49 protein-coding genes and 3 pseudogenes are annotated in these 51,962 nt (G+C 35.0%); 21 read left to right on the top strand and 31 right to left on the bottom strand.

The annotated features are described in order from the left end of the window. Positions 1-209: 209 nt before the first annotated feature. The gene (locus KDE13_RS09005; protein ID WP_212143626.1) at positions 210-1,538 is read right to left on the bottom strand and encodes a DUF945 family protein; all 1,329 of its coding nucleotides are present in this window, start codon (positions 1,536-1,538) and stop codon (positions 210-212) included. 2 nt (positions 1,539-1,540) lie between these two features. Continuing rightward, on the bottom strand, positions 1,541-1,921 hold the full coding sequence (locus tag KDE13_RS09000; RefSeq protein WP_212139570.1) for a RidA family protein: 381 nt from the start codon (positions 1,919-1,921) through the stop codon (positions 1,541-1,543). A 511-nt stretch (positions 1,922-2,432) separates the two neighbouring features. On the opposite strand from KDE13_RS09000, the gene cheQ reads away from it, so the two are divergent. Further along, positions 2,433-2,906 carry a cheVAW transcriptional regulator CheQ gene (gene cheQ / locus KDE13_RS08995; protein ID WP_212139571.1) on the top strand — a complete coding sequence of 158 codons (474 nt, stop codon included), beginning with the start codon at positions 2,433-2,435 and terminating at the stop codon, positions 2,904-2,906. Here the strand turns inward: cheQ and KDE13_RS08990 are convergent. Continuing rightward, positions 2,903-3,463, bottom strand: a complete 561-nt coding sequence (locus KDE13_RS08990) for a Fe-S-containing hydro-lyase (protein ID WP_212139572.1) — start codon at positions 3,461-3,463, stop codon at positions 2,903-2,905. The genes cheQ and KDE13_RS08990 overlap by 4 nt on opposite strands. Positions 3,464-3,646: 183 nt before the next feature. Then, positions 3,647-4,492 (bottom strand): fumarate hydratase, encoded by an 846-nt coding sequence (locus KDE13_RS08985; protein WP_212143625.1) that lies wholly within the window; start codon positions 4,490-4,492, stop codon positions 3,647-3,649. Between the two features lie 487 nt (positions 4,493-4,979). Here KDE13_RS08985 and KDE13_RS08980 point away from each other — a divergent pair, with 487 nt between their 5' ends. The 5 genes from KDE13_RS08980 to KDE13_RS09860 all read left to right on the top strand — a co-directional run bounded on the left by KDE13_RS08980 (position 4,980) and on the right by KDE13_RS09860 (position 8,300). Further along, positions 4,980-6,038, top strand: coding sequence for a TRAP transporter substrate-binding protein (locus KDE13_RS08980; protein ID WP_212142488.1), 1,059 nt, complete (start codon positions 4,980-4,982; stop codon positions 6,036-6,038). A 420-nt stretch (positions 6,039-6,458) separates the two neighbouring features. Then, positions 6,459-7,076, top strand: a complete 618-nt coding sequence (locus KDE13_RS08975; RefSeq protein ID WP_212143624.1) for a restriction endonuclease subunit S — start codon at positions 6,459-6,461, stop codon at positions 7,074-7,076. A gap of 26 nt (positions 7,077-7,102) precedes the next feature. Beyond that, on the top strand, positions 7,103-7,576 hold the full coding sequence (locus KDE13_RS08970) for a restriction endonuclease subunit S (protein ID WP_212143629.1): 474 nt from the start codon (positions 7,103-7,105) through the stop codon (positions 7,574-7,576). Between the two features lie 87 nt (positions 7,577-7,663). Then, positions 7,664-7,837: a hypothetical protein gene (locus KDE13_RS08965; RefSeq protein WP_212143623.1), complete on the top strand. Its 174-nt coding sequence runs from the start codon at positions 7,664-7,666 to the stop codon at positions 7,835-7,837. A 274-nt stretch (positions 7,838-8,111) separates the two neighbouring features. Then, a complete protein-coding gene (locus KDE13_RS09860) occupies positions 8,112-8,300 on the top strand; it encodes a hypothetical protein (protein ID WP_420838382.1) in 189 nt (62 codons plus the stop codon). Between the two features lie 506 nt (positions 8,301-8,806). Here KDE13_RS09860 and KDE13_RS08960 read toward each other — a convergent pair. Next, complete coding sequence (locus KDE13_RS08960) at positions 8,807-10,132, bottom strand: hemolysin family protein (protein ID WP_212143622.1); 1,326 nt, start codon at positions 10,130-10,132, stop codon at positions 8,807-8,809. Positions 10,133-10,304: 172 nt separating this feature from the next. Here KDE13_RS08960 and KDE13_RS08955 point away from each other — a divergent pair, with 172 nt between their 5' ends. Both KDE13_RS08955 and KDE13_RS08950 read left to right on the top strand, forming a co-directional pair. Beyond that, positions 10,305-11,615, top strand: coding sequence for a sodium-dependent transporter (locus tag KDE13_RS08955; protein ID WP_212139578.1), 1,311 nt, complete (start codon positions 10,305-10,307; stop codon positions 11,613-11,615). A 31-nt stretch (positions 11,616-11,646) separates the two neighbouring features. Further along, positions 11,647-12,249 (top strand): TaqI-like C-terminal specificity domain-containing protein, encoded by a 603-nt coding sequence (locus KDE13_RS08950; RefSeq protein ID WP_212143621.1) that lies wholly within the window; start codon positions 11,647-11,649, stop codon positions 12,247-12,249. A gap of 77 nt (positions 12,250-12,326) precedes the next feature. On the opposite strand, the gene KDE13_RS08945 is transcribed toward KDE13_RS08950, so the two are convergent. From KDE13_RS08945 to KDE13_RS08915, 7 genes are all read right to left on the bottom strand, one after another. Beyond that, complete coding sequence (locus KDE13_RS08945; protein WP_212139580.1) at positions 12,327-12,836, bottom strand: flavodoxin family protein; 510 nt, start codon at positions 12,834-12,836, stop codon at positions 12,327-12,329. An 8-nt stretch (positions 12,837-12,844) separates the two neighbouring features. Next, entirely contained in the window at positions 12,845-14,065 is a 1,221-nt protein-coding gene (locus tag KDE13_RS08940) for a radical SAM protein (RefSeq protein ID WP_212143620.1), read from the bottom strand. 17 nt (positions 14,066-14,082) lie between these two features. After that, on the bottom strand, positions 14,083-14,901 hold the full coding sequence (locus tag KDE13_RS08935; protein ID WP_212139582.1) for an ABC transporter substrate-binding protein: 819 nt from the start codon (positions 14,899-14,901) through the stop codon (positions 14,083-14,085). 1 nt (position 14,902) lies between these two features. Beyond that, positions 14,903-15,673, bottom strand: coding sequence for an ABC transporter ATP-binding protein (locus KDE13_RS08930; protein WP_212143619.1), 771 nt, complete (start codon positions 15,671-15,673; stop codon positions 14,903-14,905). Then, the gene (locus KDE13_RS08925; RefSeq protein ID WP_212139584.1) at positions 15,673-16,650 is read right to left on the bottom strand and encodes a FecCD family ABC transporter permease; all 978 of its coding nucleotides are present in this window, start codon (positions 16,648-16,650) and stop codon (positions 15,673-15,675) included. The genes KDE13_RS08930 and KDE13_RS08925 overlap by 1 nt, the downstream gene beginning before the upstream one ends. 44 nt (positions 16,651-16,694) lie before the next feature. Continuing rightward, positions 16,695-17,483, bottom strand: a complete 789-nt coding sequence (locus tag KDE13_RS08920) for a HugZ family heme oxygenase (RefSeq protein WP_212143618.1) — start codon at positions 17,481-17,483, stop codon at positions 16,695-16,697. 156 nt (positions 17,484-17,639) lie between these two features. Beyond that, entirely contained in the window at positions 17,640-18,095 is a 456-nt protein-coding gene (locus KDE13_RS08915; protein ID WP_212139586.1) for a DUF411 domain-containing protein, read from the bottom strand. 188 nt (positions 18,096-18,283) lie between these two features. On the opposite strand from KDE13_RS08915, the gene KDE13_RS08910 reads away from it, so the two are divergent. From KDE13_RS08910 to KDE13_RS08895, 4 genes are all read left to right on the top strand, one after another. Continuing rightward, on the top strand, positions 18,284-19,261 hold the full coding sequence (locus KDE13_RS08910) for a putative transporter (protein ID WP_212143617.1): 978 nt from the start codon (positions 18,284-18,286) through the stop codon (positions 19,259-19,261). Beyond that, a complete protein-coding gene (locus KDE13_RS08905) occupies positions 19,258-20,079 on the top strand; it encodes a M48 family metallopeptidase (RefSeq protein WP_212143616.1) in 822 nt (273 codons plus the stop codon). The genes KDE13_RS08910 and KDE13_RS08905 overlap by 4 nt, the downstream gene beginning before the upstream one ends. Continuing rightward, positions 20,076-20,570 (top strand): GNAT family N-acetyltransferase, encoded by a 495-nt coding sequence (locus tag KDE13_RS08900; protein WP_212139589.1) that lies wholly within the window; start codon positions 20,076-20,078, stop codon positions 20,568-20,570. The genes KDE13_RS08905 and KDE13_RS08900 overlap by 4 nt, the downstream gene beginning before the upstream one ends. A gap of 233 nt (positions 20,571-20,803) precedes the next feature. After that, positions 20,804-20,953, top strand: coding sequence for a hypothetical protein (locus tag KDE13_RS08895; RefSeq protein ID WP_212143615.1), 150 nt, complete (start codon positions 20,804-20,806; stop codon positions 20,951-20,953). A gap of 311 nt (positions 20,954-21,264) precedes the next feature. Here the strand turns inward: KDE13_RS08895 and KDE13_RS08890 are convergent, their stop codons facing one another. Next, positions 21,265-21,417 (bottom strand): hypothetical protein, encoded by a 153-nt coding sequence (locus KDE13_RS08890; protein ID WP_212139590.1) that lies wholly within the window; start codon positions 21,415-21,417, stop codon positions 21,265-21,267. Positions 21,418-21,590: 173 nt separating this feature from the next. Here KDE13_RS08890 and KDE13_RS08885 point away from each other — a divergent pair, with 173 nt between their 5' ends. Beyond that, on the top strand, positions 21,591-23,696 hold the full coding sequence (locus tag KDE13_RS08885) for a hypothetical protein (protein ID WP_212143614.1): 2,106 nt from the start codon (positions 21,591-21,593) through the stop codon (positions 23,694-23,696). A 699-nt stretch (positions 23,697-24,395) separates the two neighbouring features. Here KDE13_RS08885 and sdhE read toward each other — a convergent pair. From sdhE to KDE13_RS09855, 8 genes and pseudogenes are all read right to left on the bottom strand, one after another. Further along, a complete protein-coding gene (gene sdhE, locus KDE13_RS08880) occupies positions 24,396-25,256 on the bottom strand; it encodes an 8-methylmenaquinol:fumarate reductase membrane anchor subunit (RefSeq protein WP_212139593.1) in 861 nt (286 codons plus the stop codon). A gap of 2 nt (positions 25,257-25,258) precedes the next feature. After that, positions 25,259-26,221, bottom strand: coding sequence for an 8-methylmenaquinol:fumarate reductase iron-sulfur subunit (gene sdhB, locus KDE13_RS08875; protein WP_212139594.1), 963 nt, complete (start codon positions 26,219-26,221; stop codon positions 25,259-25,261). Beyond that, entirely contained in the window at positions 26,218-28,056 is a 1,839-nt protein-coding gene (sdhA, locus tag KDE13_RS08870; protein ID WP_212143613.1) for an 8-methylmenaquinol:fumarate reductase flavoprotein subunit, read from the bottom strand. The genes sdhB and sdhA overlap by 4 nt, the downstream gene beginning before the upstream one ends. 356 nt (positions 28,057-28,412) lie before the next feature. Next, on the bottom strand, positions 28,413-29,651 hold the full coding sequence (locus KDE13_RS08865) for a hypothetical protein (RefSeq protein WP_212139596.1): 1,239 nt from the start codon (positions 29,649-29,651) through the stop codon (positions 28,413-28,415). Positions 29,652-29,660: 9 nt separating this feature from the next. Further along, complete coding sequence (locus tag KDE13_RS08860; protein ID WP_212142448.1) at positions 29,661-29,927, bottom strand: HP0495 family protein; 267 nt, start codon at positions 29,925-29,927, stop codon at positions 29,661-29,663. Continuing rightward, positions 29,905-30,375, bottom strand: a complete 471-nt coding sequence (gene moaC, locus KDE13_RS08855; RefSeq protein WP_212139598.1) for a cyclic pyranopterin monophosphate synthase MoaC — start codon at positions 30,373-30,375, stop codon at positions 29,905-29,907. Before moaC ends, KDE13_RS08860 begins: the two co-directional genes overlap by 23 nt. A gap of 406 nt (positions 30,376-30,781) precedes the next feature. Beyond that, a pseudogene (locus KDE13_RS09880) lies at positions 30,782-31,576 on the bottom strand (type I restriction endonuclease subunit R, EcoR124 family); the annotation flags it as partial. 84 nt (positions 31,577-31,660) lie between these two features. Further along, positions 31,661-33,539 (bottom strand): annotated as a pseudogene (locus KDE13_RS09855) (type I restriction endonuclease subunit R); the annotation flags it as partial. A 113-nt stretch (positions 33,540-33,652) separates the two neighbouring features. Between KDE13_RS09855 and KDE13_RS08845 the strand changes: the two are divergent. Then, positions 33,653-35,092 (top strand): acetyl-CoA carboxylase subunit A, encoded by a 1,440-nt coding sequence (locus KDE13_RS08845; protein ID WP_212143612.1) that lies wholly within the window; start codon positions 33,653-33,655, stop codon positions 35,090-35,092. 112 nt (positions 35,093-35,204) lie between these two features. Here the strand turns inward: KDE13_RS08845 and KDE13_RS08840 are convergent, their stop codons facing one another. The 7 genes from KDE13_RS08840 to proB all read right to left on the bottom strand — a co-directional run bounded on the left by KDE13_RS08840 (position 35,205) and on the right by proB (position 41,949). Further along, the gene (locus KDE13_RS08840; protein WP_212143628.1) at positions 35,205-36,170 is read right to left on the bottom strand and encodes a DUF4299 family protein; all 966 of its coding nucleotides are present in this window, start codon (positions 36,168-36,170) and stop codon (positions 35,205-35,207) included. A gap of 407 nt (positions 36,171-36,577) precedes the next feature. Continuing rightward, positions 36,578-37,255: a DUF799 domain-containing protein gene (locus KDE13_RS08835; RefSeq protein WP_212143611.1), complete on the bottom strand. Its 678-nt coding sequence runs from the start codon at positions 37,253-37,255 to the stop codon at positions 36,578-36,580. 11 nt (positions 37,256-37,266) lie between these two features. Next, positions 37,267-37,695, bottom strand: a complete 429-nt coding sequence (locus tag KDE13_RS08830) for a DUF4810 domain-containing protein (protein WP_212143610.1) — start codon at positions 37,693-37,695, stop codon at positions 37,267-37,269. 1 nt (position 37,696) lies between these two features. After that, positions 37,697-38,368 carry a CsgG/HfaB family protein gene (locus KDE13_RS08825; protein ID WP_212143609.1) on the bottom strand — a complete coding sequence of 224 codons (672 nt, stop codon included), beginning with the start codon at positions 38,366-38,368 and terminating at the stop codon, positions 37,697-37,699. A gap of 380 nt (positions 38,369-38,748) precedes the next feature. Beyond that, positions 38,749-39,564 (bottom strand): pyrroline-5-carboxylate reductase, encoded by an 816-nt coding sequence (proC, locus tag KDE13_RS08820; RefSeq protein ID WP_212143608.1) that lies wholly within the window; start codon positions 39,562-39,564, stop codon positions 38,749-38,751. Between the two features lie 9 nt (positions 39,565-39,573). Further along, positions 39,574-40,821: a glutamate-5-semialdehyde dehydrogenase gene (locus KDE13_RS08815; RefSeq protein ID WP_212143607.1), complete on the bottom strand. Its 1,248-nt coding sequence runs from the start codon at positions 40,819-40,821 to the stop codon at positions 39,574-39,576. 9 nt (positions 40,822-40,830) lie between these two features. Next, complete coding sequence (proB, locus tag KDE13_RS08810) at positions 40,831-41,949, bottom strand: glutamate 5-kinase (RefSeq protein ID WP_212143606.1); 1,119 nt, start codon at positions 41,947-41,949, stop codon at positions 40,831-40,833. 511 nt (positions 41,950-42,460) lie between these two features. Here proB and KDE13_RS09850 point away from each other — a divergent pair. Next, positions 42,461-42,565 (top strand): annotated as a pseudogene (locus KDE13_RS09850) (Na+/H+ antiporter NhaA); the annotation flags it as partial. Positions 42,566-43,416: 851 nt separating this feature from the next. Here KDE13_RS09850 and infC read toward each other — a convergent pair. After that, the gene (infC, locus tag KDE13_RS08800) at positions 43,417-43,935 is read right to left on the bottom strand and encodes a translation initiation factor IF-3 (RefSeq protein ID WP_212139607.1); all 519 of its coding nucleotides are present in this window, start codon (positions 43,933-43,935) and stop codon (positions 43,417-43,419) included. Continuing rightward, a complete protein-coding gene (gene thrS / locus KDE13_RS08795; RefSeq protein WP_229203741.1) occupies positions 43,932-45,752 on the bottom strand; it encodes a threonine--tRNA ligase in 1,821 nt (606 codons plus the stop codon). Before thrS ends, infC begins: the two co-directional genes overlap by 4 nt. Before the next feature lie 400 nt (positions 45,753-46,152). On the opposite strand from thrS, the gene nikA reads away from it, so the two are divergent. The 6 genes from nikA to KDE13_RS08765 are packed head-to-tail and all read left to right on the top strand — an operon-like array spanning position 46,153 to position 51,569. After that, a complete protein-coding gene (nikA, locus tag KDE13_RS08790; RefSeq protein WP_212143605.1) occupies positions 46,153-47,739 on the top strand; it encodes a nickel ABC transporter substrate-binding protein in 1,587 nt (528 codons plus the stop codon). 10 nt (positions 47,740-47,749) lie between these two features. Further along, a complete protein-coding gene (locus KDE13_RS08785) occupies positions 47,750-48,673 on the top strand; it encodes an ABC transporter permease (RefSeq protein ID WP_212143604.1) in 924 nt (307 codons plus the stop codon). Continuing rightward, positions 48,670-49,515 (top strand): nickel/cobalt ABC transporter permease, encoded by an 846-nt coding sequence (gene opp1C, locus KDE13_RS08780; protein WP_212143603.1) that lies wholly within the window; start codon positions 48,670-48,672, stop codon positions 49,513-49,515. The genes KDE13_RS08785 and opp1C overlap by 4 nt, the downstream gene beginning before the upstream one ends. Beyond that, the gene (locus KDE13_RS08775; RefSeq protein WP_212143602.1) at positions 49,512-50,303 is read left to right on the top strand and encodes an ATP-binding cassette domain-containing protein; all 792 of its coding nucleotides are present in this window, start codon (positions 49,512-49,514) and stop codon (positions 50,301-50,303) included. The genes opp1C and KDE13_RS08775 overlap by 4 nt, the downstream gene beginning before the upstream one ends. After that, on the top strand, positions 50,291-51,025 hold the full coding sequence (locus KDE13_RS08770) for an ABC transporter ATP-binding protein (protein ID WP_212143601.1): 735 nt from the start codon (positions 50,291-50,293) through the stop codon (positions 51,023-51,025). The genes KDE13_RS08775 and KDE13_RS08770 overlap by 13 nt, the downstream gene beginning before the upstream one ends. Continuing rightward, positions 51,018-51,569, top strand: coding sequence for a GNAT family N-acetyltransferase (locus KDE13_RS08765; RefSeq protein WP_212143600.1), 552 nt, complete (start codon positions 51,018-51,020; stop codon positions 51,567-51,569). The genes KDE13_RS08770 and KDE13_RS08765 overlap by 8 nt, the downstream gene beginning before the upstream one ends. A 209-nt stretch (positions 51,570-51,778) precedes the next feature. Here the strand turns inward: KDE13_RS08765 and KDE13_RS08760 are convergent. Then, a partial coding sequence (locus KDE13_RS08760; RefSeq protein ID WP_212143599.1) for a hypothetical protein occupies positions 51,779-51,962 on the bottom strand: 184 nt, incomplete at its 5' end.

Below are 51,962 nucleotides of genomic sequence, written 5' to 3'. Positions count from 1 at the left end.
GTTTAACATTGTTAAGTTAAAGAACAACGATAAATAAAGAAAAGGCTTTATTAACATGTAAGTTAAAGGTGGTTTCTTAATTCGTGAGCTGGAATTATATACAAGGGAAGCTTAAAGTATGTTGAAATAAATAGAGTTTTTTAAAAAATATAAAATTTTTCCAAGAAAAAGAAAATCTCTAATGAATTTATTAGAGATTTTCTTAGAATTTAAAACCCAGAGCCCATCAAGCTAGAAAGTTTTATATCATCATTAATTATAATATCCATATTATTCTTATCATATTTAAATTTAAGCAAACTATTCTCGCCGTTTTTAAGTTTTAACTGCTCTTCAAGCATTGCTACGACAAAGACTGTGCTCGTATCAGGCAGATTATAATCTCTTATAAACTCAGTAAAGCTACCTTTCGTTTTAAGCTCACCATCAAAGTCAACGCCATAATATAATGCCATAATACTTTCAAAATCTTTTGTATTTATATCTGGAAATTTTAGATTAAATTTAAAATCAACCACCCTATCTTTTGGATTTGCTAAGCTTAGTTTTTTTAGATTTATCTTAGCACCACTTAGTAGCTCAAGTACTGCTTGCTGCGATTTTAACAACATCTCATCACTAATATCAAGCGTATTTGTCATATTATCAAATATGTTAAAATGCTTTACATATGCAACAAAGTTAAAACCTTCCGCACTTAGTTCTACATCTAAATTTTTAATAATATCTTGCGAGTCAAGTTTAATATTTGCAATCTTGTAACCAATATCCATATCTACTTTTTCGCCTTTATATCTACTCTCGCCCCAAGCCGTCATATCATTTATCTGTAGATCTATGCTCTCTTCACCTTGTGATTTGACTATAAATTTGTCAATCACAAAACTTGAGTTCTCTTTTTCTATAGGCATTTTGTATAAAATATAATCTTTAAATTTAATGTAATCATCAAGCTTTGAGTCAAATTTTAAGCCCTGCAAACTAAGCTCATTACCATCGTTTTTTAAGCTAAAGCTTGGCATATCAAGTTCATAGCTTTTAAAACCATCTTTTTTTGCATTTACAAAGATTGTTATTGGATCAGACTTTATACTATTGTGGTTATGGTAGTTTATCGCTACTAGCTTAGCCACTACATCTGCACTCTCATCAGCATAAATTTTACTATTTATGCTAAGAGGCGTATCCGTGCCAAATATCCTTACAACACTCTCCTTATCAGTCAAAATTTTCACCGCATTATTTATATCAATAGCACCACTTAAGACATTTAATCCATATTTTATATCACTTATAACCTCAACTTCTACAACCTCATTAGCTATCTTTACATATCCGCCAATAACGCCCCTTGCATCAAACAGACCCTTTTTATAGCTTTTTTGCTTTAAGTCGATTGAAAGACCGTTATTAAAGCTTATATTCTGCAAATTTAGCGTGTATTCATCGTATTTTGACTTAACATAATCTTGCAGATAAAATACAAATCCGCCAAATCCAACCACTAAAATAGCTATGATATATAAAATTTTTTTCACATTTATACCTTTATAGTTGCGATAAGTTCTATCTCTACAAGAGCGTTTTTAGGCAGAGTTTTTACTGCTATTGTGCTACGTGCAGGGAAAGGCTGAGTAAAAAAACTCGCATAAATTTCATTTACCTTTACAAAGTCTGCGATATCAGCTAAAAATATCGTGGTTTTTACTACATCGCTAAAGCTCGCCCCAGCTTCACTTAAAATCGCCTTTAAATTTAAAAGAGATTGTCTAGCCTGAGCCTCTACACTCTCACCAGCAAACTCTCCTGTCGCAGTAACTCCAAGTTGTCCTGAGACAAACAAAAAGCCATTGGCTACGATCGCTTGTGAGTATGGACCGATCGCTTGTGGTGCGTCTTTTGTTGAGATTACTTTTCTCATTTTGTATCCTTATTAAAATTTAGGTTATTATAGCTTTTATTTTTTAATAAAATTTAAAATTTCTTTAAAATCTTTTGCCGACACTTAAGAGTATATTTAATGCCTTACTATCAAGGCTAATCTCTCCTGCTACGCCTAGCTTTTAAAGTATTTTTGGATTCGTACTCATTAGTAGAATTTAATTTAAAATCAAGCGAGATTTTAGTATCTCTTTACACATTCTTAATATATCAAAACAATATCTTCCGTTTGCTATGAGCTAAATGCTACTACTTGCCTATTTCTAAATGTATTCTTGTATAGGTAAAAATGTACTTGAGTATAAGCCAGAGCTAAAATTATAAAATAACTTAAATTTCTCGAATTTCATACTTTAGTATTATTTTAATATTATATTTATTAAAGATTATACCTATTAAAAATTTTAAATATATGTTAAATCAAAAAGACTTTAAAAATATTTATAAATTTTGATATAATTTTATAAAAATAATCTCCTGAAAGCTAAAATTTGAAACTAACACTAGCACCTAATGAATTTTTAGATGATTATATACTAGGCTGTGAGTTCGCTAAAAACGCTAAAATATCGAGCAATGCCTATCTATTTTGGAAAAACATAATATACGCTAAATTTGAGAACTCACGTGTTGTATTTTTAAACACAAAAACAATACCAAGCAAATATAAAGATATAGCAAACTCTTGCACTAGCTTAAATGGACTAGTTTTAACTAGCACATTTTGCTCATTTACCGGACTTGCCCCATCACATCTTGTGTCTAAAAATGGCTCAAAAATTTATAATATAGTAGAACTTCATGAAATTTGCGGTATAAAGTTTATAAATTTAAAGAAATTTTATGATGATTTGGGGCTTGAATACTCCTACCGCATATACATAGAAAAATGCAAATACTTCTCCCCTACACCATTTGAAAAGCGTATCAAGATAACTGACACGCTTTGTTTGGGATATTATTAAATTTTCTTATACGGTTCTTGTCCAACCTTATAAAAGTCGTTGCCATCACTGTCTATAGCAACTATAGCAGGGAAGTCTTCCACCCAAAGCCGTGCGACTGCCTCAGGACCTAGCTCAGGGTAGGCCAAAACTTCGTATCTTTTAATACTTTGGCTTATTAAAGCTCCTGCACCGCCGATGGCTACCATATATACGCAACCTGACTTTTTCATCGCCTCCACGACTGCTTCTGAGCGGTAACCCTTGCCGATCATACCGTTTATGCCAACTTCGTTTATCATAGTTGGGGTGTATTTATCCATCCTACCGCTTGTCGTTGGACCTGCAGCTCCGATGGCTTGACCTGGCTTTGCTGGGCTTGGTCCAAGGTAGTATATAGTCTCGCCAGCTAGATTAACCGGCAACTTCTCTCCACGAGCCAAGGTCTCGGTGAGTGCCTTGTGAGCGGCATCACGAGCGGCAATAATGGTGCCAGTTATTAACACGTTATCTCCCGCTTTTAGACTCTTTACCATATCTTTGTCAAATGGTGCTGTTATACGTTTTACTTCTGACATTTTTGTCCTTTTAAATTTATAAAAAATACATTTTATTAAGTAAATCTGATTTCAAATCGCTTGATAAAGTTCTGTTTACACTACTATAAATGGTAACAAGATTTTGCAGTTAGCTATCGCTTTCTTAAAAAATCATCAGAGATAGCCTTGCTCATTAAAATCAACTTACTAAGAAATTTTACTCTATATCTGTGCATCAGCATGTCTGGCTGCGTGACAGTTGATGTTTATCGCCACTGGCAACCCCGCTATATGGGTAGGATAAAACTCTATATTTACTTTAACTGCGGTATTATCACCACCCAAGCCTTGAGGCCCAACTCCTGTTGCACGAGCTAGTTCAAGCAACTCATCTTCAAGCTTTGCGTATCTCTCGTCTACATTTCGACTATCTACTGGGCGAACAGCTGCTTGTTTTGCTAAAAGTGCCGCCTTCTCCATCGTACCACCAATACCTACACCCACAACCATAGGAGGACAAGCATTTGGACCAGCTAGTTTTACTGCCTCTAAAAACACTTTCTTAACGCCCTCTAAGCCATCGGCTGGGACGAGCATTTTTAAAATTGACTTATTTTCGCTACCAAAGCCTTTTGGGGCGACTAGAATTTTTATCTTATCGCCTGGAACTATGCGAGTGTGAATGACCGCTGGAGTGTTATTTGTAGTATTTTTACGCTCAAAAAGTGGCTCAGCAACAACTGACTTTCGTAGGTATCCGCCTACATATCCATCTGCAACACCAGCGTTTATGGCATCTTCTATGTATCCGCCCTCTATATGTACATCTTGACCAACTTGTACAAACACTACTGTCATACCAGTATCTTGGCAAAGTGGTGCTACGCCTTTTGTAGCAAGATCGGCATTTTGCAAAATTTTACCAATTATGTCTTTGCCAATAGGTGAGCTTTCATTTGCTTCAGCCTTTACAAATGCCGCACGCATATCAGGCGTAACAACATAACAGGCTTTTTTGCAAAGTTCGCTTACAACTTTTGTGATCTCATCACAATGAACTACTCTCATCCTGCCTCCTTAAAAAATTTTCTCTATTATATAGCTTAATAACTTAATTTTACAAACGAAATAATATAAAAATTTACATTAAATTTGATAAATTTAATAAATTTTTAAATTTATTATACTTTTATCTTTTTATAAATATTATATTAATTAAAATTCTTAAGATATCTTTGTGAATAATAAATTTCATCACTTTTGTCTTAATCAGCTCTTTAAGTGTCAAATATTTTCAATACCGCCAAATGTAAATTAAAACTAAGTAGCCGTGCTTGTATAAAGCTCAAGCTTTGCGAAATTTAGCATATTAAATATGTGAAAATTTATTAAAGGTTATGTGGCTATCAACGTTTATAGCATAAAGAATGGAAATAAATTTAAAAGCTTTACTTTTTTACTCAAATTTACAAATTCTAACTACATTTTCTTCAAAAAATGTGTAAATTTTAATACATACGCCATATAATAATTTAAATTTTTAAAAGGACAAAATATGAAAAAATTTGCTGTTTTTGCACTAAGCATACTACTTGCAATATCGGCTATTGCAGCAGAAAAATACAAGCTAAAACTCGCTACAACTTATGATGTCAGTATGCCAGTCTTAGGTAAAGCACCAAAGCTTTTTAAGGATCTTGTGGAAAATATGAGCAACGGACGTGTCGAAGTCAGGATTGATTATCCAGCTAAACACAAAGCTCAATTTGCGATATTTGATATGGTAAAAAGTGGTCAGTATGACGTTGGATACACGGCTGGGTATTTTTATAAAGGCAAAGACGCAAAACTTATGCTATTTACGACAGTGCCGTTTGGTATGAATACTGCCGAACAAAATGCTTGGTTTGAATACGGAGGTGGCAAAGAGCTTTCAAAAAAGGTTTTTGATCAATACAACATCGTATCGTTTCGCGGTGGTAATGCTGGTATGCAAATGGGCGGATGGTTTAAAAAAGAGATAAAAACACTCGATGATTTAAAGGGATTAAAGATACGCATACCAGGGCTTGGCGGTGAGATAATGGCAAAACTTGGTGCAAATATCAACACAATCCCTATTGGTGAGCTATATATGGCACTTGAAATGGGGACGATAGATGCAGTTGAATGGGTTAATCCAGCAGCAGATATAAATTTTGGCTTTGAAAAAGTAGCAAAATACTACTACACAGGTTGGCAAGAGCCTTCAAGTGAAAATAATTTTTATCTAAATAAAAAGCTTTTTGATGGTATGCCAAAGGACATACAAACTATCATACAAGCAGCTGCTATGGTCGTTGCAGACGATGTTTATAACGAATTTTATGCTAAAAATGCACAAAATCTTGATAAAATTTCAAAAGAACATCCAGACGTAAAGATAGCGACATTTCCACCAGAAATTTTAACTGCTCTTAAAAATGCAACAAATGAAGTGTTAGATGAGCTTAGCTCAAAGGATCCAATATTTAAAGAGATATTAACATCGCAGCGAGAATTTTTAAGGATAAGTCGTGAATGGACACAAACTGCTGACTTTGCATACATTAAAGGAAATATAGAGCAAAAATAGGTTTAAATTTATAAAGCCTTATTTATTTGATAAGGCTTATTTTATTATTCACAATGCAAATTGTATCTGCAATGTAGTTACAAAATGAAAACCTTAATACAATAAAAATATAAATCGTACCCATTTGTATCTCGCTAAGTTATCGTGGACTACCTTTATCTTGCTTGTGCCAACATTCTTACTTATTTTTTAAATAATCTATAGATTTTTATAAAATAATATGACTTTTTATATATTTATGTTGACCTTAAAACTTAGAATTTGTTATACTTGCATTTATTAATAAATTACTATACTATCTGATAAGCCCAGTAAAGCACTCGGAGTTAGTATTTAGACACTTATAAACTGAGATAATTAAACAAAAAGATAGCCTATAAAAGAGATTCAATCTCCTAAAGCCAAGAAAGAGATTAAGAGATGAATTATATTGAAAAACTTATAAAAGAGAAATGTCCAAATGGAGTGGAGTTTAAACCACTTGGTGAAGTTGGCAAAATTTCAATGTGTAAGCGTATTTTAAAAAGTGAAACAAACCCAAAAATCGGAATTCCATTTTATAAAATAGGAACTTTTGGCGGTGAAGCTGATGCCTTTATTTCAGAAGAAAAATTTATAGAATATAAAAATAAATATTCTTATCCAAATAAAGGCGATATTTTAATTTCAGCTTCGGGAACTATTGGAAAAGCTGTTATTTTCAATGGTGACCCATCATACTATCAAGATTCAAATATTGTATGGTTGGCTCACAATGGAAACGAAGTTTTAAATAAATATTTATACTATTTTTATTCTACAAATCCGTGGAAAATAGAACAAGATGGAACAATACAAAGACTTTATAATAGAATTATAGAACAAACAAAAATCCCCATCCCACCTATGGAAATTCAAAACGAAATAGTAAAAATTCTTGACGCGTTTACAAAGCTAGAAGCAGAATTAAAAGCACGTCGCCGCCAATATGAGTTTTATAGAAATTCTCTTTTAGATTTTGGTTCACCTAAATCCCCAGGGGGGGGGGGCAGAGTTTAAAATGCTAGGGGAAGTTGTTGTCATAAATAGAGGAAAAAGAGTTAAGCGATGATTATAAATTTGAAGTTTATCATGGTAGTTCTGACACAATACTAGGCTATTATAACGACTTTAATGTAGAAGCTAATAGTGTTATTGTTGTAAATACTGGCGGTATAGGTGGAGTTAAATTTTTATCATATAAATTTTGGTGTTCTGATGGTTGCTTTAATATATCTGGTAACGAGATTTTATCTGCTAAATTTATATATTATTTTTTAGATACAAAAACAGATTATTTTATATCAAATAAACGAGTCGGCGGAGTGCCTACTATAGATAAAAAAATAATTGAAAATTTACAAATCCCCATCCCACCACTTGAAAAACAGCGTGAAATAGTTGAAATTTTAGATAAATTTAGCGAACTTACTACAGATTTACAAAGTGGCTTACCTGCTGAAATTTCAGCTAGGCATAAACAATACGAGTATTATAGAGACAAACTTTTAAAGTTTTAAATAATGCACAAATGATTTAAAAGCGAAATTTGTTATAGCTAATTTTATTTTAAAAAAGGATATGAAGACAGCTTGGAAAGTTGTCTAATGAAAGATTATAAACCAGCCTATTATACTGATGAGCCTGGGAATTTAAGAATAAAAAACAATGATGACGAGATACAAGCTCATCAAAGAGAGGTCAAGGAAAATTTAAAAGACTTTATTGATGAAATCGTTGATTTAAAAAATAAATTTAAAAAATATTTTGTTTGGCGATAGGAGAAACATAATATTAAGAAGTGAAAAAACAGAGGACTTGTTAAGCGAGTGGAGCAAACGTGCAAATATAAGAAAGGCAAGAAAACGATGAAAAATTTATATATTTGCAGGTGTTAACGGTGCTGATAAATCAACTTTATAAGAATGGATTTTTGGTGCAAGGATAAATTCATATAAAATTATTAAAAAATTTCGAAACTGACAAAACCTAAAAGATCAAAATAGGACTGGTAAAATAGATCTAAAGCTTAGAAAATAATATCTTAAGCATAGGATAGATTTTAATATAGAAACAACGTTAAGCGGACATAGTATAGTTAAATTTATACAAGACGCAAATAAAGCAAGTTACAATATCAAGCTTTATTATGTAGGCTTAGATAGAGTGGAGTTATCAAAACAAAGAGTAGCAATAAGAGCCTCCAAAAATGGATATAGTATAAACAAAGCTTTGATAATTTAGTTACTATAGCTCCATTATGCGACACAATATATTTTTTTGATAATAGTGTTTTTATAAAAGACGAACAGTTAGAAAATTTGAAGCTTTTAGGTAAAAAACAAGGCTATATCATACAGGGAAATACAAATAAAAAAGTATTGTGGTTTGATGATGTATGTGAAAAATTCCAGTTGATTATTCTGCAGTAGAAGAGATAAAAAGTATAAATTTATGAAACATAGGTATAAGCAATGTTACTAGAATACATAATGCTTTTGCTTTTATGAATTTTAATCAAGATTTATAAAAATGGAATTTAAAAGTATTAAAAATGTTTCTAATGCAAACCCTTAAAAGGGTTGATTTAAAATTTTACTGACATTTGTGTCTTTTTGATTAAATTCTTATAGACAATGCTCAAGTAATACAAGCATACTATTTTATATTAGCAATATTTTTTAAGCTAATAAGTCTTGGTTAGCAGACTATATGATATAACTATAATGCCACTTTATTGCTAAATTTATTTACTCTGCCTCAGGTAGTTTTTTACGTACTTTTAAGCTTAAGATACTCGCTCCATCCATCTTACGCACTTCATAGTAGCAGTTTTCATCCTCTATCTTATCTCCCACAACTGGCAGACGTCCAATGAGATTAAAGACATAGCCACCTATTGTAAACTGATCGGTCTCTTCATCGAAGCTAATACCAAGTAGCTCCTCAACGCTCTCAAGATCATAACGCCCATTAAACTCATATACATTTTCACTCAGTTTTTTAAAGTGTGGGCCAGCGTCATCGTGTTCATCGTTTAGCTCCCCAAGCACCTCTTCCATTATATCTTCCATCGTTAAAAGTCCAGCCGTACCACCATACTCATCAACGACAAGAGCAGCTGAAATTTGCTGTTTATTCATCATCACAAGCACACGCGAAATAGACAGACTCTCAGGCACTATGACAAATTTACGCACGATAGCGTCAAAGCTTTTATTTTTATCCTCACCAAAGTGAATTTGTAGGATATCGCGTATATGTATCATACCTAATATATTATCTTTTGAGCCATCTATGTAAGGGTAGCGAGTGTATTTAGACTCAAAAATAAGTTTTAAATTTTCTTCAAAACTTTTTTGTTTGTTTATGCAGACCATATCACGACGTGGTGTCATTATCTCTTTTGCGACCGTGTCGCTAAAATCCACCGCATTTTTGATAAGCTCAGTCTCAAAACTATCAAGCACACCGCCCTTTAAACTCTCACCGACTATTATCTTTATCTCTTCTTCTGAGTGGGCTAGGTCACTATCTTTAGCTGGTTTTATGCCGAGTAATTTTAACCCAGAGGCAGCTAGAAAATCAAAAGTCTTTATAACTGGCGAGAATAAAAACCAAAAAAGATGTAGCGGTTGTGCGATTTTAAGCACCGAAGTTTCAGCCTTTGCTATCGCCACTGACTTTGGTATAAGCTCCCCTACGACAACGTGAAGTAGCGTGATAAAAGTAAATGCTATCGCAAAGCTAACGGAGTGCAACAAAATATCATTTAGTTCAAAATACTCTTTAATCGATGTTTCTAGTACTCGTGCGACCGCTGGTTCGCCTATCCAACCAAGTGCAAGTGAGCTTAGCGTGATACCAAGTTGCGTAGCAGAGAGATAAGTGTCAAGCTTGTTTGACATATCGTAGGCTAGTTGGGCGTTTGGGACTTTTTCTTTTATCAGCTCTTCAAGGCGACTTTTACGCACTTTAACAAGACAGAATTCAGACAGAACAAAGAAAGCATTTAATAGAATAAACACGACTGCAATAGCAATCATCAAAAGCGAGTTGTCGCTACTGGGGTGCAATTAAGATCCTTATGATAAAAATTTCAGCTAATTATAGCAAAAACTTATATTTTTCTCAAATAGTTATAAATTTTGTTACCTATCGTTATATAATGATAAATTTATAAATTTAATAGGCAATTTTTAAGTAAATTTTGCTAAGATTAAACATATTTTAAATTTAGGCTTTTTTATGAAACATAAATTCTCATCTCGCTGGGCTTTTATACTCGCTTGTGTCGGCTCAGCAGTCGGTATGGCAAATGTTTGGGGCTTTCCGTATAAGCTTGGCACAAATGGTGGTGGTGCGTTTTTACTCATTTATATATTTTTCATCGCACTATTTTCATACGTCGGGCTCTCTGCTGAATACGCTATCGGACGCAGAGCAAAAACAGGCACACTTGGCTCTTACGAATACGCGTGGCAGACGCGTGGACTTGGAGTTATTGGTAAGCTTATAGGTTGGCTTCCGTTAGCTGGTTCGCTATGTATCGCTATAGGTTACGCCGTCATCATCGCCTACGTTCTTAAAGCACTCACACAGTCGCTTGATGGCTCGCTTATGAGTGTAGATACAAACACATGGTTTGAAAGCTTTGCTCTATCGCCATATTCAGTCGTGCCATATCATTTTATAGTCGTTGCAGGGACACTTATCACGCTATTTTTTGGTGCAAAGAGTATTGAGCGGACAAATAAGATAATGATGCCACTATTTTTTGTGCTGTTTGTGATATTAGCTATCAAAGTAGCCACACTTGACGAGGCAATAAACGGCTATAAATTTTTATTTACAGCGGATTTTGAAAAGCTTAAAGAACCGATGGTATGGGTCTCTGCTATGGGTCAGGCGTTTTTCTCTCTATCTATAACCGGCTCTGGTATGCTTGTATATGGAGCATATCTTTCAAAGCAGGAAAACATCGTAGATTCTGCTAAAAAAACGGCATTTTTTGATACGTGTGCGGCTATGATAGCAGCTCTTGTTATGATACCAGCTGTTTTTGCTTATAATATGGATGTAGCAGCTGGACCTAGTTTGCTTTTTGTAACACTTCCAAAAATTTTACAAAATATGCCGGGCGGCCAAATTTTTGCTATTATTTTATTTGTTGCGGTTATATTTGGTGGTATTACCTCCTTGCAAAATATGTTAGAAGCGGTGGCTGAATCTATAATGCATAAATTTCCATATCTTAATCGCAGTCTAACGCTTGTAATTTTATGTGCTGTATGCTTTGGATTTGGAGTGATAATGGAAGATATCACAAGCTGGGGTCCGTGGATGGATTTTGTCTCTATCTATATTATACCAATAGGTGCTGTCATCGGTGCGGTGTCGTGGTTTTGGGTGATGAAAAAAGATGAGCTTATAAGTGAGATAAATAATAGTGCGGATAAAATTTATGGTCGCACTTGGTATAACATCGGTCGCTTTATCTACGTTCCATTAGCTGGACTGCTCTGTGTCATCGCACTAAGTATGAAAATATCATTTTAACTTAACGCCTGATATTTGTCTTGGTTGTAGTATGTGGCTAGATGAGAATGCAGAGTATTTTTACAACGATACATCTTATGCTTTTGTCTTAGATGAAAAACAAAGTGGTTTATATAAATTTTACTTAGCTATTTTAAATTCATCCTTACTTTGGTTTTTTCTAAAAAAATCAAGCTCGGAACTAAGGGGCGGATATTTTAGGTTTAAAACAAAATTTTTAGAGCCATTTGGATTACCAAAATTATCAAATTTAGCCGAGCAAGAGCCGTTTATTTTGCGTGTAGATAGGCTTTTAGAACTAAACAAAAATCTACAAAACGTAAAAAATGGCTTTTTAAATGAGTTAAATTTAGAAAAAATCCCAACGAAAATTCAAAACTTTGAGAGTTTAGAATTTAATGAGTTTATCAGCGAGTTTGCTAAGATTAAAAAGATAAAATTTAAAAACAAACTAGATGAGCGAGAGTTTAAAAGCCAGTGGCAAAAGCTATTTGAAGCAGACAGAGCACAGGCACAAATGCTAAAATCACAAATAATAACACTAAATGACGAGCTAGATAAGATGGTTTATGAACTTTATGGCTTAAATGATGATGAGATAGCTCTCTTAATAAACTCAACAAACCTTACATAGACAAAAAGCTATTTTAAATTTATTTTGATCGTTTTGCATTTATGATTTAGAAATTTAGTCCTATTTTAGGGCTAAGATTATAGCCCTTTAAATGCTGCTCTTGCGTTTATAAGATCGTTTGCATCAGGATGAGAGGCGGCAGCTGCCCAAGTAGCTCTGCGTTCTGGTGTGATTAGATGCATTGCTTTTTCGCCCATCTTTTCCGCCATTTCTATCATCTGTGCTATCACGGCTGGATCTATCGCACCTTGACAGATAAACTCACGTAAAATTTCATTTCCACCAGCAGCTAGTAGCTCTCGGCCTGCTTGTAACGATCTCTCTCCGTGTTCGATAGGATCTGCCCCAAGCGTTATAAAAAGTCCCACTTTTTTACCTTTGATATGCTCTTTTATATAACGCTTAAAGTGTGCGTCTGCATCACCTTTGTCGATATAATACCCAACCGCAATAAAGTCGTATCCGCTTATGTCGCTCACAGCTTCATCATCAAAACTAAATGCTTTACAACCAAGCTCGGCTGCGATGGCTTCGCCAACCTTTCGCGTATTGCCAGTAAGTGATGAGTAGATAACTATCTTTTTCATTTTTGCCCCTATTCGAAATCTTTTTGTGCTATTTTTGCAACTTCATCAGCTATTGTATTGCCCCAAAATACACCATCAATACTAAATTTTAACCCATCAGAATCCATACTTAAATAACCAGCACTCTGGCACTTCATAAAAAACATCATAAGCTCAGAAAATGTCTCATCGCTGATATATAGCCTCATATCAGTAAATTTTATCTCTTTGTATTGAAAAAGTGAGGTAAATATCCTACGGTTTTGCTCACTTTGTGGCAAGATACCAACCATCTGCAAATCTGCTTTCATATTAAATAGACCAAAATCGCCGATCTTACCACCAGCATTCACACCAATAGGCACCACATCTGATCCTGCGTGTGTTAGACGGATATATTTATACTCGTCGCGACCTTTGCGATTTATCTTTGTGTATTCTAAAAATTCGTATTCATCGCCCTTAAACATCTCATCAATAAAGGCATTATGTAGCATTTTATCTGTTTCGATGTTGTAATAATCTTGTGAAATTTTCGTCGCAAACTCCGAACCGTCTAAAAACTGAAGTGAGTAAAAACTAGCACTATCAACTTTAAAATCCTTTAAAATTTTAGCATCAGTTCTGACATCATCTTCACTCTCATGTGGATAATTATAGATAATATCCGTGCATAAAATGCCTTTAAACTCATCCTTTATCTTATGCAGATGCTCTATCGCCGAGGCTTTTGTATGTGTGCGGTTTAGTAGCTTTCTGCCCTCATCACTAAACGTCTGAATACCAATACTATAACGATTAACTCCTAGATCTTGCATAAGGCGAAGTTTAGATATATTTAGGTTATGTAGAGTAGTTTCAAAGCTAAATTCACAAGTAGGCGAGAGGTTAAATTTGCTCTTTATGGCGGTTAAAATTTGCTCTAAATGACGCTCTTTTAATATCGTAGGCGTCCCGCCACCAAAGTAGATAGACTCAAAACTTTTTTGCTTGATATAGTTAAAATTTGAAAATTTATCTATCTCGTCTAAAAGGTACTTAGCGTAATCATCAAGCTCACCATCAAGCTTACTACGATTCATCGAACAAAATGAGCAGATTCTATCGCAATAAGGCACATGAAAGTATATCACACCCTCTTTTTGCTTTGGCGAAGCAGTGTTTAAAAACCCACGCAGATCATCCATAGTCGCAAACTCAGACTTTTTTGGATGTCCTAAGTGATGTCCTTTTATCCTTTTTGAAAACAAGAAAACCCCTTTTAAATTTATTTTGTCAATTCAGTATATATCATATTCACGCCCTCATCAATACGTGGCGTACCACGCAATAAAACTGATGATGGAATGTTTAAAATTTTGCCATTTTTTGCAGCATTTGTCTTTGATAAGACTGGATTGTCTTTTAAAAATGTATCGCTTCCGCCCATGCCACCAACGATAATGATAAAATCTGGGTTATTTGAGAGTATAAACTCAGGCGATATGATCGGTGTCGCACCTTGTGTGCTACTGACTAAATTTTTAAGTCCAAGTTTAGCAAAGATATCTCCCGCAAGTGTCTTGTCACTAAATGCTGTTATTGGGGTCGACGAAAACATCACAATTACTTTTTTACCATATAACGGTGATCCTTCAAAGCTCTTAAATTTAGACTTGATATTTGCAATAAGTTCGGTTGCTTTGCTCTCTTTACCTGTAATCTTTCCAACTTGTGTTATATTTGAGTATATGTCATCAACGCTGTCTGCCCTTAGTGTGAGTATTGGGAGATTAAATTTTTTCAATCCTTCATTCACACCCATAGAGTGAAAACTTGTAATAACCAAATCTGGCTTAAGCGACACAATCTTTTCAAAATTTGGATTTGTATAAGTGCCGACATCATCAAGCAAAACAGTCTTGTCTTCGGGCCAAATTTTTGACATACTTAGTGTAGAGATCGCAACGATCTGATCCTCTGCTTCAAGTTTATAAACTATCTCAACTACTGCAGGATCGAGTATAACCAAACGCTTTTTACTCTCATTAGCAAAACAACTGACAAAACAAAGACAAAGTGTCAAAACTGATAAAAATTTTCTCATTTTAGTCCTTTAAAGCCACTACAAATGGGCTATTTTTGTATTCGATAATATCACAATTTAATCCATATATCTCTTTTAAAATTTCTTTCGTATAAAGCTCACGCACACTACCATTATGTCGTACTTCGCCATCTTTTAGCATAACAACACGATCGCAAAAAAGAGCGGCTAAGTTTAGATCGTGCAACACTATAACAGAGAGTAAATTTAGCTCCTTTGTAAGCTTGGTACATATCTTTAAAATTTCAATAGCATAATTAAGATCAAGTGCAGATGTCGGCTCATCAAGCAACAAAACCTTAGGCTCACTTACTAAAGCACGAGCTAAAAGTACACGTTGAAACTCTCCGCCACTAAGCGAGTTTGCCACACGTTTTGCAAAGTGTGTTATACCTAAAAGGTTCATTATCTCATCTACTTTTTTATGATCTAACTCACTGTAGCCTACGAATTGATTTTTTAAATGACAAAATCGCCCCATAAATATAATATCTTCAACTAAAAGCGGTGAGTTTAGCATACTTTTTTGTGGGACAAAGCCTAAAATCCTAGCCAACTCTTTAAGCGAATAATCATTTATCGTCCTATTTTGAAGGCTGATTATGCCACTTTTTGGTTGCAATATCCTTAAAATATTTTTTAAAAATGTGCTTTTTCCACAGCCATTTGAGCCAAGGATGCCAATAAATTCCCCCTGTTTGGCATCAAAATTTATATCTTTTAAAATTTTACGCTTTTCATACTCAAAGCTTAAATTTTTAACATTAAGCATCAGACAATTCCCTTTGTAGAACGGATCGCTAAGTATAAGAAAAATGGTGCCCCAAAAAACGCTGTTATAACGCCAATAGGCACTTCAATGGGAGCTAAGATACTCTTGCTAACTAAATCACAAGCGAGTAAAAATATACCTCCTACAATCGTTGAGATCGGTATAAGTATCACATTATTTGATGTTTTTAAAAGCATTCTTAAAGTATGTGGAATAATAAGTCCAACAAAACCTATCATGCCAGTAAACGCAACTGAAAAGCTAACAGCAAGTGATGAGACTATGAGTAGATATTTTTTTGTCTTTTCTACATCTACACCCAAGCTTTGTGCCTCTTCATCGCCACTTAAGATGACATTTAACTCAAATCTTTTGATATAAAAATAGACCATCGAAATGACAAGTGGTATGATAAGAATTGCCACCTTATCCCAGTTCGCACCACCTATAAAACCCATCATCCAAGCGACTATCTTAAAGCTATCTTCGCCTATAAGATATGTCGCAAAAGATGTAAATGCACTCAAAAATGACGAAAAAGCAATACCAATTATAAGTAATGTAACTACGGATTTGCCACGTTTTGATAGCTTAAATATCACGAGTGACAGGATCGCTGATGCAATGAAACCAAAAATTCCGTAATATATATCAGGTAGTTTTAGCAAATATGCAATGATCGCACCAAATGTCGCACTCGCCGCGATACCAATAATATATGGATCTGCTAGTGGATTTAAAAATACACTTTGAACTACGACACCAGAACTAGCCAGAAGCATACCGATAAGAAATGCCATAACAACACGTGGTAGACGAATTTCAAAGATGATCGTCCTTTTCATATCATCTATATCATTTCCTAGCATTAAATTTATAATATCTTTATAACCTACATCCGCCCCGCCAAGGCTTAAAGAGACAATACAAATAATAATAGCTATTACAAATACAATGCTTAAACCTATCTTACTCATATATTTTGCTTTAAATTTAAAGAGCCTAAAATAGGCTCTTGTGATTATCTTTTTGTATGTGGATACTGATCTTGCAAAGCCTGTACTTCTAACCCATTTGTATTATAAGCGGCAGCAAATCCCTTGACATATCGACCACTCGTTAGCGTTGCACGAATGATATGAAAATCTTTCATATTTTTTAGATCGGCTATCGAAGTCTCATTTGGATTTTTATCGGCGAGTTTGTCAAATATCGCATCTCTTTGCCCCTCATCAGTAATAAATTTTATCAAGCATCTCGAGCTTAAACGCTTTCTAGCAAGTATAGTTTTTGCATCTTTCTCATCTTCTATAAACATAAGTGAGACTCTATCTGGATTAGCTTTTATTGAATGATAATGCTCTGCTACCGCACTTGTATAAAAATAAACCTCATCATCCTCTCTAATAAAAGGCGCATACGAGCTAACGCAAAAACCTTCTGAATTTATACTTGATATACTTAGCGTCTTTAAACTATCGATAAAATTTGCAAGCTCATCTGTCTTTTTATCGTTACTGTGATTATGATTCATGCCTTCTGAGTGTTTAACAGCTTTTTGATCCATTTTTATCTTTGAGTAAAGTGCAATGATCTCGTTTCTAAAGCCTTCGCCATTTAAATTTGCTTTTTGCAAAAATGGCACATATATCTCGCCCTGATCGCAAACTATCTGCATACCATCTTCGTTTATGCCTACTAGTTTTACATTTGTTGGATTTTCAAATTTACCAAATACTTTGCAAAACACCTCAACTATATCGCTATGATCAGCGTTCATATGATCAATCGCTCTTTTTTGTGCGTCCATTTATCCCTCCTGTTGTTTTAATAATTAAATTTATAATAATCATTATTGATTTTAGTATGATAATATGCAATTATACTAAATATTTAGTAAATATTGTTAATAATTTATTATATTTTGCTATAAAATTTAAATTTATAGCAAAATTAGAGAGATACTTTATCTTATTTTTGTATTAGCTATATAGGTTGCAAAAATTTCTTGTGTACCATCAGTTTTAAAAAGTATCACGTCGTATTGCTCTGGCACACCGCCTTGTTCCATACCCGGACTTTCAAGTGGCATACCAGGCACACTTATACCGATAGCCCCAGCTGGCTTTAGCTCTAAAAAACGCTTCACTTCATCAGGTGGCACATGTCCTTCAAAGACATATCCGTCGATGATAGCTGTATGGCAACTTGAAAGTTCAAGTGGAACTTTAAATTTATTTTTTACTGCGACGACATCATTGGTTTTTATATCCTTTGTCTCAAAGCCATTTTTCTGCATTATTTTACCCCAAGACGTGCAACAACCGCAAGTAGGTGATTTGTATACTTCAATTAGGCTTGAGCCAAATGATGAGAGTGTAAAGGCACTAACCGCAACTGCTAGAAAAGCAAATTTTTTCATACTTTTTCCTTTTTAAAATTTGTGAAATCTTATAAGATAGGTTTAAATTTTTAATTAATATTGTAAAAATAGTTTTTCAAGTGTTTAAAATGTTCCATAAGGTTGTGATTAAGTCTAAAAAATTAATAATTTTTCTATTTTGCTTTAAATAAATTTGTTATAATCAGCCAAAAATTTTAAGGTTTTATATGTTTTCATCATTTTTTCACTCTCGTCGCTGGGCGTTTTGGGCATATGGTGGATTGATGTTTATTGTCGCTTTACTTATCTATCAAACACACCTAAATGTCCGCATAAACGACTGGTATAAGAGCTTTTATGACATTATGCAAAATATCAAAGACCACAGCGTTGATGAGTTTTGGCATGAGATTTTAAATTTTATCTACATCGCTATGCCCTATGTCATAACGTATATGGTTATATCATTTTTTGCTAGTCACTGGATATTTCGCTGGAGAGAGGCGATGACCTTTGAATATCTTGGCTTCTGGCAACGTTGTGAGCGTGATATAGAGGGTAGTTCGCAACGTATCCAAGAGGACGTCTATCGCTTCGCAAAGATAATGGAAAGTCTCGGCGTACAAGTGCTTAGGGCGATTATGACGCTTGTAGCATTTGTGCCAGTGCTTTGGGGGCTTAGTAGCAAAGTTGATCTGCCATATCTTAAAGAAATCCCCGGCTCACTTGTGTGGATTGCACTTGGTATTAGCATAGGTGGGCTTATTATATCGTGGTTTGTAGGCATTATGCTACCACACCTTGAGTATAATAACCAAAAAGTTGAAGCCGCCTTTCGTAAGGAGCTAGTCTTTGCTGAAGAGGATAAGAAAAACTACGCTAGTCGCGAGACTATCATTGAGCTTTTTACAGGGCTTAAATTTAATTATTATCGCCTATTTTTGCACTACGGCTATTTTAATATCTGGCTCATATCGTTTTCACAAATTTTAGTCATCGTGCCATATGCGATAATGGGTAGTGGATTATTTACAGGCGTTATAACGCTTGGTATTTTAGTACAAGTTAGTAACGCATTTTCGCAAGTTCGCGAGAGTTTTAGCGTATTTATAGATAATTGGACTACTATAACCGAGCTACGTTCAATCTACAAACGTTTGTATGAATTTGAGTATAATATAGGCTATAAAAGGGAGAAATTATGAGAAAAATTTTAGCATTTTTAACACTCATAGCAGTCATTTTCACAGGTTGCTTCACTAGCACAACAAACTCTGGTGTCGTAGGAGCTGACCGCAGACAACTACTGCTAATCTCAGCAGAAACGATGAATCAAAGTGCTGCACAAGCCTACGTAAAGGCACTATCAACCGCTAAAAGCAAGGGTGCTTTAAACATTGATCCCATACTAACAAAACGTGTGCGAGCAATCGCTGCAAGGCTCATCGCACAAACTCCTGTGTTTAGAGAAGATGCTCTAAAATGGGCGTGGCAAACAAATGTCATAAACGAAGCTACGCTAAATGCATGGTGTATGCCGGGTGGCAAGATAGTCGTTTATAGCGGACTTATCAACAAACTAGCCTTAAACGATGCTCAAATAGCCGCTGTGATGGGGCACGAGATCGCTCACGCACTAAGAGAACACAGCCGAGAACAAGCTAGTCATGATCAAGTCAAAAACATTGGGATTTTTGCTATTAGCGAGGTAGTAGGACTTGGTAGCAGTGGAGCAAATTTATTAAATTTGGCCACGCAATACACCATAAGTCTGCCATTTTCACGCTCACACGAAACAGAAGCCGATCACATCGGTACAGAGCTAATGGCACGTGCGGGGTATGACCCAAATGAGGCGATCAAAGTGTGGGAGAAGATGAGTAAATTTTCAAGCTCGGCACCCATAGAGATACTAAGCACCCACCCATCAAATACCTCTCGAATAGCCGATCTAAAAGTCATTGCTAAAAAAGTTGAACCACTTTATATCGCTGCTATAAATAATACAAAGACATTAAAATGAGCCTTGAGATAGTCCTTGCAAAGCGTGAAGACCTACCTAAAATAGTAGAAATTTATAACTCAACTATACCAGCCCACACCTCTACTGCCGACCTAACACCGGTAAGTGTAGAGCAGCGTGAACCGTGGTTTTACGCGCACAAGGGCAACAGACCACTTTATGTCATGCGTGATGACGGTGAGATCGTAGCGTGGTGTAGTTTTAGTGATTATATTGCACGTGCAGCGTATGATATAAGTGCAGAAATCAGCTTATATGTCAGCCATAATGCACGTGGTAAGGGCGTTGGGGCAAAGTTTTTAACCACTATGCTCTCACTCGCTCCATCACTTGGGCTAAAAAACGTCATCGCCGTTATCTTTAAACACAACAAACCTAGCATAAATTTATTTCATAAATTTGGCTTTGAAGACTGGGGTGAACTGCCAGATGTGTGCGATATAGATGGAGAGCTAAAAAGTGTTGTAATACTTGGTAAAAGGGTTAAATAAATTTAAAAACATCTTTAAATTCACGAAATACACACTTTTAGCTAAATCTGCAAAAGCAATAAAATAAGCAATAAATACAAAACACTATTATGTAACATTTGGCTTTAAAATAGTGATGTAAATATAAGAGATAAAACGCAGTTTGTAAAAATTTAAAGAGCTAGCCACCTTTTTTTGTAGATTAGATTAGTATTGTAGTTGGTATCCTAGCATCATATGAATGTAGGTTTTAGATGCAAAAGTTTATAATGAAATATCTTAGCTTAAATATACCAGCTATCTTATGGCGTTCAAGTCGTCATTATATCGCTTTATTTGTAGCTAAATTTAACTCAGTTATGTCAACTATCCTGCCACTAAAACTTCAATCACAATGCCCATAAGCTACTTAAAGTAATTATCCATTCTAATATGCAACCTCGTCAGCGTATAAATTTAAAAGCTCTGCACAAGCGTATATTATGATATTTTTTGTCTACAAATATTTGCAAGAGGTATGATGAGTTGTTATGGTAAAATTTATTAGCAAAAATGTATTAACCAAAATATAAATAAAACTATTAGAGTGTCTTTATCCCTAAAATACAGGCTTTTTAATGAGTATGACATTTTTCATATTGATTAAAATGTCTGATGTTTGGCACACTTTTGGCACATTTATATCTAGGTATAAATTAAAATGCTTTTTAACCTTTTAACCCCTTTTAGATAAAGACCTGACTACAATTATACCAAGCAATGCTCCTAAGATTAATACAACTATATCTGCTGTAGAGTTAGATATATGAGAAGCCACAAAGTAACCTGCTAAAAATATTCCTAATATAGCCCCTATAAAATACTTCATTTATACACCTTTTTTTAATTTTTACTATAAAAATCCTATAACAATATACTTAGAAAGAAAATTTTTAAATACTGATTAAACAGCTTTAAAACTTCATCTAACGCTTATAGCTAAATTCTACCTTATTTTACTGTTATAATAACTTAAAATTTAAGTTATTATAAGGAGAAAATTTGGAAACTTTAGACGAGATTTTAAAAAGACTTAATGCTCGTAATGCTGACATTAATAAAAGATTTACCTCTTCAGAGTATATAGCTAATGAAGAGGCTAATGAGTTATTTGCTAGCACAGAGCAAGACTTTAATAGAGCTAGAAGGCTTAATAATATAGAAAAAGCTTTAGCTACACAAAATTACATTAAAAATGCTTATAAGGCTAATTCATCTGCTCTGGATTACCCAGATTTAACAAGGATAACAACTATAGCTGATGATGCTAAAAGATATGAAAAAATTAGAGATTTTGAATTTGGTAAATTAGAAAATTCTTTAAAATATCTAAAAAATCTTGAGATAATAGCTCAAAAAGAGCGTGATTTAAACAATAGTTATAGTTTAGCTAAAGCTAAAATGAATCAGTGGAAAGAGCAAAGAGCAAAGCAACTTAATGAGGAGGCATACCAAAGAGCTGCTAATGCTCTTGGTCTGCTTGATCTTAAGAGTAAACAAAAACAGTGGGATGATCTGTTAGGTTTAGAACAAAAGATAGGCAAAAGTTACTTTGAATATGCTTTTGATAAATCAGATGAGGTTCATAATTCTAGTATGGCTTTGAATAAGGCTACTACAGCTAAGGAGAATGCTACTGCTAGAAAAGAGAGCTTGGTTGCTGATCAAGCTGAAGATCAGATAAAAGAGCGTAAAGAGATGTTCAAGCATATGTCAGAAAAGACAGGAAAGTCAGAACCTGAGATACACGCTTTACTAAATTCTGGTGGTGTTTATAGAGATGGTAAATTTAAATATCCTGAAGAGATGACAGCAGAAATGAACTCTCTCCTAGGTTCTAATGGTTCAAGTAATAGCAATAGTAGTAACAGTAGTAATAGTAATAGTAACACTACTTCAAATAGCCAAAGCACTAGCTCAAGTAATAAAAGCAATACAGATGCTTCTGCGAGTTTGGCTAAGTCTTCTAAATCTTTCTATGACAATGGAACTCCTACAGCTACAAGTGCTCCAGGTGCTCCTAGAGTTAATCAAGAGATTTTAGATATGTTACACAAGAACAAAGAGCTAGACGATACTGAATATACAATATATAGTCAGTTCTTAAAAAAAGAGTTTGATCTATCTTTACAACCCAATGAAGCTGTAACTAATGCAATTGTTAAAGATGCTCAAACATTACCTGATAGGGAATTTACAATAAAATATAATGGATTAAACAAACAGGTCTTTTTAGATAGTGTCAATAAGGGAAATGTAATACTTTATAAACAAGACCCTACTACAGGTGAATACATTATCCCTACAGATGTTAAAATGATTGATAATATATCAGGAAATCGTTACAGAGAGATCAAGCACCGTATAAAAAAAGATGGAATGTATAATGGTAGTATTAGTAATTATACAGACTCTAATGGTAAAGCGATATCTGCTGAGGAATATTTTAAAACTTATAAAAATCCTGAAATACTTATGAACCAAATGGAAACCAGATACACTCTTAATCCTAACGCACAAGGAGATGATTTTACAGCAACACTAGAACAGCTTAGAAAGGGTTATGAAATTGATGGGGATGATGAGGAAAAAGGAAATGCAAATCAAAGAATAGGTAAAATCTTATATAGTGCAAAGGCTAAGGCTTGTATTAGTCTTTTTAACACACTATTTCCTGGGGTAGATATAACTTATAATAAAAATCTTAGAGATACTCTTACAGCTATGATAGAAGACCCTGATAATATTGAGTTTGCTAAAATAGTTAAAAAATTAGATGATGAGAAGTTAAGTCATACAGATAGACAAAATTTAAAAACGAAATTTCAAGTTATACAAAGAGCTATGAAAAAGCTAAATATAAATAATGATAATCCTTTGTTAAAATCTTACGAGATAGCTCCTATTAAAAGCCCAGATGGGAAGCAGGATTTAACTAATACTTATATGTTACCTCGTATTACCCCTAAAATAGTAAGGGAAAGTTATAACGAAATCCTTAATGAAAATTGGTTAGCAGAACAGCAGGAGAGAATAGAGAAAGAGAAACAAAAGAATAGTTCACCAATGTTTGTAAGGACCTTTAAAAACTATATGGATAGTTTGTGATACTGTGGTATCACAAACTGTTTTACTTACCAATATGTGTATATAATGTATCATAATATTCACTATAATAAACCGAACCGTATACAAAGATAGAGATACTAACAGTAGCTATAGCGGCTAGCATTAGTAAATGTATTATACAGATTTTTTTAAATCTGTCTGATAGTTGAGAACTTTTAACTACTGTATTTATAGGTATTAATAAAAACTCAGATATAAATGAATTTGTTCTATCAATCTCCTTACCTGTTGAATCTAATAGTATATACTTTTAGTTCTTTCAGTAGAGTAGACTAAAGCTACATAAGTAGCTAATGTATACTCTGTTGCTATCTTATCGTGAACGTATAAAAAATGCTCTTTATCTATTATAAATAAAGGATATGTTCCATTTTCTATCTTTACTCTTGTAAGAATACTAAGATTAGTTAGTCCATCTAATATATTCATATGTAGCCTTTTAAAAATTTTAAAAAGTATAATTTAAATTTGTTGAAAATTTATTGAATTTAATAATAAGTAAGGGAATATCCCCTTACTCAACAAGATATTAAAGATGATTATATCATAATTAATAAAACTATAGTAATTAGAACAGGAATGATTCAAACACCTAAGAATGGTAAAACTAGATATGTTTATATACCTGATGAATTATTAGTTAAAATTTTAAAACCCCGCCTTTGGCGGGGATTAAATTTAGCTTACAAGCTTTGTAGCCTCAATAATATTTAAATCAAGTCCTAAAGCTTCATTGTTAAGTCCAAGAGCAAGTCCTACCAACTGAGATAGGTGAATGATCGGTAGTCTTACCTTTGAATCAGTTGCGTCTTGATAACGCTCTTGGTATATATCAAGTTGCATTTGACAAAGCGGACACGGCGTTACTATACACATAGCTTGGTTATCACTAGCGTTATTTACTATCTGACTTGACATTTTTTGCACAGATTTTACAGCTGGATAGCTTGCGTGAAAACCACAGCAATCAAGACGCTTTTCAAATGGTACGATAGTGGCTCCAAGTGCAGCTACGACGGTTTCAAAGCTCTTTGGATTTACCGAGCTTTCTTTACCGTTATACTCATCTTCTGGGCGTATGCTATGACAACCATAAAATAGTGCTACTTTTAAGCCCAAAAGTGGTTTTATTACCTTTGCTTTTAAAGTGTCTAAATTTTCATATAATGCCCAAAGTAGGCTTGTTATCTCTGTGTTACCTTCATATTTCATACCGCCTTCGGCTAAAAATTTATTAATACGATCTTTTGCCCCTTTATCAAGAGTATTTTTCGCACGAGTTAGCACGAGCTTACAAGTGCTACAAGTCGTCAACAACGGTAATTTCATCTTCTCAGCCAATGCAATGTTTCTAGCATTTGCTACTAATGTTGCAATAGGATCAACATCTTGAGCTTGAGATGCACCACAGCAGCTCCAGCCAGGTATTTCATTTAGCTTCCAGCCCAAGATAGGAGCGATGGCTTCTATTGACATTTTTGATTCTTTTGCGGCCTGCGTTAGAACGCATCCTGGAAAAAAGGCGAACTCAGTTTGCATATTTACTCCTTACTTGCAGCTTGGGCTGCTTTTATCATTTTAACTAGCTCATCATGTCCTTCTATCTTCTCGCCACCAAAGATATGAAGTGGATTCATCTTACCAGCCATCATTAGGTTAAATGCTACATCTGTTTTACCAGCTACGCCTAGCAAAGACTCAGAGCGAAGCGCTAGATAAATTTCATTTAACCTACCATCACCTTCAACAAGGTCAAGATAAAATGCCTCAGCATGTCCAGGACCACTACCATCAGTTAGGCCATTTTTCATAGCCATAACACGCAATCTTGCTATATCATCGGCCGAGCTGATACCCTTAGGGCATCTATCCATACACTCCATACAGTGCACACACTTCCAAAGTCCGTTTGCAATACTTGGTTTTACGTGAATTAATGGATCTTTACCGCGTGAATCGGCCGCCGCACGATAAGCGTGAGTAAAGACAAATGGCTGCATATAATCGCTACTATCAGCCTCAAGCTTAGAGCATTCAGACGCACATGAGCCACAAAGGATACAGTCCCACTGCTTAGAAATTTTATCAAATTCCTCTTGAGTTTGCTTACATCCTTTCTCTTTACTAAACTCATCTTTTGGCTTCATTGATGGGCGAATTTTTCTTAAATTCTCTATTGATGGCTCCCAATCAACAACTAAATCGCTAATCACTCTAAAATTGCCAAGTGGGGAGATAGTGATAACATCAGGATTATCATACTCGGCTAGCAACTCCTCCATCTTTGTATCACAAGCTAGATATGAGTGCCCATTAACACGCACAGCACAGGCTCCACATATCGCTGAGCGACAAGACGCTGTGAAATTTAGCGTTATATCCTGAGTTTGCTTGATAAGTAATAATACACTAAGTAGTGTTTTACCAGCGATTTGCTCCTTTGTTAAATTAAATTCTGATTTATAGTTTTCTTTTCCGTTAAATCTATCTATGATGACTTTCATTGTGGTCTCCTTCCATCAAGCGAAAACTCCGTCACTACAACATCTTTATAACTAAGCTCTAATTTGTCGCCATTTAAGCTAACTATACTATGCTTTAAGAAATTTGCGTCATCACGCTTTGGATAGTCCTCTCTTGTATGAGCACCACGACTCTCTAGACGTTTTTGTGCTGCCAAACAGGCACAGCGTGAGAGAAGTATCAAATTCCCAAGCTCCACATAGTCTGTAAATGCTGTATTCATAACGCTATTTGTGTCGGGGATACGGATTTGGTTGTATCTTGCCTCAATGTCTTCTAAATTTTTAGATAGAGTGTCAAGTTGTTCTTGTGTTCTAAAAATTCCCATATTATCCCAGTTTTGTTTACCTAGCTCTTCACGAAGTGCATACATATCATTTGCCTTGCCTTCACCATTTGCTATCTGCTTAAATTTAGTCTGCCATTTTTGTGCTAGCTTACTACTATTTTTACCACTACCAAATGTAGCATCTTTTGCATACTCTGTCGCACCTACACCAGCTAGATGTCCGGTTACAACCGCGTCAGTTAGTGAGTTACCACCTAGACGGTTTGCTCCGTGGATAGATACACAAGAGACCTCACCACCTACAAAAATACCTGGGATTTTTGTACTCATATTATCAAATTTAGCAACTTCAATTCCACCCATTGAGTAGTGAGCTGTCGGACGGATAGGTACCGGATGATCTATTAGGTCTATATCTTGAAATAAAAGTGCAGTATGTCTTATCTTTGGTAGTTTTTTCATAATTGTCTCTTTACCAAGGTGGCGAACATCACAAAGCACATATGAGCCAAGTCCTTCGCCATATCCTCTGCCCTCTCTAATCTCCGTCTCTATAGCACGTGCTACCACATCGCGAGGAGCAAGCTCCATCTTCTCGTGATAGTTTTTCATAAAACGCTCACCCTTGTTATTTAGCAGGTATCCGCCCTCGCCACGAGCCGCTTCGGTGATTAGTGTTCCACCATTTGCTACACCGGTTGGGTGAAACTGTATCATCTCGGGGTCTTCAAAGCCAAGTCCTGCTCTAAGTGCCGCTGCTACACCATCTCCTGTTGCTATAAACGGAGTTGATGTGCGGTTGTAAAATATACGCGTATATCCACCAGTTGCGATGACAAGGGACTTACAAAGCACGGGATAAATCTCACCAGTTTGGATATTTCTAAGCACCGCACCCTCGCATTTGCCATTTTCTATACCTATATCAAGTAACTCGTGATCCATTAAAAACTTAACACCATTGCTTATCGCATCATCTAAACAAGCGTGCATTAAGATATGTCCTGTCTTATCAGCCGAGAAGTTGCAGCGGCGTTTTGAAGCACCGCCCATCATACGCTGAGCTACACCACCATCTTTACTTCTAGAAAAAAGTGTGCCTACATAGTCCATATCGGATATAACCTTACCAGCCATTTCACAAAACTTAACTACTGAGTCTTGATCTGCTAGATATGCACTACCCTTTACAGTGTCATATGCGTGAAGCTTGTATGAGTCGCCATCACTAAAGTCTGTAACGCCATTTATACCGCCTTCTGCCATACAAGTGGCATTGCGTGATGGCATCATCTTTGTAGCTACAACAACCGTCAAATTTGGATTATTTTTTCTAACTGCCACAGCCGCACGAAGTCCAGCACCACCAGAGCCTATGACTAGCACATCTGTTGAAGGTAATCCATCTTTATTGCCTTTTGGCATATCCGTAGCAAAAGCATTGGCACCACTTGAACTAACTGCTAGAGCACTAACGCTTATACAGGCAGACTGCAGAAAGTCCCGCCTAGTAAATTTTTCACTCATTTTAATGTTTCCTTTTATTTTATTTTTAGCGTAATAGTTACACTACTGGCAAAAATGCCATCTAAATTTTACTCCTTGCTAAATAATCTTCTATTGATTATAAAATTAATATTACAATCAAAATTGCGACGTATTTTACTTTATTTTTACTTTATCGAAAATAAATTTAATTTTTGAAAAAAATTATCAAATATCGATATTATCGAATTAAATTAGGATATTTTTTATCTTAAACTATAAAATTTTTAACTGATTTTAATAATATTTACATTTAAGCTTAAAGTGATAAAAATTTTTAAAATACCCTATCCGTGAAGATAAATAGGGTAAAATATGTGAGATATGTTAATATTATTTTAAGCGTCTGTCTTTTTTAAATTTGCCATAAAATCCTTAGCAGCTTTATAGACTCTATCCCCTATCTTTTTGGCTTCATTTTTTATATCTATCTGTCTTAATTCTTCAAATTTAGTATTTGCCTTGTTTTCAAATTCTGCTAAATTTTGTTTGATCTCTTCAAATTTTTCACTAGATTCAAAACTGTCTTTAAGCTTCTTGCTACGTTCATTTAGTTCAGTTTTAAACTCTTCAAGCTTTAAATTTGCAGTATTCATAAAAGATGTTAAGTTTGAGTTCAGTTTTAACTCATCAAGTCGCTCAAGTATCTGCTCGCTAGCTTGTTCGCCCATACGTTTTAGCTTAGCAAATTTTGTATCAAGTTCAGTTAAAAGCAATGCAGATATCTCATTTTTAGCAATGCCCCCGATACTATCATCTAGCTCTTTTAGCATTTGGATAAAATCAAGATCGATATTTTTAAGATTATTTAGCTCACTATTTAGTTTGACCTCATCTGGTGCAAATTTTGAGTTCTCTTTTATGCGTTCAAGCGACTTTAAAATTCCATCTTTTGCTCCACTAACAGCTCCATCTATCAGCTCTTTAGCAAATATATGTCCCTCATTTGCCACCTCGCATGCTGCCATTACGATCGTCTTTGAGATCTCTAAAATTCGCTCTTTGCTAAACTCGCCACCGATTATTGAAACATAAGTCATATTTTTAGATATTTGTGCGACTGTATCGCCGACATCTTGCCCTTGTTCGACAGTGGTTAAAAACGCTTGCTGGGCACTTTCACTTAAGATACTAAGCATCCTACTTTCACGTATGATCGCGTTATTTAATAGATCTAAAATCTCGCTTTTGCCTTCAAATTCATTTGCATTTGTTATCCATTCAGCAGTTTCAAATGAAATTTTTAGCCTATTTTTTATCTCTTCGCGTTTATTCTTGATTGCTTTTATAAGCTCATCATATCGCCCTAGCAGAGTAAAAAGTTCAGCCTCTTGCTTTGCTATTAATGACTGATTTAGCCCCTCCATAGCACTTTTTAAATTTTTAACACTTATAAGCTCAAACTCCTTTAAATTTGTAAAGACTTCATTCATTTTAAGGCCTAATCTATCACTCAACTCACTATCGTCAATATCGGCAAGATCCTTGCAATGCTCACTAACAAGCAATTTGATATTTGTCAAAAGTCCGTTGCTATCTTTATAATCTTGCAAATTTTTTTTAAGTTTGTCACTCATCTTAAATCCTTATAATACAAATTTTGATATACGTTTAAAGGCTGAAAATAGCTCCAAACGCTCCTGATCGCTCAAAACAAATACACTCACATCGTAACTAGCGTATCTTTTATCTTTGCTAAATTTTGAAAATACTGCTTTGCTATCGCGTGTGCCTATTATTTTTTTTATCTGCTCGATCGCGTCGTCCGTGGCATTCATTATGAGTTTATACTCCCAAAAAGTTGGGTATCTTATCTCTGGTTTTTGTCCATTAATGTCGCATATACTCGCCACTTTTCCCTCCGCTTTTACTCTCAAGCACTATATCAGTTATCTGCATGGTTTTATCTATTGCTTTTACCATATCATAAATAGTTAAAAGTCCCACACTAACGCCAGTAAGAGCCTCCATCTCAACGCCCGTTTTGCCATCTATTTTTACACTTACAAATAGCTTAAATGCATAAATTTCAGGTAGCTCTACAATATCACAATCTACACTCAAAATAACAAGTGGATGACACATCGGTATAAGTTCACTAGTCTTTTTTGCACCCATTATCGCAGCAACTACGGCAGTTTGTAGCACCGGCCCCTTTTTACCTGTATTTTCTTTGATAGCATCAAATGCGTTTTTACTCATTTTTATGATACCGCTTGCAGTTGCAATGCGTCTTGTTGGCTCTTTGGGGCTGACATCGACCATTTTAGGGCGATTTTTCTCATCAATATGTGTAAGCATAAATTTCCTTTTAAAAATAGTAATTATAACAAAGAAATTTAAAGGAGAGAATAAAAGTAAAAGCCCAATGGGGGAAATGGGCTTTTACTACAAAAAGGAGGTTTTCTTGTCGGACGATGAAATGATACTATCTTGTTCTAAATTTTAACGCAATTCTTAGTTAACAAATTTTAACACATTTTATAAGTTGTCGTAAAAATATCTATTTTTTTAAATTTTTATCTAAAAATTTTATCAATGTTAAAGATCTCCTTTTGTGCTCTATGTGCGAGGTCGACCAATAGCCAAATATACAAAATTTTAGTCAACTTACCAGTCCATAAATTTAGTATTTTATATAAGTATAAACCTTCAATTAAACTTTAAAATTGAATAATAATGATGGCAGATGATTCTCTCGCCTTTTCTAAAACTCTCCATTTGATATAGTGTAAAATTTCTCAAAGAACTCCACCAATCTTACAGTAACTCTCTCTTTTGACTCTTCTCTTTGTTTGCTAAATATCGACATTTTTGGCATAAGCTCTACTATCTCAGTGCCTAAAATTTCAACTATAGCGTTTTTATAAGCTCTTTTCATAAATGTTAGAGTTTTATCTCTATCAAGATTTTCTTCTTCAATTATCCTATTAAGCTCCTCAAGCTTCTTTTTATTAGTAAATTTAATAAACTCGTCTCTAACATCAGAGCTAGGGTTTATAGTAGTGATAAAATCCATTATTAGCTCTTTTTTACCCCTTAGCTCAAGGCTTGAATCCAACGCTTTTTCTATATCTACAACAACCTCTTTATCTTTGATATTTTTGCTATATTTTTCTATAAGCTCTAAAATATAGTCTATATTTACTGTAATTTGCTTTATGAGCTCTATCTCAAACTCTATATCATCTGCGATATCTTCTTTTTTATCATCAGTTTTTGTAGCATCCCTATACTCACTATAAATCTCTATATATATGCTTTGGTAGTCTTGAAGCTCCCTAGAAGTTAGCAAGGTATCGCCCGCAAACTCATCAAAGCAAGTAAGGATATTTCTAACTCTTAAAATTTGGCTATATAGTTTTATAAACTCTTTTTTATTCTTTTCGCCTACGATATCATCGCCTAATGGATATCTATCTTTAAGCTCACTTACTAAATTTACATATCCTACAAAACTCTCACCATCTATATCATATCCATTGTAGTAGTCTTTGTATGTTTTTAGAAGTACGACTGATTTTGCTTTATTGGCACTTCCAAATAGAGATAGTGCCTCATTTAGCTCACTCTCTAAATCCCTAAAACATACTATATTTCCAAACTGCTTTACGCTGTTTAAAATTCTGTTTGTCCTTGAAAACGCTTGTATTAGTCCATGATAGACCATATTTTTATCAACTCATAAAGTATTTAAACACTTAGCATCAAAGCCGGTTAAAAACATACCAACCACTATCAAGATATCAAGCTCACGGTTTTTCATCTTAAGAGATATATCTTTATAGTAGTTTTCAAATTTTTAAGTAGATGCGTCATAGTTTGTACCAAACATGGCGTTATAATCGCTTATCGCACCATCTAAAAACTCTCTTGAGCTCTTATCTAACCCCTCAGCACTCTCACTACTTTCATCCTCATCTTCGTTTTGTGCGAAGCTAAAGATTGTAGCTACTTTTAGATTATGGTTTAAGCTTTTAAAGCTTTTGTAGTATCTCTTTGCCATCTTTATATTTGAAACTGCAAGCATTGAGTTAAAGCCTTTAGGGCTTAGAATTTGTGGGCTGTTAAATGTATAGCCACTTCTATTTTTAGTTTGAGCTTCAAAGTGTTCTAGAATATACTCGCTGTTTTTTAAAATCCTATCTTCATTTATCAAAGCCCCAGCTGTATCGATACCAATTACATCTTTATCTTTTATCTCATCTTTGGCTTTTATGGTGTTTAGATAGCTTACTTTAAATGGCAAAACATTCTTATCATCTATCGCATTTACTATCGTATAGTTATGAAGCTCAACGCCAAAAAGACCTTCAGTAGTGGAGCAATTTAATCCGATGTTTTGTGTAAATATTGGCGTACCGGTAAAGCCAAACATATAGTATTTTTTAAAATTTCTTTTGATATTTCTATGCATATCACCAAACTGCGATCTATGACACTCATCAAAGATTATCACAACATCCTTGTTAAAAATCTCATGTCCACTATTTGATTTTATGAAGTTATTAAGTTTTTGTATCGTTGTAACGATGATATTTACATTATCATCTTCAAGCTGTGCTTTTAATACATTAGCACTAGAGCTTGAGTTTACAGCATCTTTTTGAAATTTATTATACTCTTTCATTGTTTGATAGTCTAGGTCTTTTCTATCTACAACAAAAAGCACCTTTGATATATCCTAGACTCGAAGCAAGAACAGCAGTTTTAAAGCTTGTTAGAGTTTTACCACTTCCTGTTGTGTGCCATATATAGCCACCCGCTTTTACTGAGCCTTGAAATTTGTTCTCTTTAGCTACTAAGATTTTATTTAAAATTCTCTCAGTTGCTACTATCTGATAAGGACGCATTACCAAAAGCTTCTTATCAGTTCCAAAAACGCAGTATTTTGTGATAATATTTAAAATAACTCTTGGTGTTAGAAAAGTACGAGTAAAGTCATATAAATCTTTTATGCTTTTGTTATTAGCACTCGCCCAAAAGCTAGTAAACTCAAATGTATCAGCACCTTTTTTAGTTCCACCTTTTAAGCTATCTTCTCTAACTGTGTTTGAGTAGTATTTTGTAAGTGTGCCATTACTTATAACAAAAATTTGAGTGTATTCAAAAAGTCTAGCACCTTTGTCATAGCTTGTTCTTTTATACCGTTTAATTTGGTTAAATGCCTCTTTCAAAGCAACACCTCGTTTTTTTAGCTCAATTTGAACGAGAGGTAAGCCATTTACCAAAATAGTAACATCATAGCGGTTTTTACGCTCTTTGTCATTTACTTGGTTTAGCACTTGCAAAGAGTTGGCGTGTATGTTTTTCTTATCAATTAGCTTTAAATTTATAAGGCTTTTATCATCTCTTTGAAAAGCTATTATTTCATCTTCTTGAATTTGTCTAGTTTTTTCTATAATGCCGTTATTGTCATTAGTGATATGTGAGTTTAAAAACCTTTTCCATTCGCTATCTGTAAATTTAAAGCTATAAAAGCAAACTTTTAGCTATAAATTTGCTTAATTATCACACAATTTTATCTAAAAATAAATTATTTAGTATTATTATTATAAAAATATTTTAAGGATTAGCAGTGATACATAAAATTCTTATCGCAAACCGTGGCGAGATCGCTGTGCGGATAGTGCGTGCTTGTCGTGATCTACATATTCAAAGTGTGGCTATTTACACGCGTCCAGACAAAGAGTGTCTGCATGTTATGGTGGCTGATGAAGCCTATATGATAGGCGAAGATCCGATCAAGGGCTACTTAGATGCCAAAGCTATCGTGGCGATGGCTAAAGAGTGTGGTGCTGACGCAATACATCCTGGGTATGGATTTTTAAGCGAAAATTACGAATTTGCAAAACTTGTAGAAGATGAAGGTCTTATTTTCATAGGTCCAAAAGCGGATGTGATACGCAAAATGGGCGATAAAAATATCGCACGTTATCTTATGAAACGCAACGGCGTTCCTATCGTGCCTGGGACCGAAAAACTAAATGATAATAGCATGGAGGCGATCAAAGAACACGCAAGACGTATCGGATATCCAGTTATATTAAAAGCTAGTGGCGGAGGTGGTGGACGCGGAATCCGAGAAGTGTGGAAAGAGGAGGATATGGAAGATGCTTTTAACTCCTGCACACGTGAAGCCAAGGCATATTTTAACAACGATGAGGTATTTATGGAAAAGCTCGTAGTCAATCCTCGCCACATCGAATTTCAAATTTTAGGCGATAACTACGGAAACATCATACACCTTTGCGAACGTGACTGCTCTATACAACGACGCCATCAAAAGATCATCGAGATCGCCCCTTGTCCATCTATAAGTGAAAACTTACGTAAAATAATGGGCGTTACCGCTGTTGCTGCGGCAAAGGCAGTGGGGTATTCAAACGTCGGTACGATAGAATTTTTACTAGATGATTATAACAACTTTTACTTTATGGAGATGAATACTCGCATACAAGTAGAGCACGGCGTCACAGAAGAGATCACAGGTCAAGATCTAGTTGTGCGTCAGATCCGTATCGCATCTGGGGAGATACTTGAGATAGAACAAAGCGATATAAAACCTCACGGCTACGCGATAGAAGCACGTATCACAGCCGAAGATGTCTGGCATAACTTCACTCCAGCACCTGGCACTATAAGTGGCTACTATCCAGCACTTGGTCCATCTGTACGTGTGGATAGCCATGCATACAAAGACTACACTATACCGCCATTTTTTGATTCGCTTGTGGCAAAGCTCATCGTCAAGGCTACTGATTACGATCTAGCGGTCAATAAATTAGAGAGAGCATTGGAGGAATTTACCATAGAGGGCGTGAAAACGATTATCCCATTTTTGCTAACTATCAGCAAAGGGCGTGAGTTTAGACGGGGATTTTTTGATACAAGCTACGTTGAGCGAAACTTGCAAAAAATTTTAGAAAATACATACAATCCAGATGAAGCAAATAGCGAAGAAGATTTAAAATCAGTCATCGCAGAAGCGATAAAAATTTATAAAAAACGAAGATAATCTTATAAAGATAAAATTACGCAAAGCCCTAGTCTAAGCTAGGGCTTTGAATTTGATACTTTAGCAATTGAAAATTTTAAAAATTTTAAGCTTGTTTTTACTCTTGATAGATTTATTTTTTCTCACAAATTTCAGCCAGATGTTCCATAACTTCGCGACTTAACCCGCTTACTAAAATATAAGTTGCATCTATAAATTTATAACTATCCTTTGGCAAATTTTCGATCACTTCATTATAATCAAGTATTGGATCTAATGCAAAATAAGCACTTTCTTCGTCCTGTGCGTTCTCATCAAAACAAACAAAACTCAACTGCCATTGCGAAACCTCCTCTCCGCCAAGAGTATCTAAATTATAATACTCAACACCAGGCTTATACGGCAATATCGTATCAACCCCTTGTGTGAGTGTATATAAGCCGATGATTTCGCCACTATTATTTGCTCTGAAAAACCGTTGGCGTGCCGAGTATGCGTCAATATACTGCACCTGTGTGAGCTTTTGGCTATACGCATCAATAGGATCGCTTGAGGAAAGTATCTCATCTATCATCACTAAATTTAGAGCCAAAGGTCTGATGACGCCGTAGTTTATATTAGTTTGTAAATCACCACTTAAATTTTCTCTCATAATCTCTAAACCAAACATCACATCTTTTTCATAATCAAATTTTAAAATGCTATCTGAGTTATACTTTTTATCGTCTATGTCAGTGGCTATATCTGAACTGAGTTTTTTGGCTAAATTTGATAGATATTCAAGTGCTATATACCAGTCATCGCGTGTACTAGGCGTAGCAACACGAATATTATAAGTTTTTGTAATCTCATTGTAATCTAACTCAAATCCCCTGCCACTCACACCATCAACACCCACAATCAAAAAATCAAAGTCGCTTATCATTGCGTTATAAAAACTCTCTGCATCAAACTCGCTACTACTCTCATCAAAGCTAAACTGCGTCAAATTTGGGGCGACTTGCAACGCCTCTTCAACGCTCATCGTGCTTTTGTATCCGCCAAATAAACTCTTTTTATTCTTTACGCTAAATACAACACATCTTTGCTCCTTTTTGATTTAACATAAGTATATTATATAATTTAAAAAAAACTTTATATTTTATCTGTATTGTAGCTAATTTTTGTAGTATCTAATTATATTTATATTTGCTTTTAAAATTTTAACTCACAACCGTCTCTTTTGATTTTTAAAGTGATAATACCATAAATATATAGAGTTGAAATTTTAAATATTTTTAGTATATGCAACCACTTGTGTAGGATTGAGATGTCAATGAGTCACCGCTATAAAAACTCATAAAAATTTATCCTTTTCTTGTTTGTTATTAACTATTTTCGCCATTAAAAATAAAAAAGTATAACAAAAATATCAAATACTAATATGAAATTTAAACTGTGTTAGTCTCTTGTGTTATTAATTGAAGTTTGTAAATTTAAATTTAGCCCCTACAGTTGGGGCTAAATTTATTTTGCTGTATTTAGTTGTTTGTCCTGTCCATAGCCATTTGCGTATGGTCCGAGCAATATGCAGCCATTGCAATTGTGTCCAAATAAAGCCCAATCGGCAGTTGCTGATAGCTTATATCCTTTATCGCTTATAGTGTTTGCGATCTGGCTTACAACAGCACTGATAAGCATACCAACTATACCACCACCTCCACCACTTCCACCGTCTGACACTATAGCCCTGCCATCCCAAAGAGTTCTACCACTATCGACATCAACTAGCTTTGCACTCATGCCCACAATCGTTGTAGCTGTTATCAAGGCGTAGCTTGAGCCGTATTCTGAGATATTTATATATAACACAGCATCCGGATTAAAGATCTGTTTTATCTTGCTTAGTGAAATTTGGTGTATGTCATTTGCTTCGGTTATACCATTGTGTTTAAATGTATCATTGACAAGTGCGGGAGGAAACACATAATACCCAGCTACACTAAGTGGTTGCACGGCATGTGCTAAAACTGCCGCAGAGCCATCCATCTCGGTAGTCTCATTTGTCGGCATAAGTACAAGTATAGAGCGTGGCTTACTCTGTAAAAATGCCGAATAGTCATAAGGTTGTGGCTGGGTATTATTACAAGCTGATAAAAATATCGCCAAAAAGGCTGAAAATATCACTAGTTTAAATTTATTCATTTTTTCGCCTTTCAATTTTCACTTTTGTTATCTTTGATACTTTTGTCGCTCACGCTATTTTTACCGCCTTGCAACATCAGAAATTCTATATAATGCTTTGATTCTGGATAAAGCTCCATCTCTTTTATGAAATTTGACTTTGCTCTTACACTATCGCCGTTATTTGCATATAGTAGCCCCAAATGTGCGTAAAGTCCTGGTGGTATTTTATTTGCAGCTTTGGATGCTTGGGCTTTATAAGCATTTGCTATATATTTTTCTAGCTCATTTATGTACTCGTTTAAATCGCCTTCTTGACGAATATAATCATAAATAGAATCTGCATAGCTTGACTCCCAGTGATACGATGCTCCCATTTGGTTGCTACCACTAGCACAACCAGCCACGACAAACGCAAATACAGTTAATACAAAAGCGTTTAAAGTTTTACTAAATTTCATGCTATTTTACCTGCCAAGCACCACTTTGTAGCCCTGCGATTAGATTATTTACGGCTTCAATTATTGCTAGGCTTAGCACTTTACCATTTAGCGTCGCGTCATATCCAGCTGTACCACCAAAGCCGATAATTTCGCGATTTGAGAGTTCATACTCTCCAGCACCTTGTGAAGAATATACTATCTCAGAAGTCTGCACATCAACAACGTTTAAATTTACTTTCGCATAAGCGGTTTGAGTTTTGCCTTTACCTAAAATACCAAAAAGCTGATGATCGCCTGTTGTCTTACGTCCAAATTCCACAACATCGCCAGTGATGACATATTTTGCACCTTTTAAATTTTGTGCATTTTTAGCTATCTCACTCTCTTGTTTGATCGCTTTCATATTTGTGCGATCCATCACGCTAAATCTACCACTTTGCTGTAAATTTGTTATAAGTATTGTTTGAGCCTGCGAACCTAGCCTATCCTCACCATCGCTAAATATGCCATTGTGATAGCTTGACTGATTATTAAATCTACCAATAGAAACCTCCGCTTTTTTACCGTGATACGGCATATTTGCAACCGCTATCGTAGGTGTCTCAATAGTCCTTGAGCTCTCTTTTGCACAACCTGCAAATACCGCTACTATAATAGTTGCTAAGGCTAAAACTTTGATATGATTTTTCATTTTTATCCTTTTTTATTAAATTTATAATGTAATTGTATCAAAAATTTTAGTTTTTTACTATATTTTCTAACCTTACTATTATTTCACCTCTTTTAATGAAATGTCATAATGTATTTTGATGACAATTATCAGCTTGTCATTTACCTTCTTTAATGTAGTATATGCTTCATATTTACTAAAAATCCACCATTATACATAAGTTTTTGCTCTAATTACTCACGCACCATAATTCATCTTTAAAATGTCTGAAAAATATAACCAAATCTAAGCTTAATTAGAATATAAATTTTATAAAAGCATCTTCAAAAACTCTTTGGTATACTTAGCTATCTGTAGCTTACTAAAAATACTTTACTTTTATACATTTTTCTTTATTTGGTTTATTGTCTTGTCTTTCTCGCTGCTACACTTACTGCCTCTATCACGGCACTTCTAAATTTAGCATTTTCTAACACTCGTACCGCTTCTATACTCGTGCCTGATGGGGAGCAAACATCATCTTTTAAATTTGCCACATGTTTTTGGCTTTGTAGTGCCATATTTGCACTTCCGGCAACCGCGGCTGCTGCTATCTTATACGCCTTATCTCTACTAAGCCCTTCTAAAACTGCCCCATCAGCAAGGGCTTCTATAAACATAAAAACATAAGCCGGTAAACTCCCTGCGATACCAACAAATGCAGGAAATGCACTCTCATCAAGCTCAAAAACTTCGCCAAAGCTTGATAGAATTTGCATAATATTTTTACGCTCATCTTGACTCACACTCTTGCTAAAATTTACCGCCGTTACACCACATCCAATGAGTGCTGGTGTGTTTGGCATAGTTCGCACGACTTTAAATTTATAGCTTGATTCATCAGTAGTACTGCTTAAAATATCATGCACTCTTGCTATGCTAAAACTAGGAGCTAATGTAATGATGATCTGTGTTTTTATCTCACTTTTTATCAAATTTAAAACACTCTCATAAGCGTTTGGCTTAACGGCTAAAACTATCACATCAGCATTGTTTACAACCGCAATTTCATCACTAACCACGCTCACACCGTATTTATGTGCGAGTTCATCGTTCTTACTTTTTGCAAATACCACAATATTTGAAGCCTTAAAATTTGCCCTAACGAGTGAGCCTATCATAGCCTCGCCCATATTACCGCCACCGATAAAACCAATATTTAAATTTAGATCACACATTTTATCTCCCTATCTCGTCTGTCCTGCACCACGCACGATGTATTTGTATGTCGTTAGTTCACTTACACCCATCGGTCCTCTAGCGTGTAGCTTTTGTGTTGAGATGCCAATCTCCCCGCCAAATCCAAACTCTCCACCATCACTAAAACGAGTGGAAGCATTTGCATAGACTACTGCACTATCAATGCTATTTAAAAACTGCTCTATATTTGCGTAGTTTTGGCTTATTATACTGTCTGAATGTTTGCTAGAATGGGCGTTTATATACTCTATAGCCTCACCCACATCTGCCACGCTTTTAATAGCTAAAATAAGAGCTAGATACTCCGTGCCAAAGTCGCTCTCATCGGCTTTTATAACATTTTTAAATTTATTAAGCTTATCATAAAATTTACTCTCAACCCTTAGCTCCACACTCTGCAATTCATCAACTAGATTTGGTAAAATTTTCTCTGCAATCTTTTCGTGTAAAAGAACGCATTCAACGCTATTGCAAGCACTTGGACGTTGCATTTTTGCATTTTTGATTATATTTATAGCCTCACTTAAATCCGCACTCTCATCAACGTAGATATAGCACACTCCAGAGCCTGTCTCAATGACTGGTATCGTAGCGTTTTGTATTATAAATTCTTTAAGCTTCTTGCCACCACGTGGGATAAGCACATCAATGTATTTATGTAATTTTATCATCTCGCTCACTGCCTCACGCTCTGTAGTTGCAATAAGGCTTACTGCACCACTTGGTAGCCCTAGCTTTGCACCTACACAGTTAAATAAATTTACTAAAAATATATTTGAGTTTATCGCACTAGCCGAGCCACGCAAGATAATAGCATTTGAGCTTTTAAGTGCCAAAGCTGCGGCGTCTATGCTTACATTTGGACGAGACTCATATATCATACCAAGCACTCCAAGTGGTACACGCACCTTTGAGATTTTCAGTCCATTTTTATGCTCCCATCCGCCAAGTACTTCGCCAACGATGTCTTTAAAATTTGCCAACTCCACAACCCCCTGCGACATAGCCTCTATCCGAGAGTCCGTAAGCGTCAAGCGGTCTATTAATGCCTCGCTCATACCGCTCATACGAGCTGCTTTAATATCCTTTAAATTTATATCTTTTATCGCCTCTTTTTGTGCTATTAGCTCATCTGCAACTGCTTTTAAAATGTCGTTTTTCACACTCGCACTCAGGTTTAAAAGCTCCTTGCTTGCAGCCTTTGCAGCCTTTGCGATCTTTAAAATTTCACTCATTTTTGCTCCTTAGTTTATCGCTATATTATCAGCATGGATAAGGTCATCATCGTATTTGTAGCCTAAAATTTGCTCTATCTCCTCACTCTTTCGCCCATTTATCAGAGCTATCTCACTTGATGAGTAATTAACTATACCGCATGCGATCAACTCATTTTTGCTATCTCTTACCGAAACTATCTCACCACGCTCAAACTCACCGCCAACTCCATTCACACCGACACTTAGCAGACTTTTACCACTCTTTATAGCCTTTACCGCTCCATCATCAATACTTAAAAAGCCTTTTTGTGTTGCACCATATGCTAGCCAATATTTGCGTGAGTTTAGTTTGTTTGCATTTGCGACAAATAGCGTACCTATCACAATTTCATCTAAAATTTTAAGCAATACATTGCTGTCTTTACCATTTGCTATTATTAAATTTGCACCGATTTTGTTTGCCATTTTAGCAGCGGTAAGCTTTGTAGCCATACCGCCAGTGCCAAATTTAGAGCCCTCGCCACCTGCCATTTTTAAGATACTTTTATCTATATTTTGCACCAAATTTATAAGCTTTGCGTCTTTAAATTCATTTGGATTTTTATCATAAAGTCCGTCTATATCGCTTAAAATAATAACCAAGTCCGCATCAATAAGTCCAGCCACCAAGGCACTAAGCGTGTCATTGTCCCCCACTTTTAGCTCATCAGCTACAACTGGGTCATTTTCATTTATGATAGGCACAATACCCCAAGATAAAAGCTGGTTACAAACATTTCGTACGTTTAGATAGCGTTTGCGGTTGCTAAAGTCACCACGAGTAAGCAATAGCTGAGCGATACCACTTGAATACGCCCAAAATATATACTCATAAAGATGCATAAGCGAGACCTGCCCCACGGCAGCAAGAGCCTGTTTTTGACTGATGTTGCATGGCTTTTCTTTAAATTTCATACGCCCCATACCAGCACCTACTGCACCAGAGCTAACTAGCACGACATCATATCCACGCCGTTTTAACTCACAAATTTGAACCACCAAAGATTTAATAAACTCTTCATTTAGCGTCCCATCAGCCTTTGTAAGCGTTGAAGTACCTACTTTTACGACTATTTTTTTAACTTTTTTTAATATATCTCTAGACATTTTTGTCCTTTTAAATTTAAAACCACTTTTATTGCATAAAATTTATAAGCTTTATTTCCTCAAAAAGCTGTTTACACCACTTTATGACACGATTTTTATATTTGGCACTTTTATTAGCAAACAAGACTCAAAATTTGTCCATAAATTTGCAATATTGTTTGATTATTGTCTTCTAAATTTACTCTGTAGATTATAGCTAAATTTAACTTGAATTCTCAGCTAAAATATAAATAAAACTATTAAAGTGTCTTTATCTTTAAAATATAGACTTTTTAATGAGTATGACATTTTCCATATTTATTAAAATATCTAATATCTGGCACATTTATATTTTGATACAAATGACGGACTTATGACAAATATTTTTCTTATAGTACTTGGGCTAAAGTGTGAATATTTCAAGGATATTTACACAACCCAGCCCAAATCGCACTTCTAAATATTGCAGGTCTTGGCGATATCATTGTTACTGTAATAATCTTTTGCTCACTTACAAAGTACGGATAGCTTTGCACTTGGCTGCTGGGCGATGCCCAAAGCTACAAACATCGCATTTACACTATGCATCTTAAGCCTACTTTGTCATTGTGTGCCAACTACACTTAAATTTTTATGAGACTGAATATTATTGATTATTTATACACGATTATCATTATTGCACTATTTTATACAAGTGAGCTTAGTGTAGTTTTGCATTTCATCAGTCTGTATCGTGGGACTTTTTGTGCTAAATCACCTTGGCGTTAAAAGTAAAGTAATTTATCTCATAATATGTGTGCTAGGATAAAGTATTCATGCTTTTCTTGTTGGAGTCATAGCGATGTTTTTATGCCTATTAAATTTAAAACTCTATGTTAAAAAGCATAGAGTATGATCCACACAACTAGGTGGCATAGTAGCCACCAATATTTGTCTTTATTAATGCTAGTATCTATATACGCGATATTTGTGTTGAATAGCTGTTTTAAATATGAGTCTTGACTTATTCTAGGACTTTTTGTAGGAAAATAAGCGGTATGTTTATCCTTTTAGCTTTTTGGCTATTAAATTTAAAATAACAAAATTATCAGCTAATGTAATATGGACGTAACTATGGCGTAGTGATGCTTTGTGGCGTGGGGTTTATGATGAGACTTTTTGTCAATGGACTAACTTATAATGGCATACATATTTGCATATACAGATAAAATAGCTATCTTACTCATTTCGTTACTCTCTGGAGTGGTTGGGTATTTAATACTTAGACTTAGCACAAAAAGTAATGTAGTGACATAAAAAATATTTAGCTATAAATTTAATATAAAAATGAGTGATTATTTCAAAAGTAGCGATAAACTACTACTTAATCAAAGCAAAATGAGTGTGCGTACTATATTTAATAGTTATGAAGAGCTATCTATCACAATAAACAATCACTAAAATACAAAAATTTACTCTCACAAAAAAGTGAGAGTAAAAGTAGGAGCATTACGCCTTTTTAGGCATAACAAGCATATTTACGTATCGCCCTTCTATGAGTGGTTCTTTATCACGATCAGCAACATCTTTTACCATCTCCCAGACCTTTTCTAGCATAACTACACCAGCCTCAGGTGTACTCATCTCACGTCCCTTTAAAAAGACGCGAAATTTTACGTGTTTACCATCTTCTAAAAACTCAAGTGCGTGTTTTACTTTATAATTAATGTCATTTTGAGCGATTTTGACTGAGAGTTTTATCTCTTTTATGTCAATGATCTTTTGCTTTTTCTTCGCCTCTTTTTGCTTTTTCTCCTGCTGATAACGGAATTTACCATAATCCATTATCTTACAAACTGGCGGCTTACCATCAGGGGCGATGAGAACTAAGTCAACTCCCATTTTCTCAGCTATATTTAAAGCTTCGTCTCTTGATATAACACCGTAGTTTGTGCCATCATCGCCGACACATCTTACCTCACGCGCTCTTATGTCCTCGTTGAGCAATACCTCTTGTTCTTTACTCAAAAATGCACCTCATTTAGTTTGTCCTTTGTTAAATTTATAAACTCCACCAAGCTTAATTCGCTCTGTGTTCTAGCCTGTCTGTCGCGTAGTGCGATGCTCTCATTTTCCACCTCAGCATCACCTAACACGGCTATCATAGGCACTCTTTGCTTCTCTGCCGTTCTTATTCTTTTATTTAAACTCTCATTTTTATTTGAAATTTCAGTATCTACGCCGACCTTACGTAGCTCACGAGCCACTTTTTTAGCGTATTCATTATGTGCGTCATTTATAGGTACTATGACAACCTGCGTAGGTGCTATGAAAAATGGCAGCTCTCCACCGGTATGTTCTATCAAAATCCCTATAAATCTCTCAAAACTACCGAGCAATGCACGATGCAACATAACCGGTCTTTGACGTTCGTTATTACTATCTATATAACCAAGATCAAATCTCTCTGGTAGGTTAAAATCCACTTGTATCGTGCCACACTGCCATTTACGCTTAAGTGCGTCTGTTATCTTTATATCTATCTTTGGTCCATAAAATGCACCGCCTCCTTCGTCTATGCCGTATTTAAAGCCGTTTTCATCAAGAGCCTCTTTAAGTGCCTTTGTCGCTATCTCCCAAATTTCATCACTGCCGATAGCTTTGGCTGGTTTGGTTGAAATTTCCATCTCATATTCAAAACCAAAACTCTTCATAATCGCTCCAGCAAAGCTTAAAATCTCTAAAATTTCGCCCTTTATCTGACTAGGCATACAAAAGATATGCGAGTCATCTTGCGCAAACTCTCGCACTCTAAAAAGTCCATGTAAAACACCACTTTTTTCGTGGCGATGAACTACGCCATATTCAAAAAATTTAAGTGGTAAATCGCGGTAACTCCTAATGTCTGTTTGATACACTTTTAAGTGTCCTACGCAGTTCATCGGCTTTATGCCATACTCTTGTTCATCAATGGTTGTAAAATACATATTTTCTTTATAGTTTGCGTAATGCCCTGAGCGTTTCCACACGTCTGACTTTAGCAACTCTGGACCACGAACTGGCTCATAGCCACGCTCACGGTGTGCTTTATACAAAAGCTGCTCTATCTTTGAGCGAAGTCGTCCGCCATTTGGCAACCAAAGTGCAAGTCCACTACCAATCTCATCATCGAAGCTAAATAGCTTCATCTCCACACCAAGCTTTCGGTGGTCTCGCTTTTTAGCCTCTTCCACCATCGTGATATACTCTTTTAAACTCTCTTTATCGGCATAAGCTGTGCCATAAATTCTATTTAACATTTCACGATTCTCATCGCCACCAAGATATGCCCCAGCAACACGAGTAAGCTTAAAAAATCTTAAAAATTTAGTATTTGGTAGGTGCGGACCACGGCATAAGTCCTCAAAATCGCCCTGCGAGTAGCTACTCACTTCGCCATCTGGAATTCGCTTTAATACCTCTTGTTTTAAGTCATCATTTTTAAATTTATTACTCATAAAGGCTTTGGTATTACAGCTTTTTACTATATCAAGTCTAGCCTCAGCTAGTTCTTTCATCTTTTTTTCTATCGCTGTAAGGTCGGTCTCGCTTAACTTCGTGCCACTCTCATCAACTCTAAAATCATAGTAAAATCCATCCTCAACATTTGGACCTACGAAGAATTTAGCCTCTGGATAAAGCGACTTGATAGCTTGTGCCATAAGGTGTGCACAGGAGTGACGTATGACGTTTAGTGCATCTGGTGAGTTGTCAAAATATATCGGCTTTGCTACACTCTCACGCCCCGCGATACTTTGAGTATCTACTATCTCTCCGTTAAGTTTGTATGCGATTATATCACTCATTATTTTTCCTTTTTACTGAACTGTCTTTTTTACATTAAAAGAACGTGCTAAATTTTATCTAAATGGACTTTAAGCTATACTTAATAAAAGAATTTTGTTTAAATTTTATAAAAGGTAAATTTAAAATATATATATTTATATTTTAATATTATGTATTTCAAGAATTTTAGATATTTATCTTATTATATTTTATGGCAAAAGTATTATGATTTGCTTTGAAAATAAATTTAGTAATTCTCGTCTTTTCATATTAAATTTATTTTTCTCCCTACGATCTAGTATGAGTAAATAGTTTGCCTCGCACACTTTTATATATTCGTCATATTTTAATATTAATTTTAAATTTAAAATACTAAAATAACACTAGTATTTATTTAGTAATATTTCAGAGGATCAAAATATGATGCTGTTTAAATTTAAAAGTATGATTTTAGTGCTTGTTGCATTTAGCTTTATATTTTTTGGTTGTAGCGAAACGACAAGCAAAAAACAAATCAAAACTGAGCTTGTATATGCCAGCACAAAAGATATAAGAAATATAAACCCACACCTTTATAGCGGTGAAATGGCAGCTCAAAATATGGTATTTGAGCCACTCATTTTAGATACTAAAGATGGTATAAAGCCAAATTTAGCTCAAAGATGGGAGATAATAGACGGTGACAAAAGCTATATTTTTCATCTTAGAAAAGACATTAAATTTAGCGATGGAAGCGAATTTGATGCAAATGTAGTCAAACAAAATATCGATGCAGTTTTGGCAAACCGTACACGACACGCTTGGCTTGAGCTAATAAATGAGATACAAAGTACAGAAGTAGTCGATAAATTTACATTTAAACTAAATTTGAAAAATCCTTACTATCCAACGCTAACCGAACTTGCAATGACTCGTCCATTTCGTTTTCTATCACCAAATTGTTTTGAAAATGGTAGCACAAAAGATGGCGTTAAATGTCTCGTCGGCACTGGTGCTTGGGTACTTAGCAAATACGATAAGAATGCATTTGCACTATTTGAACGCAATGAAAACTACTGGGGTGAAAAACCGAAGCTAAAAAGCGTAAAATGGCGTGTTATACCAGATCATCAGACTATGCTTTTAGCACTACAAAAGGGTGAAATCGATCTAATATTTGGTGCAGACGGTGATATGATAAATTTAGATGCATTTAAAGCTGTACAAAATAGTGATAAACTAGCTACACTTCTAAGCGAACCGATCGCATCAAGAGCGATACTACTAAACTCAAAACAGCCTATAACGATGGATATAAAAGTGCGTGAAGCTCTGGTATACGCAGTAAATAAACAAGATATAGTTAGTGGTATACTAAATGGTACCGAAAAAGTGGCTGATACACTATTTGCAAAGACAACACCATATGCAAATATAGAACTTGTGGCTAAAAAATTTGATCCAACAAAGGCAGCACAGATTTTAGACGAAGCGGGATATAAAAAGGGCGATGATGGATACAGATACAAAGACAATGTTAAACTTAGTTTAAGACTTTATTTTAACATCAATAACGCCCAAGAAAAAGTCATCAGTGAATACATACAAAGCAACTTTAAAGACATCGGCATCGAGCTAAAAATTTACGGCGAAGAGAAACAAGCATTTTTAAATCGTCAAAAAAATGGCGATTTTGACCTTCAATACTCCCTATCTTGGGGCATACCATATGATCCACAATCATACATTTCATCGTGGCGAACACCGACTCACGGTGACTATCAAGCCCAACTAGGACTTGAAAAAAAAGAGTGGCTAGATACTAAAATAAAACAAATTCTTATCGAGCCAGATGAGCTTAAACGCACACAAATGTATAAAGAAATTTTTACATATATCCACGAAAGCAACATTTATATACCGCTTAGCTATTCACGCACAAAAGCGGTTTTCGTACCAAATTTAAAAGGCGTTGGCTTTAATATCTCACAATACGAGATACCATTTGAAAAAATGCATTTTGAATAGATAGACAAAAATGAAAACATACGCTCTAAAACGCATCGCTTTAGCACCGATACTGCTACTTTGCGTATCGTTTGGAGTATTTTGTCTATTAAATTTAAACTCAATTAATCCAGCCGAAGTCGCTCTGCGTGTCAATGATATAACGGTAACACCACAAGCGTTATCTGATATGCAGCGTGAGCTTGGACTAAATAAGCCATTTTTTGTTAGATATATAGCTTGGCTAAGCGAAGCTATAAGTGGAAATTTAGGGCTTAGCTACGTTACACGCACGCCCGTTTTAGATGAAATTTTTCATGCATTGCCTATCACGCTAAGTCTTGCTCTTTGCACTCTTATTTTGATACTAGCTTTGAGTTTTTCTTTGGGAATTTACTGTGGTTTGCATGAAAATTCGCTAGGCGATAGGATGGCTAGGGCTTTTATATTTTTATCATCAGCAATGCCTAGTTTTTGGTTTGGGCTTATACTGATTTTGATATTTTCGGTAAATTTAAATTTATTTGATACAAGCGGTTATAATGGTTTTAAAAGCCTTGTGCTACCTAGTATCACGCTAAGTATAGTCCATACTAGCACATATGCTAGAATGCTTAGAAACACTATGATAAGCGTCAGTTCACAGCCATTCATTGCCTACGCAAAGGCTCGTGGGCTAAGCAAAAATTTAATCAACCGCCATATCATTAAAAACGCTCTTAAACCCTGTATAATCGCACTTGGTATGTCCGTGCCAAAGTTCATAGCTGGCACATTTGTCGTTGAGAGCATATTTGGACTTAATGGTGTTGGTCGAGTATGTTTGCAAGCGATTTTTAGCAGGGATTATCCACTTATATCAGCTCATATTTTACTGCTTAGCTCAGCTTTTATAATCTTTAATCTCACTGCCGATATACTCGTGCGAAAGCTAGATAAAAGGATACAAATATGAGAGATATTGTCATAAATTTTAGGAAAAATTTTTTAACTCTTATCTCAATTTTTATCATTTTGATGGTGATATTTTTGGGTATTTTTGCAAATTTTATCGCTCCAAATGATCCGCTCACACCAAATCTAGCAAACAAATTTGCTTCGTTTAGCATAACCTATCCGCTTGGGACAGATCATCTTGGCAGATGTGTGCTTTCAAGGCTCATTTATGGTATCCGCACGACGCTATTTTTAGCGTTTATAACGATATTTATAACGATATTTTTAAGCACTATCATAGGTACACTCGCTGGATATTTTAATTTTTTTGGCAATGTAATTATGAGAGTCTGCGATGCAATGTTGGCTTTTCCAGCGGAACTTTTTATCCTTTCTATAGTTGGATTTTTAGGCGTTGGCGTAGCAAATATCATCATCGCAACTATCATTGCAAAAAGTGCATGGTATATACGTATGATATACACTTTTACGCTTGAATATAAAAACGTAAATTTTATACTTTTTTCACGTGCAAGTGGCATTAGCGACACGACTATCATATGCAAACACATACTCCCTTGTATATCCAAAGATATAATTTTACTTATTTCGCTTGATGTAGGCTGGGTGATACTAAGTCTTTCAGCCTTGTCTTTTTTAGGGCTTGGGGTGCAAGCACCAACACCTGAGTGGGGAATGATGCTAAATGAAGCTAAAAACGTTCTAAGCGTCGCACCATTTCAGACGCTACCCTCAGGTGTGTGTATACTAGTTGTAGTTTTAGCCTTTAACTTTTTGGGCGATAGCTTATCAGAGACACTTGATAAAAGACGCTACATGCAAATAAAGTTGGCAAAATGAGCGAAATTTTAAGCGTCAAAAATTTAATCATCACTGACAAGATCAGTCAAAAAATACTCATAAATAATATCTCATTTGCTCTCAAAGAGTGCTCTACTCTTGGAATTGTAGGTGAAAGCGGAAGCGGTAAGACGATGATATGCAAGGCTATAATGGGGCTTTGTGAAGAAAATTTAAATATAAGCGGTAAGATAGAATTTAATGGAGAGAATTTATTAAGCTTAAATCAAATCACTTTAAATAAAATTCGTGGCAAAAAGATCTCACTCATCACACAAAACGCACTTACCGCACTCGATCCGCTATATACAATAAAAGATCAATTCTACGAAAGTTTAAATTTAAAAGACAAAAAAGTCGCCTTAGAGCTTACTTTATTTTGGCTTGATAAAATGGGATTAAACGCCACTAAAACCGCAGCTGCCTACCCACACGAGCTTAGTGGCGGACAACTGCAACGTGCCATCATCGCACTAGCTCTCGCTCAAGATCCAGATATCATCATCGCCGATGAGCCGACATCAGCTCTTGATACGATAAATGCAAAAGAGATCTTAAATATCTTTAAATTTATCAAAAATGAGTGCAAAAAATCACTCATTTTCGTTTCACATGATCTTGGAGCAGTCGCGTTTTTAAGTGATGAAATTTTACTTATGCAGCACTCAAATTTAGTAGAGTTTGGCACAAAAGATAAGTTTTTCTCATCACCGAAAAGTCAAAGTGCTAAAAATCTTATAAACACACACAAAGAGCTTTTTTCAAGGTTTAACCAATGCTTTGCGTAAAAAATTTGTATAAATTTTATGGTGATAAAATGGTGCTAAACGATATAAATTTCACTATCAAAAAGGGCTCTTGCACCGCCATAATCGGCGAAAGCGGAAGTGGCAAAAGCACGCTTGCTAGGTTGATTTTAGGATTAGAAAAGGCTGATAGTGGAGAAATTTTATATGAAAACTTAAGCTTAACAAAATGGAAAAATAGCAGTAAAAATACTCTAAGCGTAGTTTTTCAAGACTACAACACATCTATAAATCCAAATTTTAAGGTCAGAGAAATTTTATCTGAGCCATTTTGGGGACGCAAAGATGATATAAATTTCAAAGAGATTTTAAACAATGTTTGGCTTAATGAAACATTTTTAGATCGCTATTCACATGAGCTTAGTGGCGGACAACTGCAACGCATCTGTATTGCTCGTGCAATAGCTATAAAACCAAAAATTTTAGTACTTGACGAGCCACTTAGTTCGCTTGATGTAAGCGTTGGATTTGAGATACTTAAACTACTAAAAGATCTAAAACAAAGGCTTGATATGAGCTTTATTTTTATCACTCACGATCTTGAGAGTGTGGCATTTTTATGCGATCGTGTAATCGTGTTGCGTAATGGCGTAATAGATGATGATATAAATTTAAAAAATATTGATAAATCAAGTTTTAGTGACTATACAAAAAGACTAATAAGCTCGGTAATACCGATAAATTTAAAGGGTAACAGTGTTTGAAAATATCAAGATAAAAAGGGTTGATTTAGATCATTTTGAAAAGGTTGAAAAATTTTTATACTTACAATGCAAATGCTGTTATCAAAACCGCATAGATGATAAGCGATTTAGTCAAATAAAAGCTAGACTAAAATGTGAAATAATGATGGCAAGAAGTGCGTTATTTGGAGCATTTATCGGCGATGAGCTAGTAGGATGTATATTTATCGGTGAGTATGATAAACGTATAAAAATACTTCACGATCAAGTTTGTGGCAATGTTGCCGAAATTTCAAGATGTTATGTCAAGGCCGAGCTTAGGCGTATGGGTATAGGAAAGGCTTTATTTCGCAAAGCTTTAAAATTTGCTAAAAATTACGACTACGAGCAGCTTTATCTACATACGCACTATTTTTTACCTGGTGGATTTTTATTTTGGAAAAGTGTTGGATTTGACGTGGTATTAGATGAAAAGGATGATTGGCAGACTGTGCATATGCAACTTATGCTAAAACAAAATATAAATTTTTATGGCAGAAAATGTGGTGGCCACGAAAGGATTTAAAATTTTTTATATAACTCCGTATTATAGGTGCATTGTAATAAAATTTGACTTTTAGTGTCCGTTATTATGTCTGCTATTTACTAAAACTATTTATCGGTTTGCTTATTTTTTACCCAACAAGCTATCATCATTACTCATCAATGTATCACTTTAAAGTACGATCATACTTAACGTCTCTTTCATAAAAGCGTCTTATAAAAATTCCTTTGTCACCAATCTCGTCTATAGTCTTGTTTGAATAAGATAAACCCCCACTGAATCATTAGATTATTTGGCAGTGTTACATAACCATTTTCGCTAAAGCTTTTGCTTTTATTTAGTAGTTGATAAATACCTCTTTGGCTTATTGCTGTATCACTAGCTGCTCCTAGAGTGTTATCACTAAGCTTTACA

Origin of the sequence: Campylobacter anatolicus (assembly GCF_018145655.1) — a bacterium.
GTDB lineage: Bacteria > Campylobacterota > Campylobacteria > Campylobacterales > Campylobacteraceae > Campylobacter_A > Campylobacter_A anatolicus.
This window is presented reverse-complemented; position numbering and strand designations above follow the sequence as displayed.

Excerpts from the sequence above, each read along its gene's own strand:
- KDE13_RS09000 (WP_212139570.1), bottom strand. The coding sequence starts at position 1,921 with ATGAGAAAAGTAATCTCAACAAAAGACGCACCACAAGCGATCGGTCCA.
- KDE13_RS08990 (WP_212139572.1), bottom strand. The coding sequence starts at position 3,463 with ATGTCAGAAGTAAAACGTATAACAGCACCATTTGACAAAGATATGGTA.
- KDE13_RS08985 (WP_212143625.1), bottom strand. The coding sequence starts at position 4,492 with ATGAGAGTAGTTCATTGTGATGAGATCACAAAAGTTGTAAGCGAACTT.
- KDE13_RS08980 (WP_212142488.1), top strand. The coding sequence starts at position 4,980 with ATGAAAAAATTTGCTGTTTTTGCACTAAGCATACTACTTGCAATATCG.
- KDE13_RS08975 (WP_212143624.1), top strand. The coding sequence starts at position 6,459 with ATGAATTATATTGAAAAACTTATAAAAGAGAAATGTCCAAATGGAGTG.
- KDE13_RS08965 (WP_212143623.1), top strand. The coding sequence starts at position 7,664 with ATGAAAGATTATAAACCAGCCTATTATACTGATGAGCCTGGGAATTTA.
- KDE13_RS08955 (WP_212139578.1), top strand. The coding sequence starts at position 10,305 with ATGAAACATAAATTCTCATCTCGCTGGGCTTTTATACTCGCTTGTGTC.
- KDE13_RS08950 (WP_212143621.1), top strand. The coding sequence starts at position 11,647 with ATGTGGCTAGATGAGAATGCAGAGTATTTTTACAACGATACATCTTAT.
- KDE13_RS08945 (WP_212139580.1), bottom strand. The coding sequence starts at position 12,836 with ATGAAAAAGATAGTTATCTACTCATCACTTACTGGCAATACGCGAAAG.
- KDE13_RS08935 (WP_212139582.1), bottom strand. The coding sequence starts at position 14,901 with ATGAGAAAATTTTTATCAGTTTTGACACTTTGTCTTTGTTTTGTCAGT.
- KDE13_RS08930 (WP_212143619.1), bottom strand. The coding sequence starts at position 15,673 with ATGCTTAATGTTAAAAATTTAAGCTTTGAGTATGAAAAGCGTAAAATT.
- KDE13_RS08925 (WP_212139584.1), bottom strand. The coding sequence starts at position 16,650 with ATGAGTAAGATAGGTTTAAGCATTGTATTTGTAATAGCTATTATTATT.
- KDE13_RS08920 (WP_212143618.1), bottom strand. The coding sequence starts at position 17,483 with ATGGACGCACAAAAAAGAGCGATTGATCATATGAACGCTGATCATAGC.
- KDE13_RS08915 (WP_212139586.1), bottom strand. The coding sequence starts at position 18,095 with ATGAAAAAATTTGCTTTTCTAGCAGTTGCGGTTAGTGCCTTTACACTC.
- KDE13_RS08910 (WP_212143617.1), top strand. The coding sequence starts at position 18,284 with ATGTTTTCATCATTTTTTCACTCTCGTCGCTGGGCGTTTTGGGCATAT.
- KDE13_RS08905 (WP_212143616.1), top strand. The coding sequence starts at position 19,258 with ATGAGAAAAATTTTAGCATTTTTAACACTCATAGCAGTCATTTTCACA.
- KDE13_RS08900 (WP_212139589.1), top strand. The coding sequence starts at position 20,076 with ATGAGCCTTGAGATAGTCCTTGCAAAGCGTGAAGACCTACCTAAAATA.
- KDE13_RS08895 (WP_212143615.1), top strand. The coding sequence starts at position 20,804 with ATGCAAAAGTTTATAATGAAATATCTTAGCTTAAATATACCAGCTATC.
- KDE13_RS08890 (WP_212139590.1), bottom strand. The coding sequence starts at position 21,417 with ATGAAGTATTTTATAGGGGCTATATTAGGAATATTTTTAGCAGGTTAC.
- sdhE (WP_212139593.1), bottom strand. The coding sequence starts at position 25,256 with ATGCAAACTGAGTTCGCCTTTTTTCCAGGATGCGTTCTAACGCAGGCC.
- sdhB (WP_212139594.1), bottom strand. The coding sequence starts at position 26,221 with ATGAAAGTCATCATAGATAGATTTAACGGAAAAGAAAACTATAAATCA.
- sdhA (WP_212143613.1), bottom strand. The coding sequence starts at position 28,056 with ATGAGTGAAAAATTTACTAGGCGGGACTTTCTGCAGTCTGCCTGTATA.
- KDE13_RS08865 (WP_212139596.1), bottom strand. The coding sequence starts at position 29,651 with ATGAGTGACAAACTTAAAAAAAATTTGCAAGATTATAAAGATAGCAAC.
- moaC (WP_212139598.1), bottom strand. The coding sequence starts at position 30,375 with ATGCTTACACATATTGATGAGAAAAATCGCCCTAAAATGGTCGATGTC.
- KDE13_RS08835 (WP_212143611.1), bottom strand. The coding sequence starts at position 37,255 with ATGAATAAATTTAAACTAGTGATATTTTCAGCCTTTTTGGCGATATTT.
- KDE13_RS08830 (WP_212143610.1), bottom strand. The coding sequence starts at position 37,695 with ATGAAATTTAGTAAAACTTTAAACGCTTTTGTATTAACTGTATTTGCG.
- KDE13_RS08825 (WP_212143609.1), bottom strand. The coding sequence starts at position 38,368 with ATGAAAAATCATATCAAAGTTTTAGCCTTAGCAACTATTATAGTAGCG.
- proC (WP_212143608.1), bottom strand. The coding sequence starts at position 39,564 with ATGTGTGATCTAAATTTAAATATTGGTTTTATCGGTGGCGGTAATATG.
- KDE13_RS08815 (WP_212143607.1), bottom strand. The coding sequence starts at position 40,821 with ATGAGTGAAATTTTAAAGATCGCAAAGGCTGCAAAGGCTGCAAGCAAG.
- proB (WP_212143606.1), bottom strand. The coding sequence starts at position 41,949 with ATGTCTAGAGATATATTAAAAAAAGTTAAAAAAATAGTCGTAAAAGTA.
- thrS (WP_229203741.1), bottom strand. The coding sequence starts at position 45,752 with ATGAGTGATATAATCGCATACAAACTTAACGGAGAGATAGTAGATACT.
- nikA (WP_212143605.1), top strand. The coding sequence starts at position 46,153 with ATGATGCTGTTTAAATTTAAAAGTATGATTTTAGTGCTTGTTGCATTT.
- KDE13_RS08785 (WP_212143604.1), top strand. The coding sequence starts at position 47,750 with ATGAAAACATACGCTCTAAAACGCATCGCTTTAGCACCGATACTGCTA.
- opp1C (WP_212143603.1), top strand. The coding sequence starts at position 48,670 with ATGAGAGATATTGTCATAAATTTTAGGAAAAATTTTTTAACTCTTATC.
- KDE13_RS08775 (WP_212143602.1), top strand. The coding sequence starts at position 49,512 with ATGAGCGAAATTTTAAGCGTCAAAAATTTAATCATCACTGACAAGATC.
- KDE13_RS08770 (WP_212143601.1), top strand. The coding sequence starts at position 50,291 with ATGCTTTGCGTAAAAAATTTGTATAAATTTTATGGTGATAAAATGGTG.